53 protein-coding genes and 1 pseudogene (2 of these 54 only partly in view) are annotated in these 56,522 nt (G+C 67.7%); 20 read left to right on the top strand and 34 right to left on the bottom strand.

All coding sequences use genetic code 11. The annotated features are described in order from the left end of the window. The 9 genes from PT015_RS04755 to PT015_RS04715 form a co-directional block, all read right to left on the bottom strand. Positions 1-754: the 5' portion of an acyl-CoA thioesterase II gene (locus tag PT015_RS04755; RefSeq protein WP_285190926.1), read on the bottom strand. The gene continues 86 nt to the left of window position 1, outside the view; only the first 754 of its 840 coding nucleotides appear in the window; its start codon is at positions 752-754; the stop codon falls past the left edge of the window. 43 nt (positions 755-797) lie between these two features. After that, positions 798-2,216, bottom strand: a complete 1,419-nt coding sequence (gene pyk / locus PT015_RS04750; protein WP_285189156.1) for a pyruvate kinase — start codon at positions 2,214-2,216, stop codon at positions 798-800. 60 nt (positions 2,217-2,276) lie between these two features. After that, positions 2,277-2,696, bottom strand: coding sequence for a DUF2752 domain-containing protein (locus PT015_RS04745; RefSeq protein WP_285189155.1), 420 nt, complete (start codon positions 2,694-2,696; stop codon positions 2,277-2,279). Next, positions 2,696-3,934 carry a prolipoprotein diacylglyceryl transferase gene (locus PT015_RS04740; RefSeq protein ID WP_285189153.1) on the bottom strand — a complete coding sequence of 413 codons (1,239 nt, stop codon included), beginning with the start codon at positions 3,932-3,934 and terminating at the stop codon, positions 2,696-2,698. Before PT015_RS04740 ends, PT015_RS04745 begins: the two co-directional genes overlap by 1 nt. Further along, the gene (trpA, locus tag PT015_RS04735) at positions 3,931-4,743 is read right to left on the bottom strand and encodes a tryptophan synthase subunit alpha (protein ID WP_285189151.1); all 813 of its coding nucleotides are present in this window, start codon (positions 4,741-4,743) and stop codon (positions 3,931-3,933) included. The genes PT015_RS04740 and trpA overlap by 4 nt, the downstream gene beginning before the upstream one ends. Further along, a complete protein-coding gene (trpB, locus tag PT015_RS04730) occupies positions 4,740-6,002 on the bottom strand; it encodes a tryptophan synthase subunit beta (protein WP_285189149.1) in 1,263 nt (420 codons plus the stop codon). The genes trpA and trpB overlap by 4 nt, the downstream gene beginning before the upstream one ends. Before the next feature lie 51 nt (positions 6,003-6,053). Next, positions 6,054-6,872 (bottom strand): indole-3-glycerol phosphate synthase TrpC, encoded by an 819-nt coding sequence (gene trpC, locus PT015_RS04725; RefSeq protein ID WP_285189147.1) that lies wholly within the window; start codon positions 6,870-6,872, stop codon positions 6,054-6,056. A 79-nt stretch (positions 6,873-6,951) separates the two neighbouring features. Then, the gene (locus tag PT015_RS04720; protein WP_390887931.1) at positions 6,952-7,578 is read right to left on the bottom strand and encodes a TIGR02234 family membrane protein; all 627 of its coding nucleotides are present in this window, start codon (positions 7,576-7,578) and stop codon (positions 6,952-6,954) included. Next, complete coding sequence (locus PT015_RS04715) at positions 7,559-9,100, bottom strand: anthranilate synthase component I (RefSeq protein ID WP_285190925.1); 1,542 nt, start codon at positions 9,098-9,100, stop codon at positions 7,559-7,561. Before PT015_RS04715 ends, PT015_RS04720 begins: the two co-directional genes overlap by 20 nt. A 60-nt stretch (positions 9,101-9,160) precedes the next feature. Here PT015_RS04715 and PT015_RS04710 point away from each other — a divergent pair, with 60 nt between their 5' ends. Beyond that, on the top strand, positions 9,161-9,619 hold the full coding sequence (locus PT015_RS04710; RefSeq protein WP_285189143.1) for a peroxiredoxin: 459 nt from the start codon (positions 9,161-9,163) through the stop codon (positions 9,617-9,619). Positions 9,620-9,631: 12 nt separating this feature from the next. Here PT015_RS04710 and PT015_RS04705 read toward each other — a convergent pair whose 3' ends face one another. The 10 genes from PT015_RS04705 to hisD form a co-directional block, all read right to left on the bottom strand. Continuing rightward, the gene (locus PT015_RS04705; RefSeq protein ID WP_285189141.1) at positions 9,632-11,740 is read right to left on the bottom strand and encodes a putative bifunctional diguanylate cyclase/phosphodiesterase; all 2,109 of its coding nucleotides are present in this window, start codon (positions 11,738-11,740) and stop codon (positions 9,632-9,634) included. Positions 11,741-12,352: 612 nt separating this feature from the next. After that, positions 12,353-13,384, bottom strand: a complete 1,032-nt coding sequence (locus PT015_RS04700) for a hypothetical protein (protein ID WP_285189139.1) — start codon at positions 13,382-13,384, stop codon at positions 12,353-12,355. A gap of 259 nt (positions 13,385-13,643) precedes the next feature. Further along, complete coding sequence (gene hisI, locus PT015_RS04695) at positions 13,644-13,991, bottom strand: phosphoribosyl-AMP cyclohydrolase (protein ID WP_285189138.1); 348 nt, start codon at positions 13,989-13,991, stop codon at positions 13,644-13,646. Further along, complete coding sequence (gene hisF, locus PT015_RS04690) at positions 13,988-14,785, bottom strand: imidazole glycerol phosphate synthase subunit HisF (RefSeq protein ID WP_285189136.1); 798 nt, start codon at positions 14,783-14,785, stop codon at positions 13,988-13,990. The genes hisI and hisF overlap by 4 nt, the downstream gene beginning before the upstream one ends. Beyond that, positions 14,775-15,575, bottom strand: coding sequence for an inositol monophosphatase family protein (locus PT015_RS04685; RefSeq protein WP_285189135.1), 801 nt, complete (start codon positions 15,573-15,575; stop codon positions 14,775-14,777). The genes hisF and PT015_RS04685 overlap by 11 nt, the downstream gene beginning before the upstream one ends. Before the next feature lie 7 nt (positions 15,576-15,582). After that, positions 15,583-16,317 carry a bifunctional 1-(5-phosphoribosyl)-5-((5-phosphoribosylamino)methylideneamino)imidazole-4-carboxamide isomerase/phosphoribosylanthranilate isomerase PriA gene (priA, locus tag PT015_RS04680; protein ID WP_285189134.1) on the bottom strand — a complete coding sequence of 245 codons (735 nt, stop codon included), beginning with the start codon at positions 16,315-16,317 and terminating at the stop codon, positions 15,583-15,585. A 1-nt stretch (position 16,318) separates the two neighbouring features. Next, positions 16,319-16,951: an imidazole glycerol phosphate synthase subunit HisH gene (hisH, locus tag PT015_RS04675; RefSeq protein WP_285189133.1), complete on the bottom strand. Its 633-nt coding sequence runs from the start codon at positions 16,949-16,951 to the stop codon at positions 16,319-16,321. After that, complete coding sequence (gene hisB / locus PT015_RS04670; RefSeq protein WP_285189132.1) at positions 16,948-17,571, bottom strand: imidazoleglycerol-phosphate dehydratase HisB; 624 nt, start codon at positions 17,569-17,571, stop codon at positions 16,948-16,950. Before hisB ends, hisH begins: the two co-directional genes overlap by 4 nt. Then, on the bottom strand, positions 17,564-18,733 hold the full coding sequence (locus PT015_RS04665) for a histidinol-phosphate transaminase (protein WP_285189130.1): 1,170 nt from the start codon (positions 18,731-18,733) through the stop codon (positions 17,564-17,566). Before PT015_RS04665 ends, hisB begins: the two co-directional genes overlap by 8 nt. After that, positions 18,730-20,058 (bottom strand): histidinol dehydrogenase, encoded by a 1,329-nt coding sequence (gene hisD, locus PT015_RS04660; RefSeq protein WP_285190924.1) that lies wholly within the window; start codon positions 20,056-20,058, stop codon positions 18,730-18,732. The genes PT015_RS04665 and hisD overlap by 4 nt, the downstream gene beginning before the upstream one ends. 84 nt (positions 20,059-20,142) lie before the next feature. Here hisD and PT015_RS04655 point away from each other — a divergent pair, with 84 nt between their 5' ends. Together PT015_RS04655 and PT015_RS04650 are read left to right on the top strand one after the other, a co-directional pair. Next, positions 20,143-20,553, top strand: coding sequence for a nitroreductase family deazaflavin-dependent oxidoreductase (locus PT015_RS04655; protein WP_285189129.1), 411 nt, complete (start codon positions 20,143-20,145; stop codon positions 20,551-20,553). Positions 20,554-20,638: 85 nt separating this feature from the next. Then, positions 20,639-21,898, top strand: coding sequence for an IS30 family transposase (locus tag PT015_RS04650; protein WP_285185748.1), 1,260 nt, complete (start codon positions 20,639-20,641; stop codon positions 21,896-21,898). A 44-nt stretch (positions 21,899-21,942) separates the two neighbouring features. Here the strand turns inward: PT015_RS04650 and PT015_RS04645 are convergent, their stop codons facing one another. Genes PT015_RS04645 through nadA form a run of 4 tightly spaced genes read right to left on the bottom strand, consistent with a single transcriptional unit; the run spans position 21,943 to position 26,498 of the window. Next, positions 21,943-22,971: an alcohol dehydrogenase catalytic domain-containing protein gene (locus tag PT015_RS04645; protein ID WP_285189128.1), complete on the bottom strand. Its 1,029-nt coding sequence runs from the start codon at positions 22,969-22,971 to the stop codon at positions 21,943-21,945. Between the two features lies 1 nt (position 22,972). After that, positions 22,973-23,830, bottom strand: coding sequence for a carboxylating nicotinate-nucleotide diphosphorylase (gene nadC / locus PT015_RS04640; RefSeq protein WP_285189127.1), 858 nt, complete (start codon positions 23,828-23,830; stop codon positions 22,973-22,975). Next, on the bottom strand, positions 23,830-25,428 hold the full coding sequence (locus PT015_RS04635) for an L-aspartate oxidase (protein ID WP_285189126.1): 1,599 nt from the start codon (positions 25,426-25,428) through the stop codon (positions 23,830-23,832). The genes nadC and PT015_RS04635 overlap by 1 nt, the downstream gene beginning before the upstream one ends. After that, complete coding sequence (nadA, locus tag PT015_RS04630) at positions 25,425-26,498, bottom strand: quinolinate synthase NadA (RefSeq protein ID WP_285189125.1); 1,074 nt, start codon at positions 26,496-26,498, stop codon at positions 25,425-25,427. Before nadA ends, PT015_RS04635 begins: the two co-directional genes overlap by 4 nt. A gap of 50 nt (positions 26,499-26,548) precedes the next feature. On the opposite strand from nadA, the gene PT015_RS04625 reads away from it, so the two are divergent. Together PT015_RS04625 and PT015_RS04620 are read left to right on the top strand one after the other, a co-directional pair. Then, positions 26,549-27,268: an NUDIX hydrolase gene (locus tag PT015_RS04625; RefSeq protein WP_285189124.1), complete on the top strand. Its 720-nt coding sequence runs from the start codon at positions 26,549-26,551 to the stop codon at positions 27,266-27,268. 62 nt (positions 27,269-27,330) lie between these two features. Then, positions 27,331-28,668 carry a lipase family protein gene (locus PT015_RS04620; protein ID WP_285189123.1) on the top strand — a complete coding sequence of 446 codons (1,338 nt, stop codon included), beginning with the start codon at positions 27,331-27,333 and terminating at the stop codon, positions 28,666-28,668. On the opposite strand, the gene PT015_RS04615 is transcribed toward PT015_RS04620, so the two are convergent. Genes PT015_RS04615 through bioB form a run of 3 tightly spaced genes read right to left on the bottom strand, consistent with a single transcriptional unit; the run spans position 28,663 to position 30,545 of the window. Continuing rightward, positions 28,663-29,280: a DUF2567 domain-containing protein gene (locus PT015_RS04615; RefSeq protein WP_285189122.1), complete on the bottom strand. Its 618-nt coding sequence runs from the start codon at positions 29,278-29,280 to the stop codon at positions 28,663-28,665. The two genes, PT015_RS04620 and PT015_RS04615, sit on opposite strands and share 6 nt — an antisense overlap. Next, positions 29,277-29,504 carry a biotin synthase auxiliary protein BsaP gene (gene bsaP / locus PT015_RS04610; RefSeq protein ID WP_285190923.1) on the bottom strand — a complete coding sequence of 76 codons (228 nt, stop codon included), beginning with the start codon at positions 29,502-29,504 and terminating at the stop codon, positions 29,277-29,279. Before bsaP ends, PT015_RS04615 begins: the two co-directional genes overlap by 4 nt. Positions 29,505-29,510: 6 nt before the next feature. After that, positions 29,511-30,545, bottom strand: coding sequence for a biotin synthase BioB (gene bioB, locus PT015_RS04605; RefSeq protein ID WP_285189121.1), 1,035 nt, complete (start codon positions 30,543-30,545; stop codon positions 29,511-29,513). Positions 30,546-30,741: 196 nt separating this feature from the next. On the opposite strand from bioB, the gene PT015_RS04600 reads away from it, so the two are divergent. The 4 genes from PT015_RS04600 to PT015_RS04585 all read left to right on the top strand — a co-directional run bounded on the left by PT015_RS04600 (position 30,742) and on the right by PT015_RS04585 (position 34,595). Further along, positions 30,742-30,909, top strand: coding sequence for a hypothetical protein (locus PT015_RS04600; RefSeq protein WP_285189120.1), 168 nt, complete (start codon positions 30,742-30,744; stop codon positions 30,907-30,909). Between the two features lie 112 nt (positions 30,910-31,021). Then, on the top strand, positions 31,022-32,884 hold the full coding sequence (locus PT015_RS04595) for a hypothetical protein (protein WP_390887994.1): 1,863 nt from the start codon (positions 31,022-31,024) through the stop codon (positions 32,882-32,884). Then, the gene (locus PT015_RS04590; RefSeq protein ID WP_285189119.1) at positions 32,881-33,255 is read left to right on the top strand and encodes a hypothetical protein; all 375 of its coding nucleotides are present in this window, start codon (positions 32,881-32,883) and stop codon (positions 33,253-33,255) included. The genes PT015_RS04595 and PT015_RS04590 overlap by 4 nt, the downstream gene beginning before the upstream one ends. Beyond that, positions 33,252-34,595, top strand: coding sequence for a hypothetical protein (locus PT015_RS04585; protein WP_285189118.1), 1,344 nt, complete (start codon positions 33,252-33,254; stop codon positions 34,593-34,595). Before PT015_RS04590 ends, PT015_RS04585 begins: the two co-directional genes overlap by 4 nt. Before the next feature lie 7 nt (positions 34,596-34,602). Here the strand turns inward: PT015_RS04585 and fdhD are convergent, their stop codons facing one another. Next, complete coding sequence (gene fdhD, locus PT015_RS04580; RefSeq protein WP_285189117.1) at positions 34,603-35,430, bottom strand: formate dehydrogenase accessory sulfurtransferase FdhD; 828 nt, start codon at positions 35,428-35,430, stop codon at positions 34,603-34,605. A gap of 64 nt (positions 35,431-35,494) precedes the next feature. On the opposite strand from fdhD, the gene PT015_RS04575 reads away from it, so the two are divergent. Next, positions 35,495-37,780 (top strand): FdhF/YdeP family oxidoreductase, encoded by a 2,286-nt coding sequence (locus PT015_RS04575; RefSeq protein WP_285189116.1) that lies wholly within the window; start codon positions 35,495-35,497, stop codon positions 37,778-37,780. 84 nt (positions 37,781-37,864) lie between these two features. Further along, positions 37,865-38,713: an aldo/keto reductase gene (locus PT015_RS04570; RefSeq protein ID WP_285189115.1), complete on the top strand. Its 849-nt coding sequence runs from the start codon at positions 37,865-37,867 to the stop codon at positions 38,711-38,713. A gap of 6 nt (positions 38,714-38,719) precedes the next feature. Here PT015_RS04570 and PT015_RS04565 read toward each other — a convergent pair whose 3' ends face one another. From PT015_RS04565 to PT015_RS04550, 4 genes are read right to left on the bottom strand one after another with little or no spacing between them, the layout of a single operon-like run. Beyond that, entirely contained in the window at positions 38,720-39,229 is a 510-nt protein-coding gene (locus PT015_RS04565; RefSeq protein ID WP_285189114.1) for a 2'-5' RNA ligase family protein, read from the bottom strand. Then, positions 39,229-39,909 carry a dethiobiotin synthase gene (gene bioD, locus PT015_RS04560; RefSeq protein WP_285189113.1) on the bottom strand — a complete coding sequence of 227 codons (681 nt, stop codon included), beginning with the start codon at positions 39,907-39,909 and terminating at the stop codon, positions 39,229-39,231. The genes PT015_RS04565 and bioD overlap by 1 nt, the downstream gene beginning before the upstream one ends. After that, complete coding sequence (locus tag PT015_RS04555; RefSeq protein WP_285189112.1) at positions 39,906-41,054, bottom strand: 8-amino-7-oxononanoate synthase; 1,149 nt, start codon at positions 41,052-41,054, stop codon at positions 39,906-39,908. The genes bioD and PT015_RS04555 overlap by 4 nt, the downstream gene beginning before the upstream one ends. Before the next feature lie 4 nt (positions 41,055-41,058). Continuing rightward, positions 41,059-42,375, bottom strand: coding sequence for an adenosylmethionine--8-amino-7-oxononanoate transaminase (locus tag PT015_RS04550; RefSeq protein WP_285189111.1), 1,317 nt, complete (start codon positions 42,373-42,375; stop codon positions 41,059-41,061). A 68-nt stretch (positions 42,376-42,443) separates the two neighbouring features. On the opposite strand from PT015_RS04550, the gene PT015_RS04545 reads away from it, so the two are divergent. The 9 genes and pseudogenes from PT015_RS04545 (at position 42,444) to PT015_RS04505 (ending at position 53,624) form a co-directional block, all read left to right on the top strand. Then, positions 42,444-42,887, top strand: coding sequence for a hypothetical protein (locus PT015_RS04545; protein ID WP_285189110.1), 444 nt, complete (start codon positions 42,444-42,446; stop codon positions 42,885-42,887). Positions 42,888-43,172: 285 nt separating this feature from the next. Next, positions 43,173-43,670, top strand: a pseudogene (ripD, locus tag PT015_RS04540) (NlpC/P60 family peptidoglycan-binding protein RipD); the annotation flags it as partial. 75 nt (positions 43,671-43,745) lie between these two features. Beyond that, on the top strand, positions 43,746-45,902 hold the full coding sequence (locus PT015_RS04535; protein WP_390887993.1) for an acyltransferase family protein: 2,157 nt from the start codon (positions 43,746-43,748) through the stop codon (positions 45,900-45,902). A 63-nt stretch (positions 45,903-45,965) separates the two neighbouring features. Further along, positions 45,966-48,143: a glycogen debranching protein GlgX gene (glgX, locus tag PT015_RS04530; RefSeq protein ID WP_285189107.1), complete on the top strand. Its 2,178-nt coding sequence runs from the start codon at positions 45,966-45,968 to the stop codon at positions 48,141-48,143. A gap of 3 nt (positions 48,144-48,146) precedes the next feature. Further along, positions 48,147-50,441, top strand: coding sequence for a malto-oligosyltrehalose synthase (gene treY / locus PT015_RS04525; protein ID WP_285189105.1), 2,295 nt, complete (start codon positions 48,147-48,149; stop codon positions 50,439-50,441). Further along, positions 50,434-52,158: a malto-oligosyltrehalose trehalohydrolase gene (gene treZ, locus PT015_RS04520; protein WP_285189103.1), complete on the top strand. Its 1,725-nt coding sequence runs from the start codon at positions 50,434-50,436 to the stop codon at positions 52,156-52,158. The genes treY and treZ overlap by 8 nt, the downstream gene beginning before the upstream one ends. A 36-nt stretch (positions 52,159-52,194) precedes the next feature. Then, the gene (locus PT015_RS04515; protein WP_285189102.1) at positions 52,195-52,629 is read left to right on the top strand and encodes a hypothetical protein; all 435 of its coding nucleotides are present in this window, start codon (positions 52,195-52,197) and stop codon (positions 52,627-52,629) included. 27 nt (positions 52,630-52,656) lie between these two features. Beyond that, positions 52,657-52,890, top strand: coding sequence for a ribosomal L7/L12 family protein (locus PT015_RS04510; protein WP_285189100.1), 234 nt, complete (start codon positions 52,657-52,659; stop codon positions 52,888-52,890). 53 nt (positions 52,891-52,943) lie between these two features. Beyond that, positions 52,944-53,624 carry a GAF and ANTAR domain-containing protein gene (locus PT015_RS04505; protein ID WP_390887930.1) on the top strand — a complete coding sequence of 227 codons (681 nt, stop codon included), beginning with the start codon at positions 52,944-52,946 and terminating at the stop codon, positions 53,622-53,624. A 1-nt stretch (position 53,625) separates the two neighbouring features. Here the strand turns inward: PT015_RS04505 and ilvA are convergent, their stop codons facing one another. The 3 genes in view from ilvA to fadD11 are tightly spaced (at most 28 nt apart) and all read right to left on the bottom strand, a layout consistent with a single transcriptional unit that may run on beyond the window. Beyond that, positions 53,626-54,915: a threonine ammonia-lyase gene (ilvA, locus tag PT015_RS04500; protein WP_285189098.1), complete on the bottom strand. Its 1,290-nt coding sequence runs from the start codon at positions 54,913-54,915 to the stop codon at positions 53,626-53,628. Positions 54,916-54,943: 28 nt separating this feature from the next. Further along, positions 54,944-55,381 (bottom strand): nitroreductase family deazaflavin-dependent oxidoreductase, encoded by a 438-nt coding sequence (locus PT015_RS04495; RefSeq protein ID WP_285189097.1) that lies wholly within the window; start codon positions 55,379-55,381, stop codon positions 54,944-54,946. 20 nt (positions 55,382-55,401) lie between these two features. After that, a protein-coding gene (gene fadD11 / locus PT015_RS04490) for a fatty acid--CoA ligase FadD11 (RefSeq protein ID WP_285190921.1) crosses the window boundary here: on the bottom strand, positions 55,402-56,522 show its 3' portion. 691 nt of this gene lie beyond the right edge of the window; the window shows 1,121 of its 1,812 coding nt (coding positions 692-1,812); its start codon lies beyond the right edge, outside the window; the stop codon is at positions 55,402-55,404.

Below are 56,522 nucleotides of genomic sequence, written 5' to 3'. Positions count from 1 at the left end.
ACCCGAGCCCCCGGGAGTCCGCCGCCACCGGCGAGGACGTGGAATACAACACCCAGTCGTTGAAATCCACCTGCCGGTGGAACCAGACCGAGTGATTGACCGTCGCGGCGAAAATGCGGTCATATCCCCACGACAGTCCGTGGCGGGTGATGATCGAGTCCAGCACGGTGGTGTCCGACGAATACAGCAACGTCGCGGTGTGGAGCACCGGATCGTCGGGCAGCATGCCGTCGGCCTTGACCCAAACCCGGTTGTAATCAAGCTGATTGCCTTTGTCGCGCATCACCCAGGACGGGTCGTTGGTGTAACGCCACTCGATGGGCTGCAACGCGTTGACGAATAGCGGCACCCGGTCTTCGTAGCCCTGCAGCCGCTCCTTGAGCGGGGGCACGTCGTCCGGGTCCGCCACGTCGGGCGGCTCGACGCTGTGCTCCAAGCCGCGGCCGCCGGCCAGATACGAGACGAACACCGTCGTCAGCAGGATTCCGGCCTGCCACACATCGACCCGGCGGTTGGCGAAGCGGCGCTCGTCGCGCAGCCGGACGACCCGAAACTCCAAAGGTTTGTCGATGTCGCCGCCGTTGATGAAATGCGCCGACAATGCGTTGGGCGGGAGGTCGCGGGTCCGCGTGCGGCTGGCGGCCACAAAGGACTGCGCCATCATCAGCCCGCCGAACGTCCGAGGTGGGTTCTTGCTGGGTTGGACTCCGGCGAACACGTCGTCGCCCGTGCCCTGCAGGTCCAGCACCGCCATCAGCTCGTCGAAGTCAGACACCGGGACAGCCTAGTCAGCGGGCTCAGACGTCCTCTTCGCCGATGCGGTGCACGTGAATCAGGTTCGTCGAGCCGACCGTGCCGGGCGGCGCGCCCGCGACGATCACCACCAAGTCGCCGCGCTTGTAGCGGCCGAGCGTCAGCAGCGACTTGTCCACCTGGCGGATCATCCCGTCGGTGGTCTGCATGATCCCGACGATGAACGTCTCGGTCCCCCAGGTCATCGCGAGCTGGCTGCGCACTTCCGGCAGTGGGGTGAACGCCAGCAGCGGCAGCGGCGTGTGCAGGCGGGCCAGCCGTCGGACAGTGTCGCCGGACTGGGTGAAGGCCACCAGAGCCTTGGCGTCGAGCCGCTCGCCGATGTCGCGGGCGGCGTAGCTGATCACGCCGCGCTTGGTACGCGGGACGTGGGTCAGTGGCGGCGCCGCCGTCGAATTCTCTTCCACCGCACAGATGATTCGAGACATCGTCTGGACGGCCGCAAGCGGATATTTGCCGACCGATGTCTCGCCGGACAGCATCACCGCGTCCGCGCCGTCGAGGACGGCGTTCGCAACATCGGATGCCTCGGCGCGGGTCGGGCGCGAGTGCTCGATCATGGACTCGAGCATCTGCGTCGCCACGATCACGGGTTTGGCGTTCTCCCTTGCCATTTGGATAGCCCGCTTCTGCACCAGCGGAACTTCTTCCAGCGGCAGTTCGACTCCGAGGTCACCGCGCGCGACCATCACCGCGTCGAACGCCAAGACCACGGCTTCGAGGTTGTCGATCGCTTCCGGCTTTTCGAGCTTGGCGATCACCGGCACCCGCCGGCCTACCCGGTCCATCACCTCGTGGACCAGCTCGACGTCCGACGGCGAACGCACGAAAGACAGCGCCACCATGTCGACACCCAGATGCATCGCGAACTCGAGGTCGTCGATGTCCTTCTCCGACAGCGCCGGCGCGGAGACACTCATGCCCGGAAGCGACATGCCCTTGTTGTTGCTGACCGGGCCGCCCTCGGTGACACGGCAGACCACGTCGTCGCCGTCGATGTGCTCGACCACCAGACCGACGTTGCCGTCGTCGACCAGCACCCGGTCGCCGGGCACCGCGTCTTGCGCGAGTTGCTTGTAGGTGGTGGAGACGCGATCGTGGTTGCCCGCGCAGTCCGCGACAGTGATCCGCACGCTCTCGCCATCGGCCCAGTACGTCGGTCCGTCAGCGAAGCGGCCGAGCCTGATCTTGGGGCCCTGCAAATCCGCGAGCACACCGACCGCGCGACCGGTCGCGTCCGAGGCTGCGCGCACGCGATCGTAGGAGGCCTTGTGGTCGCTGTAGTCGCCGTGGCTGAAGTTGAGTCGCGCGACATCCATGCCGGCTTCGACCAGAGCCCGGACCGACTCGTCGGAGCTGGTGGCCGGACCGAGAGTACAGACGATCTTTCCGCGTCTTGCCACGACGAAAAGCATAGTCGCGTGACCTGATCATCTCGCGTCAGTTCCGCTTCGGGCAGCGGGCTAGTGGGTGAGCAGCGTCGGAACCAACGGGAATCCGGGCAGGTTGCGCACCACCGTCCAGGTCGCCAATGTGACCAGGACGGTCACGGCGGCCGGGAGTGTCAACGGCCACTGACCGCGGCGACGTCGCAGCACAATCCAGCCGGCCAGCAGCGGCAGGCCGACGAGCAACACGACGTTGTCGTTGACGGCGGCCGCCACATCCCCGTGCAGGACGTCGTGGACCATCCGCAGCGTGCCGCAGCCGGGGCAGTTCAAGCCGGTGAGCAACCGGAACGGGCAGATCGGGAAGATCGCGCCCGGGTTGTGCGGGTCGACCAGGCCGACGTAAGCAAGCGCCCCGACGACCGCCACCGCGCCCAGGCCCCACACCCAGCGCGCGGTGGGGTGGTGGGAGCCATGCGTGGCCGGACCGGACATCAGTCCTCGTCCGGCTTCTTCTCGCTCGGCTCGGGTTGCTCTTCGTCGGCTTCGGCGTCCGCCTCGGCTTCGGCGTCTGCTTCGGGCTCGGGCTCGGCGTCCGCCTCGGGCTCGTCGTTTGCGTCGGCTCCGGTGTCCTCGGTGTCCGCGGTGTCCTCAGCGGCCTCGGTGGAGGGTGCTGCCTCCTCCGACGGCTCAACTTCGACCTCGGCGGGATCGACCTCGGCCGCGTCGGCCTCTGCCGCGACGGCCTCCGCGTCGTAGTCGGCTGCGGGCGTCTCGCCGCCGCCGTCCTCGGCCGGCGCGGCGTCGGGGGTCACCGCCGGCGCGTCGCCCTCGTCGACGGAGTCCGGCTCCAGCAGCTCGGCCGCCGACCCGCTCAGCGTTGCCGGATCTTCGCGGCCCTTGCGCGCCAGGATCAGGTACACGACCGCACCGATGAGGACGAACGTCGACGTGAAGGAGTTGATCCGGATACCGGCGATGTGGGTGGCGGTGTCGTCGCGCAGTAGTTCGACCCAGAAGCGGCCGACGCAGTAGCCCGCGACGTAGGCGGCGAACAGCCGTCCGTGGCCAAGGGTGAAGCGACGGTCCAGGATGATCAGCACGACGAAAATCAGTAGGTTCCAGAGCAATTCGTACAAGAACGTCGGCTGCACGACCATCGCCAACTGGCCGGTCGACACCCCGTCGAGTGAATGCACGTCGACGAATCCGGCCGGGTCGCGGCGGTAGAAGATCTCCAGGCCCCAGGGCATCGTGGTCTCGCGGCCGTAGAGTTCCTGGTTGAAGTAGTTGCCGATGCGGCCGATCGCTTGCGCAAGAACGATTCCCGGCGCGATCGCATCGCCGAACGCCGGCAGCGGGATGCCGCGTCGCCGGCAGGCGATCCACGCGCCGACACCACCCAGGGCAACCGCGCCCCAGATGCCCAGTCCACCGTCCCAGATACGCAGCGCCGCAATGGGTCCGGCGCCGCCCTCACCGAAGTACGTTCGCCAGTCGGTGGCCAGGTGGTACAGCCGGCCACCGACGAGTCCGAACGGCACCGCCCACAAGGCAATGTCGTAGATGACGCCACGTTCGCCGCCGCGGGCCTCCCAGCGCCGGTCGCCGATCATCAGCGCGGCGATGATCCCGAGGATGATGAACAACGCGTACGCGCGCAACGGGATCGGCCCCAGATACCACACACCCTGCGGCGGGCTGGGGATGTACGCGAGCACAGTCGTCGTCATGGTGTCGAAGTCCTTTGTCGGACACCGGCGGCGAGTTCTTCGGTGAGCGAGCGCATGGTGGGCAGCCCGTCGCCGAGAGCCGAGACCAGCGCCGACCCGACGATGACGCCGTCGGCGTAGCCGGCGATTTCGGCGGCCTGCTCGCGCGAGCGCACGCCGAGGCCGACTCCGACCGCGATGTCGGAGACCTCTTTGACCCGGCCGACCAGTTCCGGTGCGGCGTTGGACACCGCGTCGCGGGCGCCCGTCACGCCCATCGTCGATGCGGCGTAGACGAATCCGCGTGATGCCGCCACGGTGTCCGCCAGGCGCTGCGGCGTCGATGACGGCGCGACCAGGAAGATGCGGTCGAGGTTGTGCTGTTCGGACGCTGCCAGCCACTCGTCGCCCTCGTCAGGGATGAGGTCCGGGGTGATCAACCCATACCCGCCCGCCGCCGCGAGATCACGCGCGAAGGCGTCAACTCCGTAGCGCAGCACCGGGTTCCAGTAGGTCATGACGACCGCGCGACCACCCGCGGTGCTGATCGCCTCGACGGCCGCCAACGTGTCGCGGACCCGCACACCGCCGCGCAACGCGGTCTCGGCCGCGCTCGCGATGACGGGGCCGTCCATGCCAGGATCCGAGTAGGGCACGCCGACTTCGATCAGGTCGCAACCGGATTCGGTCAGCGCCTTCATGGCGTCGATCGACGTGGCGACGTCGGGGTACCCGGTCGGTAGATAACCGATCAGCGCGGCCCGGTTCTCGGCCCGGCAGGCACTGAAAACCTCGTCCAGACGGCTCTTTTCGCTCTGCTCGACGGTCATGACTTACCTTGGTCGAGCAGGCCGAACCACTTCGCGGCGGTCTCGACGTCCTTGTCGCCCCGGCCCGACAGATTCACCACGATGATTGCGCCAGAACCCATTTCGAAGCCGAGCTGGATTGCACCGGCGACGGCGTGCGCAGACTCGATCGCCGGAATGATGCCCTCGGTCCGGCACAGCAGGCGGAAGGCGTCCATGGCCTCGGTGTCGGTGATGGGTCGATATTCGGCGCGGCCGATGTCTTTCAGAAACGCGTGCTCTGGTCCGACGCCCGGATAATCCAGCCCGGCCGAGATCGAGTGAGACTCGATGGTCTGCCCGTCTTCATCCTGCAGCAGGAACGAGAACGAACCCTGGAAGGCGCCCGGCGTACCACCCGTGAAAGTGGCGGCGTGCCGACCGGTTTCGACGCCGTCACCGGCGGCCTCGTAACCCACCAGGCGGACGCCGGGGTCGTCGAGGAAGGCGTGGAAGATGCCGATCGCGTTGGATCCCCCACCGACGCAGGCGGTGACGGCGTCGGGCAGTCGCCCGGCCTGGTCCTGGATCTGGACCCGTGTCTCGAGCCCGATCACCCGCTGGAAGTCGCGGACCATCGTCGGGAAAGGATGCGGCCCGGCTGCGGTGCCGAAGCAGTAGTACGTGTTGTCGGCGTTGGTCACCCAGTCGCGGAACGCGTCGTTGATCGCGTCCTTGAGGGTCTTGGATCCGGACTCGACCGAGACGACCTCGGCGCCGAGCAGTCGCATCCGTGCGACGTTGAGGGCCTGCCGCGCGGTGTCGACGGCACCCATGTAGATCACGCAGTCCAGGCCGAGCAGCGCGCACGCGGTCGCGGTGGCGACGCCGTGTTGACCGGCGCCGGTCTCGGCGATCACCCGGGTCTTGCCCATCTGACGAGCCAGCAACGCCTGCCCCAGCACGTTGTTGATCTTGTGAGAACCGGTGTGATTCAGGTCTTCTCGTTTGAGGAAGATGCGCGCACCGCCGGCATGTTCGCTGAGCCGGGTCGCCTCGTAGAGCGGCGAGGGCCGGCCGGTGTAATGCGTCTGCAGCCGGTCGAGTTCGTCGAGGAAGGCCTGGTCGGTACGCACCTTCTCGTAGGCCGCGGTCACGTCCTCGATGACGGCCATCAGGGCTTCGGCGACGAACCGACCGCCGTAGACGCCGAAGTGCCCGCGAACGTCGGGGTCGTGGTGGGTGGGTTCAGCGATCGCGGCGCTGGAACGCGGAAGCTCCGGACGCACAGTGTCTGCCATCAGAAACGCTCAACAAGTAAGCGGCGCATGGGATTCAACCACCGCGCCGAGCTAGCGGGACGGCTTCGGGCACGACGGGTGCTTGCCGGCGGTGACCAGGTCGGCGACGGCGGCCCGCGGATCCCCGCTGGTGACCAATCCTTCCCCGACGAGCACCGCATCGGCGCCGGCACCGGCGTAGGCCAGCAAGTCGGCACGGCCGCGCACCCCGGACTCGGCGATCCGGATGATGTCGGACGGCAGCCCGGGCGCGATGCGCGCGAAGCAGTCCCGGTCGACGCGCAGGGTGCGCAGGTCGCGGGCGTTCACGCCGATGACCCGGGCGCCGGCCTTCAGGGCGCGGTCGGCCTCCTGCTCGGTGTGCACCTCGACAAGCGCTGTCATGCCCAAGGATTCGGTGCGCTCGAGCATCGACTCCAGCGCGGGCTGATCCAGCGCCGCGACGATCAGCAAGAGCATGTCGGCGCCGTGCGCACGTGCCTCGTGGATCTGGTAGGGACCGACGACGAAATCCTTGCGTAGCACCGGGATTGACACAGCGGCACGCACGGTGTCGAGGTCGGCCAGGCTGCCGTGGAAGCGACGCTCCTCGGTCAACACGCTGATGATCCGAGCGCCCCCGTCTTCGTATGCGCAGGCAAGCGCTGCGGGATCGGCGATCGAGGCGAGTTCTCCCGCGGACGGGCTGGCCCGCTTGACTTCGGCGATGACACCGATACCGGGCTCGCGCAGGGCCGCCAGGACGTCGCGCGGCGGTGCGGCGGCTTCGGCCGCGGCCTTGATATCGGGCATGCTCACGACCGCCTCACGAGCGGCAACGTCGGCGCGGACTCCTTCGATAATGGAGTCGAGCACGCTTGCCGAACTCATGCTGTCGGTTCCTCTCCCCGGCCGCCGCCAGAGTATTGACGGCGTGCTTCGAGGGTAGCGAGCGCCACGGTGGCGTTCGTCACCGACCCTCGGTGTCCGGGTCGGTCGGATCGCGACCCTCGTCGAGTTCATCCCACATCGCGCGCTCCGACGGCGCTTCATGTTCCTGGCGTGCCTCCTCGCGGCGTGCGGCCGGCGCGAGGTATTTCGTCGCGGTCCCGCCGGCCGAGGCCGCCGCGCGCATCAGCAGCACCGCCGCGATCAACGTGCCGACGGCGGCCACCAGCGTGATCACCGGACCCGGATAGTGCCGCCCGCTGCCGACCAGGACCAGCACCGGCACGCGCGCGAGTTCGGCGCCCCTGGCTGCGACGTCACGCATCTCCAGGGTGCTGATCGCCAGATAACCCGTCGCCAGGCTGGCCAGCCCCAGCAGCACCGCCAGGGCCCGCAGCGCCCAACTGCGCACCGCGAGGGCGGCGAGCGCGGTGGCCAACAGCAGCACGGCGACCGGGAGTAGGGCCGACGACCAGCCGGCGCCGGTCAGCGTGATCACCTTCGGCGGACCCAGGCCGTCGAACGTCCGCAACTGCACCCAGGTCAACCGCGACGCGGCCCAGAGCCCGGCGGCGGCGACCACGAGCAGAATCTGCGCCGCCCGGATCGTCCGGCGGGCGGGACGGGCGTCAGCCATCCCGGAGGGCATCCGGGCCGCGCAGCGTCTCCGCGGCTGCGATCGCATTGAGTACGGCCCGCGCCTTGTTCGCCGCCTCGGTGTACTCGTAGGGTCCGTTGGAGTCGGCCACCACCCCGCCGCCGGCCTGCACGAAGGCGGTCCCGTCGCGCAGCAGCGCGGTGCGGATGGCGATCGCGAAATCGGCGTTGCCGGCGAAGTCGAGATAGCCGATGACACCGCCGTAGAGGCCGCGCCGGGTCTTCTCGACCTCCTCGATGAGCTCCATCGCCCGCACCTTGGGGGCGCCCGACAACGTGCCGGCGGGGAAGCACGCCGTGACGGCGTCCAGCGCGGTGCGGCCGTCGGCGAGCGACCCGGTCACCGTTGACACCAGATGCATGACGTGGCTGTAGCGCTCGATGTGGCTGTAGTCCTCGACGCGAACGCTGCCGGGCACGCAGACCCGACCCAGGTCGTTGCGGCCCAGGTCGACCAGCATCAGGTGTTCGGCGCGTTCCTTCTCGTCGGCCAGCAACTCCTTCTCCAGCAGCTGGTCCTCGTCCTCGGTCTCACCCCGCCACCTGGTCCCGGCGATCGGGTGCGTCTTCGCCCAGCCGTCCTGCACCGTGACCAACGCCTCCGGGCTGGACCCGGCGATCGAAAAAGCCGTTCCCCCTTCGCCATTGGGGACATGCAGTAGATACATGTAGGGGCTCGGGTTGGACACCCGCAGCATCCGGTAGACGTCGATGGCCGCCACGTCGGTATCCATCTCGAATCGCTGCGACGGCACTACCTGGAAGGCCTCGCCCCGTTCGATCTCGCCGACCAGGCGCTCGACGATCGCGCCGTACTCCTGCACCGTGCGCTGCGAGCGGTGCTGGGGCTCGGGCCGGGTGAACGTCGCGATGGTCGACGGCAGCGGTTGCTCCAGCGCCGCGGTCATCACGTCCAGGCGGGCGATCGCGTCGTCGTAGGCCTCGTCGACGCGATCGTCGGTACCGTTCCAATTCACCGCGTTGGCGATCAGCGTGATGGTGCCCTCGTGGTGGTCCACGGCGGCCAGATCGGTGGCCAGCAGCAGTAGCATGTCCGGCAGCTTCAGGTCGTCGACCGCGATCTCGGGCAGCCGTTCGAGGCGCCGCACCAGGTCGTAGGCGAAGAAGCCGACCATGCCGCCGGACAACGGCGGCAGGCCCGGCAGGACTGCGGTGGCCAGCAGTTCCAAGGTCTCGTGCAGGGCCCGCAGCGGGTCGCCGCCGGTCGGCGCGTCCTGCGGGACGGAGCCCAGCCACACCGCCTGCCCGTCGCGCACGGTCAGTGCCGACGGCGCACCGGCCCCGATGAACGACCACCGCGACCACGACCGGCCGTTCTCCGCCGACTCCAGCAAAAAGGTGCCGGGCCGGTTGTCGGCCAGTTTGCGGTACGCGGACAGCGGGGTTTCGGCGTCGGCCAGCACCTTGCGGGTCACCGGAACGACGCGATGCTCGGCCGCCAGCGCGCGGAAGTCTTCCCGCGAGGTGGTGGCGGCGGCGAGGTTGGCGTGCACGCCAGTCATCTTCCCAGATGGGCACATCGCGCCCGCCGGCACTGGCGTAGCGTGACGGCCATGAAAACCGGTGACACCGTGGCTGACTTCGAACTTCCCGACCAGACCGGCACCCCGCGCGCGCTCAGCGCACTCTTGGCCGACGGGCCGGTCGTGCTGTTCTTCTACCCGGCGGCGATGACGCCCGGATGTACCAAGGAAGCGTGCCATTTCCGCGACCTGGCGCAGGAATTCGCGGCCGTCGGCGCCAACCGTGTCGGGATCAGCGTCGACCCGGTCGACAAGCAGGCGAAGTTCGCCGACGCGCAGAAGTTCGACTACCCGTTGCTGTCGGACACCGACGGCGCGATCGCGAACCAATTCGGGGTCAAGCGTGGACTTTTGGGCAAGCTGCTACCCGTCAAGCGCACCACCTTCGTCATCGACACCGACCGCCGGGTGCTCGAGGTGATCTCGAGCGAGCTCAGCATGGACTCCCACGCGGACAAGGCCTTGCAGACGCTGCGCGCCCGTAGCTAGTCGCGACTGTCGTCAGCGGGACGCCGGCGAGACCAGTAGGTCCATCATCGCGACTCCCGTGATGGGCGGGCTGTACAGAATGCCTTGCGCGACTTCGCATCCCCGGTCGCGCAGCCATGCCGCGATCTCGTTGTTCTCCACGCCCTCGGCGACGGTGGTCACATTGAGCGCGTGCGAGAGGTCGATGACCGCCTGCACGATCGCTTCGGCCCGCGGGTCGGTCAGCACGTGGCTGATCAAGTCGTAGTCGACTTTGACCTCGTCGATCGGCAGCTTGCGCAGATAGGTCAACGCCGAATAGCCGCTACCGAAATCGTCGAGCGCGACGTGAATGTGGTTCTCCCGCAACGCTTCCAGTACTTGTCGCGTGCGGTCGATGTTGTCCAGCAACAGGTCTTCGGTGATCTCGACGATCAGCGCGTCGCCGGGCAACTGATGCCGCTCGAGGGCCTCGAAGATGCGGCCGGGCAAGTTGATGTCGCCGACCAGCGGTGGAAACAGGTTGACGGCGACCGGCACCGCCATCCCGCGGTCCCGCCACTGCGCGGCGTCGCCGAGGGCCTGGTCGAGGATCAGATCGGTGAACGAGCGCATCAACCCGTGTTGACGCACCAACGGCAGAAATTGGTGCGGCTGAACCATTCCGAAGACGGGATGCGGCCATCGCACCAGCGCCTCGGCGCCCACGACGCGGGCGGTCTGCAGGTCGACCTTCGGCTGGTACAGGACGGTCAGCGCGCGGTGGCTGATGGCCTGACGCAGATCGCTGAGCAACCGCACCTCCACCAGCCCGCCGCGCGTCGGCTGCACCTCGGCCGTCGAGTAGGTACCGGAGTTGTCGTCGGCCATGTGCATGTCGGGGCTGAACGTCTGCAGACCGCCGCCGATTCGTTTGGCCGAATACATCGCCAGGTCAGCCTGTTTCAGCAACGCCGGCGCTCGGAGTTCGGGATCGTCGAGACCGGCGACCGCGAGGCCGGCGCTGGGCCGCATGAAGATGACCTCGCCGTCGGTGCTGAACGGCCGCTCGAACGCCTCCATGATCTGGTAGACGATCAGGTGGGCGTTTTCGCCGGCATCCTCTATGAGAACCGCGAATTCGTCACCACCGAGGCGGGCGACGGTGTCACCGGTGCGCACACAGCTCATCAATCGTTGCGCCGCCTGCACCAGCAGCGCGTCGCCGGCGGGATGGCCCAGGTTGTCGTTGATGAGCTTGAAGTCGTCGAGATCCATTGACAGCACCGCGACCGAACGCCGGTCCCGGTGATACAGCTGGATCGCGTGGTCGAGGCGATCGTGGAAGAGCACCCGGTTTGCGAGATTGGTCAACGGGTCGCGCAGCGCCCGATCCGACGCGCTGTGCAGCAGCCGGCGATTCTCGGCGACCACCATGAACTGGCGTGCGAGCACCGCCACGATCAGCCAGGGCGCGGCGGCCAGGGCCGGATCCGATTGCAGCGTCTCGCGAAATCGGGCGATCTCCAGACCGCCGGCGACCGACATCGGAATGTAGGGCAGCCACAACGAAATCGGCGCGATCGTGCTCTGCGGCTCGGTCGCGCTTTCGGCAAGATCGGCAGGACTGCTCAGGCCGGCGATGCCGATCGCCACCAGGCCGGCCGGCCAGCCCAGCCCCAGGAAACTGTCGAATAGGTAGATGTGGCGAACCAGGAGGAAGACGTAGGCGCCGCCGGACGCGGCGATCAGGGTCAGGCCGATCGCCAGCACGCGCAGTGTCTGACGCCATTGGGCGTTCGCCCGGGCCAACACGAGGACTGCGACGGTCACCGTCAGGACGCCCGCGATTGGGCAGGCGATGGACAACACTTCGTGCAAGCTGTCGACCCGCGTCGTGTTGAACACCTCGCGCAGCAACGTGGCCCAGGCGACGACAAAAAGCGACGCGGCCATGATCGCGCCGTCGAGCAGCATGCGCAGCCGGGCCACCCGTGGATAGCGGCCTGGAAAAAGCAGTAGCGCAACACAGGCGACCAAAGGAAAGAGCAGAAACGCGATCATCGCGGCGGGCGGATACAGCGGCTTGACGGTGCCCAACCAGAATCGGTGATAGAGCACCGCGAGCGCGCCGAATTGCAACCCGATCAGCCCAGCGGTCATCACGACCCAGCCCTGACGTTGCCGGCCGTGGCTGCGCCGCGCGGCTGTACCGCAGCCTACGGCCGCGAATATCGGAAACCCCAGTCCCCCAACGCAATGCAACACATTCAGCATCGGTGTGCCGCCCCAGCCTGCGGACAACCACACGGCGAACAGAAAGAACGCCGCGCTGGGTATCGCAGCTATGCGGAGGATGCGCTCGGTTGCGCTCGATATTCCTGCCACTGCACCTTTGGTCTGTTGTCCGGACTAGGCCCCGCGGCTGCCGACGCCGCGATTGAGAAATTAGCAAAAAGGTGGTTGCTACGCCGCAACATCAGTGCAGATCGGTGCGTATGCGCGAATCGCTTACCGGTCGAATTCCGGTGAATCGGCAGCGTTGTGCAATGGAGTGGATTCAGCCGATGCGGAGTGGCGGTAAGAATCGGCCAACGCAGGTGAAATCACGCACCAGCAAACGCCGACAAGGAAATGAATCTCTCGCCGCCCCAGACGCGACGAAAGGCACCGGCCGCCTCCCCCGCCCGTGGGATGCAGCCGGTGCCGGTTCGTACTGACGCCGAAAGCTGCTGCTTCACCAGCAATCCGGCGACACGACGGCTTATCGGGTCGTCAGAACAGACTCGTCAACCACGAACCGTCGAGCAGATCGGTGAACCACGAGACGTCCGCAGCCGAGCCGCCGAACATGGCCGCCATATCCGCCATGAGCGACGGCTCGATGACGGTCAGGTTGTTGCCATCCGCGGTCGCGGTGAGCAGATCGCCGAAAACGGCTGCGAGATTGCTCATTCCGGTAGCGGATGCGGTACTGCCGTCGCCGAAGATGGCGGCGATGTTGTCGGTGCCCGATGCCGTTGCACTGCCGCCGTCACCGAAGATGGCGGCGATGTTGTCGTTACCCACAGCTGCCACGGTGTTGCCGTAGCCGAAGATCGCGGCGAGATTGCTATCGCCGAAAAAGCCGGCCTGGGAGAAATTGTCATCGCCGTAGATGCCGATGATGTTGCTGTTGCCGCCCGCAGCCTGGGCGAGTTCGTTGCCGTTGCCGAAGATGTTGATGATGTTGTTCATGCCGTTGGAAGTGGCCTGGACGTTGTCGTTGCCCACGACACTGATGATGCCGTTGACACCGCTGGTGTTAGCCATGCTGTTATCGCCGAAGATGCTCACCAGGTTGCCGTCGCCACCCCCGCCGAGGCCGAGGATGCTGGCGTTGCTGTAGGCGCCGTTGACGATAACCGAGTTGTAGTCGCCCAGAGCGGCGCTGGCATTGCTGTTCAATCCCATGGCCGACACGAAGTTGGCGATGCCGTTCGAGTAGGCGGAGCTGTCGGCGCCGCTCGCGATCGCCGTGCCGAAGCTGCCGCCATTGGACAGCGCGTTGCTGCCGGCACCTTCGGCGATGGCGGTGTTGAAAAGGCTCGTTGCGTCCCCGCCGGAGGTGGCGTTGGCCCCGTCGCCGTAGGCGAATGCGAAGCCATAGCTGCCGGCCACCGAGCTGGCCGTCGCGGTGCCCTGCTCCATCGTCATCCCGTTGAAGGAGATCGCGTAGTCCGACATGAACGGACTGACGTCGGCGGCCGGTAGCAGTGGCGTGACGTCCAGCGTCGCGACCGCATCAGGAATGACCGAGTCAGTCACGTCTGCAGCCGCCAGCCAGGGCACCGACGCCACGACAGACCCCACACCCAGCCCGACCGCGAGCCCCCCGACGCGACATAGAAATTTCGTGCTTCCCATCAAATTTCCCCTCGTACGCCCGCACCCTGCTGGCTGCGGATCGAGAGGGGTTCGGCACTGCCGGCACCCTAGACGGGCCTGAGAGGCAACTAATAATTATTTAATTTTTTTCGCATATTCCGCTGAACATCCCAGTTCAGGGGCGTACGATCTCGCGGGATCAGACGTCGGATTCAAGCAGCACGTCGGCGTCGAAGCAGCTGTGATCGCCGGTGTGGCACGCTCCGCCGACCTGATCGACCACAACCAGGACGGCGTCGCCGTCGCAGTCCAAGCGCACGGAGTGCACTCGCTGGGTGTGTCCGGAGGTGGCGCCCTTGACCCATTGTTCGCCGCGCGACCGCGAGAAGTAGGTGCCCTCCCGCGTGTCCAGGGTACGGGCCAGCGCGTCGTCGTCCATCCAGGCGACCATCAGCACATCGCCGGTGCCGCGTTCCTGCACGATCGCGGTGAACAGTCCGTCGGCGTTGCGTTTGAGGCGCGCCGCGATATCGGGGTCGAGGCTCATCGCACAGTGATCCCTTCTGCGGCCATGGCGTCCTTGACCTGTCCGATCGTGAGCTGCCGGAAGTGAAACACGCTGGCGGCCAACACCGCATCCGCGCCGGCCCCGACGGCGGGGGCGAAATGCTCGACCGCTCCGGCTCCGCCGCTGGCGATCACCGGCACGGTCACCGCCGCGCGCACCGCACGCAGCATCGCCAGGTCGAATCCGGCGCGGGTGCCGTCGGCATCCATCGAGTTCAGCAGGATTTCTCCCACCCCCAATTCGGCGCCGCGAGAAGCCCATTCGACGGCGTCGATGCCGGTGCCGCGCCGGCCGCCGTGGGTGGTCACCTCCCAGCCCGAGGGCGTCGGCTGCGAGCCCACCGGAACGGTCCGGGCGTCGACCGACAACACTATGCACTGCGAGCCGAAGTGATTTGCCATCTCGGCCAACAACTCCGGGCGCGCGATGGCCGCGGTGTTGATCGACACCTTGTCGGCACCGGCCCGCAACAGCACGTCGACGTCTGCCACCTCCCGCACGCCGCCGCCGACGGTGAGCGGGATGAAGACCTGCTCGGCCGTGCGCCGGACCACGTCGAGCATGGTGGCGCGCCCCGACGACGACGCGGTGACGTCGAGGAAGGTCAACTCGTCGGCACCCTCGGCGTCGTAGGCCGCGGCCAACTCCACGGGGTCACCCGCGTCGCGCAGGTTCTCGAAGTTGACGCCCTTGACCACCCGGCCGTCGTCGACGTCCAGGCAGGGGATGACGCGCACGGCAAGGCTTGTGCCGGTGGATGATTCAGTACTCATCGGGCCGCCCTACGGTGTGCAGCATGTCGAGCAATTGGCCGTGCACGCCCGGAGCGGCGGCCAGCGCGGAGCGCGATTCGGGTGTCCACTGTTCGCCCGCCAGGTTGGTGACGACGCCGCCTGCGGCCCGCACCAGTGCCACGCCTGCGGCGTGGTCCCACACGTGGTCGCCGAAGCTGATCGAGCCGCCGAGGACACCGTCGGCGACGTAGGCCAGGTCGATCCCCGTGGCACCGTGCATCCGCATCCGCGACGACACCCGGCTGAGCTCTTCGAGGACCGCCACCCGATAGCGCCCGGGAAACCGCCCGCGGGAGTCGGCGTTGAATGTGCCGACACCGATGATCGACGAGTTGAGATCGGTGTGCTTCAACGACGGTTGCGGCACACCGTTTTTCATCAGCGCCCCGCCGACCACCGCCGCGTACCGCTCATTCATGAACGGCAGCCAGGTCAGTCCGGCGACCGGCTCCCCCTCATGCAGTAGGCCAAGCAGAATCGCGGCCATCGGCGACCCCGCCGCGTAATTGAACGTTCCGTCGACCGGATCGAGCACCCACACCCATTCGGAGTCGAGGTCGGCGCCGCCGAACTCCTCGCCGTGCACCGGAATTCCGGTGGCCGCCATCAATGCATCGACGACGTGCCGCTCGATGGCCAGGTCGACCTTGGTGGCGAAGTCGTCGCCGCGCTTGGCGACCGCGGAGTCCGCTCGATGCCCGGCGACGAACGGCTTGGCCGACGCGTCGAGGATCGCCGACGCCTCGGCCACCAGCGCATCGAGATCCATTGCGGTCCTAACCCGATACCGCCGCGAGGGCTTCGGGCAGGGTGAAGCGGCCGGCGTAGAGCGCTTTGCCGACGATGGCGCCTTCGACCCCGGCATCGGTCAGGGTGGCGATCGCACGCAGGTCGTCGAGGCTGGACACCCCGCCGGAGGCGATCACCGGGATGTCGGTGCGATCGGCGACGGCACGCAAGAGGTCGAGGTTGGGGCCGGTCAGCGTGCCGTCCTTGGTCACGTCGGTGACGACGAAGCGCGAGCACCCTTCGCTGTCAAGGCGATCCAGCACCTGCCACAGGTCGCCGCCGTCGGTCTCCCAACCGCGGCCGCGTAGCCGGTGGTCGCCGTCGACGATCTGCACGTCGAGGCCGACCGCGACCTTGTCGCCGTGTTCGGCGATCGCCTTGGCACACCACTGCGGGTTCTCCAGCGCGGCGGTCCCGACGTTGACCCGGGCGCAGCCGGTGGCGAGCGCCGCGGACAGCGAGTCGTCGTCGCGGATGCCCCCGGAGAGTTCGACGTTCACGTCGAGCTTGCCGACCACCTCGGCCAGCAATTCGCGGTTCGAGCCGCGACCGAAGGCCGCGTCGAGGTCCACCAGGTGCACCCACTCGGCGCCGTCGCGCTGCCAGGCCAGTGCCGCGTCCAGCGCTGAGCCGTAATCGGTTTCGCTACCGGCCTTGCCCTGCACCAACCGCACGGCCTTGCCCTCGACCACGTCGACCGCAGGCAACAAAATCAGCGACACGTCACAACCCCTCAACCCAATTGCTCAACACGGCCGCCCCGGCATCACCGCTCTTCTCGGGGTGAAACTGAGTGGCGGCCAACGGACCGTCTTCGACCGCGGCCAGGAACGGTACCCCGTGGGTGGCCCAGGTCAGTAACGCGTCGCTGTGACCCTCCCAGCGCTGCGCGGCGTAGGAGTGCACGAAGTAGAACCGGGTATCTGCGTCGAGGCCCTTGAACAGCGCGCTGCCGGGGGCGGCGGCGATCACGTTCCAGCCCATGTGTGGAATCACCGGCGCGTCGAGGCGGGTCACCGCTCCCGGCCACTGGTCGCAACCGACGCTTTCCACCCCGAACTCCACGCCGCGGGCGAACAGGATCTGCATCCCGACGCACACACCGAGCACTGGGCGGCCGGCCGCCACCCGGTCGGCGATCACCTGCTGCCCGTTGATGTCTCGCAGTCCGGCCATGCACGCCTCGTAGGCGCCAACGCCGGGAACGACCAATCCGTCCGCGGCAGCGGCCTTGTCGAGGTCGGCGGTCACTTCGACGTCGGCGCCGACGCGCTGCAGCGCACGCTGGGCCGACCGTAGGTTGCCAGAACCGTAGTCCAGCACAACAACCGCTTTTCGGCGGGAAAGCCCTGTCACAGAGCACCTTTGGTGGACGGCACGCCAGACACCCGCGGGTCGGTTTCGACGGCCTGCCGCAGCGCCCGGGCGACCGCCTTGTACTGCGCCTCGGTGATGTGATGCGGGTCGCGGCCGTAGAGCACTCGGACGTGCAGCGCGATGCGTGCGTTGTTGGCCAGCGTCTCGAATACGTGCCGGTTGATCACCGTGTGGTACGGCACCGAGCTACCGGCGATCGTGAAGTGCCGCAGGTGATCCGGTTCGCCCGTGTGCACGCAGTATGGCCGGCCCGACACGTCGACGATGGCGTGCGCAAGGGTCTCGTCCATCGGGATGAAGGCGTCGCCGAACCGGCGGATGCCCTTCTTGTCGCCGAGCGCCTCCCCCAGCGCCTGGCCGAGAACAATCGCGGTGTCCTCGATGGTGTGGTGGCCCTCGATCTCGACATCACCCTTTGCGCGCACGTTCAGGTCGAAGCTCGCGTGGCTGCCCAGCGCGTGCAGCATGTGGTCGTAGAAGGGGACCCCGGTGTCGATGTGCACGTCTCCGGTGCCGTCGAGGTCGAGTTCGACGACGATCTCGGATTCCTTCGTGGTGCGCTCAACGCGTGCGCGACGAGTCATGACGCTCCTATTCATCTCCGTGGCGACCCGCTGCGCCCGGCAGCGCCGCGCTTGCGATCGCCGCGACGGACTCGGCCAGTTCGGTGGCAGCCAGATCTGCACTGGCCGCGAGGAATGCGTCGTTCTCCCACGCCAGCCCGATCGTGGTGCGCAGGTAGCCGGGGATGCCCACATCGCGGATCAGAACGCCGGCGTCGAGGTAGCGCTGCCAGGTCGCGGCGGCATCGGCGAACCGACCGAACAGCACGAAGTTCGAATCGCTCGGCACTACCTGAAAACCCATGCTGCTCAACGCCGTCACCACCCGGTCCCGCTCGGCGATCAGCGTCGCGACGCTGCCGAGCGTGTCATCGGCGTGCCGCAGCGCGGCCCGGGCCGCGGCCTGGGTCACCACCGACAGGTGGTACGGCAGCCGCACCAGCAGCATCGCGTCGATCACCGCCCTGGTGGCGACCAGATAACCCAGCCGGCCACCGGCGAAGGCGAACGCCTTACTCATGGTGCGGCTGACGATCAGCTTCGCCGGATACTCGTCGAGCAGCGCCACCGCGCTCGGCTGGGCGGAGAATTCGCCGTAGGCCTCGTCGACGATCACGATCCCGGGCGCGACGTCCAGCAGCCGACGCAAGTCGGCGAGCGAAACACTCTGTCCCGTCGGGTTATTGGGGCTGGTGACGAACACGACGTCGGGCCGGCGCTCGAGGATCGCCGTGACGGCGGCGTCCGCGTCGAGGCCGAAGTCGGCGGCGCGGGGCGCCGTGAGCCATTCGGTGCGCGTGGCATCGGAGATGATCGGGTGCATCGAATACGACGGCACGAAACCGATCGCGCTGCGTCCCGGTCCCCCGAAGGCCTGCAGCAGCTGTTGCAGGATCTCGTTGGATCCGTTTGCCGCCCAGACGTTTTCCACACCGAGCGGGACACCGGTCTGCGCGGTGAGGTAGGCGGCCAGGTCGGCGCGCAGTGCCACCGCGTCGCGGTCGGGATAGCGGTTCAGGTCGACCGCCGCGTCGCGCACCGACGCGACGACATCGTCGACGAGCGCCTGGCTCGGCGGGTGCGGGTTCTCGTTGGTGTTCAACCGAACCGGAACGTCGAGTTGCGGTGCGCCGTACGGCGATTTACCACGCAGATCCTGACGCAGTGGCAGATCGTCGAGAGTGGGACGCGTGGTCATTGCCCGAACCTCCGCCGTACCGCCTCGCCGTGTGCGGGCAGGTCCTCGGCGGCGGCCAGCGTGATCACATGTCCAGACACGTCTTTGAGCGCCGCCTCGGTGTAGTCGACAACGTGGATGCCGCGCAGGAAGGTCTGCACCGACAGGCCGCTGGAGTGCGCGGCGCTGCCCGCGGTGGGCAGCACGTGATTGGAGCCTGCGCAGTAGTCGCCGAGGCTCACCGGCGAGTAGGCGCCGACGAAAATGGCTCCGGCCGAACGGATTTGCGCGGCAACCTTATCCGAGTTGGCGGTCTGGATCTCCAGGTGCTCGGCGGCGTAGGCGTTGACGGTCCGGATCCCCGCGTCGATGTCGTCGACGATGATGATGGCCGACTGCCGTCCGGCCAGCGCGGTGGTGACCCGCTGCCGGTGCACGGTGGTCTCCAGCTGTGCGGTCAGCGCGGCGTCGGTGGCGTCGGCGAGTTCGGTGCTGGGCGTCACCAGGACGCTGGCGGCCATCTCGTCGTGCTCGGCCTGACTGATCAGGTCGGCGGCGACGTGCTCTGGGTCGGCGGTGTCGTCGGCCAGGATCGCGATCTCGGTCGGCCCGGCCTCGGCGTCGATGCCGACCCGCGAGCGGACCAGCCGCTTGGCGGCGGTCACGTAGATGTTGCCCGGACCGGTGATCATGTCGACCGGTGCCAGTTCGGCGCCGTCGGTGTCATCGCCGCCATAGGTCATCAGCGCCACTGCCTGGGCTCCGCCGACCGCCCACACCTCGTCGACGCCGAGCAGCCGGGCGGCGGCCAGGATGGTCGGGTGCGGAAGGCCGGTGAACCGCCCCTGCGACTGAGCCTGCGGCGGGCTGGCCACCACCAGCGACCCGACGCCCGCGGCCTGGGCCGGGACGACGTTCATCACGACGCTCGACGGATAGACGGCGTTGCCGCCCGGCACGTACAGGCCAACCCGCTCGACCGGAACCCACCGCTCGGTGACAGTGGCGCCGGGGCCGAGCGTCGTCGTCACGTCGGAGCGCCGTTGGTCGGCGTGCACCGCGCGGGTGCGCTCGATCACGACTTCCAATGCGGTCCGCACGTCGCGGTCCAGGCTGGCCAGTGCCGCGTCCAGTTCGCTGCTGGGCACCCGCACCGACGGCGGCCGGACCCCGTCCAGCGATTCGCCGTACTCCAGCGCGGCCTCGGCACCGCGGTCGGCAACCGCGTTCACGATCGGACGGACCGTGGACAGGGCGGCCTCCACGTCCACTCCGCCCCGGGGCAGGGTCGCCCGCAGTCGGGCGACAGACAGGTCAGCACCCCGCAGGTCGATACGCGCCATCACAGTCACGCCGACCATTGTCCCAGAACAGAGCAACTCCATATCGGACCGGTACATTGACGGCACACTCGAGAAGAGGGAGACGTGATGTCCGCGAAGGACCATCCGAACAATGCGCCCGGCGTTCCGATGCTCGTCCCGCCGGCGCTGGAACGCTTCCAGATCAAGTACTTCAACCCGCTGGTGCGACCGTTCGCGCGCTTCATCCCGGGCTTCTCGGTCATCACCCACCGCGGACGCACCTCGGGCACGCCGTACCAGACCATCGTCACCGCCTACCGCAAAGGCAATGTGCTGGCCATCGGGCTGATTCACGGCAAGACCAACTGGGTCAAGAATGTGATCGCAGCCGGCGAAGCCGATGTGCGTTTTATCCGGTCGACTGTGCACATCACCAACCCGCGGGTGCTGCCGGCCGGCAGCGACGGCACCGGCCTGCCGTTCCTGGCCAAGAAGACGCTCGGCCGGTCCGGCGTCTTCGTCGCCGACATCGCGTAGCCCCCGCCGCGAGAGCGCAGCCAAGGCCGTTGTTTGGCCCTTGGGCTCAGGGGGTCGTTGCAACACTTTGCGGTGAGGAGTGTTGATGGCCGGGCAGCCTCAGGTGTTGTCGGTGCAGCGTCGGTTTTGGGTGTTGATTGCTGATGGGTGGTCGTCGGAAGATGCCGGCGCTGCGGTCGGCGTGTCGGCGACGTGTGGCAGGAAGTGGTTCCGCAGATTTGGTGGTGTGAATCCACGAATGCACGAGCCGCAGGGCCGAATTCGGCCGCGGCTGTCACCAAGTGAGCGTGAGCAGATCATGATCGGTACCTCGCAGAGCGAGTCGATCCGCTCGATCGCTGGTCGGTTGGGGCGGGCGCCGTCGACGATCATGCGTGAGATCGCTATCAACGGTGCTGCGCGCAATCGCACAGGCCGCTATCGGGCCCTGCATCGGTTCGGCGCTTACCGTGGTGGCTGGGATGCTCAGTCGGGTTATTCGGCGCGGATCGCTCAGCGCCGCAGCGAAGAGCGGGCGCGTCGCCCCAAGGCTGGCAAGCTGGCCCGCTGCCCGGGGTTGCACGACAAGGTGCAAACGTTGTTGCTCAAGAAGTACAGCCCCGAACAGATCGCCGGCGAGCTAGCCACGATGTATCCCAACCGTCCGGAGATGCAGGTGTCCCACGAGACCATTTACAGGTCGCTGTACGTGCAAGGACGCGGTGAGCTGCGTCGCGAGCTGACCCAATGCCTACGCACCGGGCGTGGGCTGCGCAAACCCCGTAACAGAGTCCGCGCCGCTGACGGTCGTGGCCGTATTCCGGGCATGGTCAACATCTCTGAGCGCCCCGCTGAGGCCGCCGACCGGGCCGTGCCTGGGCATTGGGAGGGTGATCTGATCATCGGTAAAAACCAGGCCTCCCAGATCGGCACCCTTGTCGAACGCTCCACGGGCTATGTGCGCCTGCTACATCTGCCCGCCAGCCGCAGCGCTGAAATGGTCGCTGACGCCATGATCGCCGCGATCACCGAACTGCCGCCCACCCTGCGTCGCACCGTGACCTGGGACCAAGGTCACGAGATGGCCCAGCACGCCAGGATCAGCCTCGCCGCGGACATTGAGATCTATTTCTGCGACCCGCATTCACCCTGGCAGCGAGGCAGTAACGAAAACACCAATGGCCTGTTGCGGCAATACTTTCCAAAGGGAACCGACCTGTCGATCCACTCGGCTGAACACCTCAGCTTCGTCGCCGACGAACTCAACGGTCGCCCACGGAAACGATTCGGCTGGGACAACCCCACCAACCGCCTCAACGCACTACTGTCAGCCCCGACAGAAACCACTGTTGCAACCAAACCTTGAAACCGCCGCCAAAATCACAGCCCTGACGTCTGTTTCGCGACGACCTAAGCGCGGGTGAAGACCGTCTTGCCGGTCATCGTCGGCCAGACCGCCGGCGCGTCCTCCCACGGCACCACCCGCTCGACGACCGGCGCCAGGTCGCACCCGGCGCCCAGCAGCTCCAGCACCTGCGGGATCACCGCCCGCGCGCTGACCCGCCCGGTGGCCAGGCGTACCCCGCGCGTATAGGCCTGCAGCATCGGGACCTCGACGCTCGGCTGGTAGTAGATGCCGGTGTCGGTGCACACCCCGTCGGGCCAGGTGGCGCGCAACGCCGCGGACAACAGCTTCGGATCGCCGGTGGTGTGCACGGTGACCGGGAAGGGCGCCCACGTCTTGTCCGGCTTGGCCAGGTCGTGCACGGTCGCACCGACCTTCTCGGCGGCGGCCAGGCGACCAGGGTCGGTATCGACGTAGTCGACCCGGTTGCCGAGGGCGACGGCCAGTGCCGCCGCGTACAGCCCGATCGACAGCCGCCCGATCACCAGCACGCGCCGGTCGGCCGGATCCAGGCCGGCCAGTTCCGCGGCATACGGCCCGACGGCACGCCAGCCGTCCGGGATGTTGTCCGACAACGAGGCGACGGCGACCGGGTCGACAGTCGGCGGCAGCGGAATCAGCATGGCGTCGGCGTAGGGCACCAGCACCACGTCGGACATGAAGCCGCCGCCGTCCAGGCCGGCCAATGCCGCAAGCCCGTACATGGCCATCAGCGGAACCGAGCCGCAGGAACCGGTGACGCCGCGCCGACACTCGCGACAATCGCCGCAGCTGATCTGGAAGGGGACGACGACGCGGTCGCCCACCGCGACGCCGGTCACGTCCGAGCCGACTGCCACGACCTCCGCCAGCCCCTCGTGTCCGACGGCGTATCCGGGCGCCAGCGGCGCCACGCCGCGGGCGACTGCGACGTCGAGGTCGCAGCACGCCACCTGCAGCGGACGGACCAGCGCCTGCTGCGGCCGGGTGATCTCGGGGTCGGGCACGTCGCGCCAGGCGTAGCTGCCGACGTCCGCGTACGTCAGCTGGCGCATCTCAGACGTCCAGGCCGATGTCGAGCACCCGCACCGAATGCGTGAGCGCGCCGACGGCGAGGTAGTCGACTCCGGTTCCGGCGTAGTCCGCGGCGGTGTCGAGCGAAAGGCCGCCCGAGGACTCGAGTTTGGTGGCCGGGGCGCGAGTGTCCCTGCGCTGCACGGCAATCTGGGTCTGCCAGATCGGGAAGTTGTCCAGCAGCACCAATTCGGCGTTCTCGGCGAGGATTTCGTCGAGCTGCTCGAGTGAGTCGACTTCGACCTCGCACGCCAGGTCGGGTGCGGCGGCCCGCACCGCGCGCAGCGCGGCGACCACCGAGCCGGCCGCCGCCACATGGTTGTCTTTGATCAGCGCCGCATCGCCCAACCCGAGGCGGTGGTTCACGCCGCCGCCGACGCGAACCGCATACTTCTGCAGGGTCCGCAGGCCGGGCAACGTCTTACGGGTGTCGCGGATCTGGGTCTTGGTGCCGTCGACCGCATCCACCCACGCCGCAGTGGCGGTGGCGATCCCGGACAGATGGCAGACGAGGTTCAGCAGCGTGCGCTCCGCGGTCAGCAGGCCGTGGGTGCGCGCCTCGACCGTCAGCGCGGAATCGCCGGGTTGCAGGCGCGCTCCGTCGTCGACCCGGTGGACGATCCGGTAGTCGTCGGCACCGAGCACCTCGTCGAGCACCAGAACCGCGATCTCGACACCCGCGATGACGCCGGGTTCGCGGGTGATCAGCGACGCGGTGGTGGTCGCGCCGTCCGGCACGGTGGCGGTGGTGGTGATGTCGGCGCCGTAGCGCAGGTCTTCGTCGAGCGCGCGCGCGATGGTGGCGCGGGCCTCGGCGACCTCCGCCTCAGAGAGCCTCATCAGCAGACCGCCGCCAACTCCTCGACCTGCGCGCTGTAGCCGGCGTCGAGGCGGACGACAAGGCTGCGGGCAGGCGCGGGCCCAGTGGCAGGGTGCTCCGCGCGGTGGTGGCAGCCCCGGCTCTCCTCGCGAGCCAGCGCGGCCGCGGCAACCGCATGGGCGGCGACCGTGAGCGCGGCGTCCTCGAGAGTGGCACGTCCGTCGACCGGATGCGGCGGCGCTGCGGACAGCGTCCCGATCAGCCGCCGCAGGCCGGTCGCGTCGCGAATCACGGAGGCGTCGCGACTCATCACCCGCTGCAGGTCGGCGCGCGGCAGGGTGGCGGCCGTGCCCGGCTCCCCAGCGGTCGCGCGGACGGGACCGATCACCGCGGCGTGCTCGGCCGCGGCCCGGCCGGCGCGCCCGCCGACGACCAGGCCTTCGAGCAGGCTGTTGGACGCGAGCCGGTTGGCGCCGTGCATGCCGGTGCGGGCGACCTCGCCGGCGGCGTACAGCCCGGCCAGCTCGGTACGACCGTGGACATCGGTCGTCACGCCGCCGCAGCTGTAGTGCGCGCCCGGAGCGACCGGGATGGGCTCGCGGACCGGGTCTACGCCGGCGTCGCGGCAGGCGGCGGCGACGGTCGGGAAACGGCGCCCGAAGTCTTCGATGCGACGGGCGTCCAGGTAGACGCATCGGTCGCCGGTGAGGCGCAGCCGCGCGTCGATCGCCCCGGCGACGACATCGCGCGGTGCCAGGTCGCCCATCGGGTGGACGCCCGCGGTCACCGAATTGCCTTGACTGTCAATCAGGTTCGCACCCTCACCACGGATGGCCTCGGTGACCAGCGGGCGACGTTTTCCGGGCCCGCGGTCCGAGGAGCCGTCGAACAGCATGGTCGGGTGGAACTGGATGAACTCGATGTCGCTGACCGCGACCCCGGCCCACAGCGCCAGCGCGACACCGTCACCGGTCGACCCGGCGGGATTGGTGGTCGCGGTGTACATCTGCCCGAGGCCGCCGCTGGCGAGAATCACCGACGGCGCGTGAACGACGCCGATGCCCCGCCGATCGGCCACCAGCACGCCAGTCACGGCGTCCGTGCCGGACGTCGCGTCGTGCAGCACGCGTAGTGCGGCGTGACCGGTGCGAACGTCCAACGTTGCGGCGGCGTGGTCGAGGGCGCGCTGCACCTCTGCGCCGGTGGCGTCGCCGCCGGCGTGCACGATGCGGCGCCGGGTGTGTCCACCCTCGCGGCTCAGCGCCCAACCCCCTGCGGCGGCCTGGTCGAAACGTGCCCCGTCGCGGACCAACTCGGTCACTGCCCGGTAGCCGTCGGCGACGATCGACGTCACGGCGTCGGTGTCGCACAGGCCGGCGCCGGCGGCGAGAGTGTCGGCGACATGGGCGTCGACCGAGTCGTCGGTATCCGGCAGCACCACCGCGATACCGCCCTGCGCGTAGTGCGTAGCCGTCGCGCCGGCCCGTCGTCCGGCCTTGCTCAACACGATCACCCGGCGGCCGGCGCGGTGCGCGGCCAGCGCCGCGGCCAGTCCGGCGACACCCGTGCCGATGACGACGACGTCGGCGTGTTCCTGCCAGGCCGGCTGCGGGGTCATTCGCCGCCGCCCGGCTGGCCGATCGCGATCATCCGCTGCACGCTCTGGCGGGCCTGTGCGGCGGTCTGCGCATCGACGTGCACCTCGTCGGCGCCGTCGACCAGGCAGCGCAGCAGCGCGGCGGGGGTGATCATCTTCATGTACTTGCAGGAGGCGCGGTCGTTGACCGCGCGGAAGTCGACTTCCGGTGCGGCACGGCGAAGTTGGTGCAGCATGCCCACCTCGGTGGCGACCAGGACCTCGCGGGCGCGGGTCTCGCGCGCAGCGTCCAGCATGCCGCCGGTCGACAGGATCTTCACCCGCTCGTCCGGGAAAGCGCCCTCACCCGCGAGGTACAGCGCAGACGTGGCACAGCCACACTCGGGGTGGACGAACAACTCGGCGTCGGGGTGTTTGCGGGCCTGATCGGTCAGCTCGTCGCCGTTGATCCCGGCGTGCACGTGGCATTCGCCGGCCCAGACGTGCACGTTGTCGCGCCCCGTCATCCGGCGCACATGCGCCCCGAGGAACTGGTCGGGGCAGAACAGCACGTCGCGCTCGGGGTCGATGGACGCGACGACGTCGACGGCGTTGGAGGAGGTGCAGCAGATGTCGGTGAGCGCCTTCACCGCCGCGGTGGTGTTGACGTAGGAGACGACGACCGCGTCGGGGTGCTCGTCTTTCCAGGCCTGCAGGTCTTCGGGGGTGATCGAGTCCGCGAGCGAGCAACCGGCGCGCTGGTCCGGGATGAGCACGGTCTTGTCGGGGCTCAGGATCTTGGCGGTCTCGGCCATGAAGTGCACGCCGCAGAACACGATCGTGTCTTCGGGTGCCTCGGCGGCGATCCGGGACAGCGCCAGTGAGTCGCCGACGTGGTCGGCGACGTCCTGAATGGCCGGCAGCTGGTAGTTGTGCGCCAAGATTGTGGCGTTTCGCAGATCGGCGAGGCGGCGAATCTCGGCAGCCCACTGGCCATCGCCGTCAATGCCACTGAAACCGTTGGGAGAGTTGATGATTCCTGCGGCCAGAACGCTCGTCATGTCTTCATCCAGACCGTTTGACAGCACGTCGGTGCGATTCACGACTGCCATAGTCGATCCTTTCGCCTCGCGGCACGGGTTTTCGTCTTACAATCGAAAACATGGTCAATGGTAGCACTGCGCACGAAGTGCTCGCCGTCGTATTCCAGGTTCGCGGGCTCACAGCGGGCCCGTCGGGCCCCAAGACACTGAGACCCGAGCTCAGCGTGCTGCTGTGGCAACGCGCACGCGACCCCCAGCGCGACGCGTGGTCACTGCCCGGCGGACGGCTCCGGCACGACGAGGACATGATGACGTCGGTGCGCCGCCAGCTCGCCGAGAAGGTCGACCTGCGTGAGGTCGCTCACCTCGAACAACTCGCGGTGTTCTCCGAACCGGCGCGATTGCCCGGAACACGGACGATCGCGTCGACCTTCCTCGGGCTGGTGCGCTCCCCCGCCACCCCGGAGCTGCCGTCCGACACCCGCTGGCACCCTGTCACCGCGCTGCCGCCGATGGCGTTCGACCACGGCCCGATGGTCGAGCACGCCCGGACCCGGCTGGTCGCGAAGATGTCCTACACGAATATCGGGTTCGCCTTGGCGCCAACCGAATTCGCCATGTCGACGCTGCGCGACATCTACGGCGCGGCCCTGGGGTATCAGGTCGACTCCACGAATCTGCAGCGGGTGCTCGCCCGCCGGGGCGTCATCACGCCCACCGGCACCGTCGCGCAGTCCGGCCGCAGCGGTGGCCGACCGGCGGCGTTGTTCCGATTCACAGATTCCCAGTTGCGCGTCACAGACGAATTTGCGGCGCTGCGACCTCCCGGTTCGGCGTGACGTGCGCGACTCACCGGCCGGCCAACTGGATTCTTAATGCTCCCTTAAGCAACAATGCCCCGATGGACATTGGCAACCTTGCGACCGCTACCGGTGCCGAGTGGATCGGCGTTGCGCCGCACGAGGAATTGCAAGCCAAAGCCCGCCCCCAGCTGCCGACCGACGACCCGTTCTACGAGCCGCCGCCGGGATATCAGCACGCCGAGCCCGGCACCGTACTGCGCTCGCGCGACGTTGAGCTGGCCTTCCTCGGCCTGATCCCGCAGCGCTCGATGGCCACCCAGCTGCTCTACCGCAGCACCGACATGAACGGCCAGCCGGCGGCCACGGCGACGACCGTCATCGTGCCTGCCGAAGCCACCCCTGACCGACCGTGCCCGGTGCTGTCGTATCAGTGCGCGATCGACGCGGTGTCGTCGCGCTGCTTTCCCTCGTACGCGCTGCGCCGCCGCGCCAACGCACTCGGATCGCTGGCCCAGCTGGAATTCCTGCTGATCTCCGCCGCGCTGGCCGAAGGCTGGGCGGTGTCGATCCCCGACCACGAGGGCCGCACCGGCATGTGGGGGGCGCCGTTCGAGCCGGGCTACTTCATTCTCGACGGCGTGCGCGCCGCACTGAGTGCCGAACGACTGGGACTGTCCGCGAAGGCGCCGGTGGCGCTGTGGGGCTACTCCGGTGGCGGACTGGCCACCGCGTGGGCGGCCGAGCTGTGCGCCGACTACGCGCCGGAGCTGGACATCGTCGGTGCGGTCCTCGGGTCGCCGGTCGGCGACCTGGGCCACACCTTCCGCCGGCTCAACGGCAGCGTCCTGTCCGGCCTGCCTGCGATGGTGATCGCGGCGCTCGTGCACATCTACCCCGACCTGAACCGTGTCATCAACGAACACGCCAGCGAGGAAGGCCTCGCGCTGCTGCACCGGCTGGAGAGCATGACGACCGTCGGTGCGGTCATCCGGATGATCAAGAAGGACGTCGGCGACTACCTGGACCGCCCGCTGGAGGAAATCCTGGCGATGCCGGAGTTGGAGTACGTCTTCGACAACATCAGGCTGGGCGCCAAGGTGCCCACCCCGCCGGTACTGATCGTGCAGGCCGTCCACGACTACCTGATCGACGTCGAGGACATTGACCGGTTGGCCGATGCCTACTCGGCCGGCGGCGCCGACGTCACCTACCACCGCGACGCGTTCAACGAGCACCTGCTGCTGCATCCGTTGTCGGCGCCGATGGCGTTGCGCTGGTTACAGGATCGCTTTGCCCGTCGTCCGCTGACCGATCATCTGATCCGGACGAAGTGGCCGACGATGTTCAACCCGACGACCTACGTCGGCATGGCACGGCTGGCCGTCATCGCTGCCAAGGTCATCACCGGCAAGTCGGTGCGCCGCCGCCCGCTATGACGTTGCCGCAGTAGCGCTTTCGACCCGGGGGTAAACGGCTTCGACGGGCGGATAGCCGTCCAGGTCGTCGCGCGCCGTCGCCGCTACCGGGACGGCGTAGACCAGCGCGGCTGTTGCCGCGGGCAGCAACAGCGTGCAGGCGATCTGCAGCCGGGACGGGCCGAAGAACACCGGCGAGGCCGTCGTGAAGTACTGCAGCGGGTGATCATGACTCAGCGGGATCATGCCGAAATCGACTGTGCCATAGCGTAAATGGGCGGCCAGAACGCCGATGCCGACCGCTACGCCGGCCGCGCCGACCATCCCGGCGCACAGCCCGACAACCATGCCGGGTCCGCGGTGCGCCCGCCATTGCCACGCCAGGACCGCCGCGACAACCGCGACGACGTTCAGTAGACCGAGCATCATGAACGCGGCGATGAAAAAGTTATCGGCCTCGCTGCCGAGATAGTCGTGCAGGCGCTCACCGCTGTGCGTCAGCGCCACTACGCCCTTGATCGGCGGGGCAATCCACGCCCAGAGCCCACCCACCAGCGCGCCGCCCGGCAGCAGGCTCACCGCGACCGTGAGGGCCGCCCGTCGTCGGGAAATCCGCGGAGCGGCGGCCGTCATCGCTGTGCCTCGAGCTCGGAGGAATCCACCAGCCCGTGCCGCGAGCATTTCGCCCACCACCCGTCGGGCCGCACCTGCACCACCATCCGGCGGCCGCACTCGGCGCAGAACCGGGGCGGCTCGAGGCCCAGCTGGGCCGCTGTCGGCACGGTGCTGCCGGCGGAGTCGCCCGTGTAGACGTTGTAGACGCCTGCACCTACCGGTGCGGGCAGATCGGAGACCATCACGCGCTACAGGCTGGCGTTGAGCGCCTTGATCGGCATCTGCAGATCATCCAGCAATTCCAGGTCGGCCTCGGCGGGACGCCCCAGCGTGGTCAGGTAGTTGCCGACGATCACGGCGTTGATGCCGCCCAGGATGCCCTGCTTGGCGCCGAGGTCGCCCAGGGTGATCTCGCGGCCACCGGCGAAGCGCAGCATCGTCCGGGGCAGCGCCAGGCGGAACGCCGCGACGGCCTTGAGCGCCTCGCTGGCGGGCAGCACCTCGAGGTCGCCGAATGGGGTGCCCGGTCGCGGGTTCAGGAAGTTCAGCGGCACCTCGTCGGGGTCCAGCTCGGCCAGATTCGCGGCAAACTCCGCACGCTGCTCGACCGTCTCGCCCATGCCGAGGATGCCGCCGCAGCACACCTCCATGCCGGCCTTGCGCACCATCTCCAGCGTGCCCCAGCGCTCTTCCCAGCTGTGCGTGGTGACGACGTTCGGGAAGTAGGACTGCGCGGTCTCCAGGTTGTGGTTGTAGCGGTGGACGCCCATCTCCTTGAGACGGTCCACCTGCTCCTGCGTCAGCATGCCGAGAGAGCAGGCGATTTGAATGTCCACCGCGTCGCGGATCGCCTCGATGCCGGCGGCGACCTGTGCCAGCAGCCGCTCGTCGGGGCCACGTACCGCGGCGACGATGCAGAACTCGGTGGCGCCGGACTTGGCGGTCTGCTTGGCCGCCTCGACCAAGCTGGGGATGTCCAGCCACGCACTGCGCACCGGCGAGGCGAACAGGCCCGACTGAGAGCAGAAGTGACAGTCCTCCGGGCAGCCACCGGTTTTCAGGCTGATGATGCCCTCGACCTCGACCTCGGGACCGCAGTGCGCCATGCGCACCTCGTGTGCCAGTGCGAGGAGCTCTTCGAGCCGGTCGTCGGGCAGCTGCAACACGTCGAGCACCTGCTGCCGACTCAGCCCCTCGCCGCGTTCGAGCACCTGCCGACGGGCCACCGTGAGAATGTCGGTGTTGTCGGTGTCGGATGTCGGCCGAGTCGCCGCCTGAGTCACCAGCTACTCCTTATGTCTTGGTGTTGGCCTGTTCTCGCGCGCGGGAAGCACATTGTTCCCGGCTTCTCCACAACAAGCGTTGAACGGTGCCCAGGCTAGGCTAGCGGTGTGCACCTGCACAAACGTCATGTGGTCGCCTCGGGCGCCGTTGGGTACCCCTCCGCGGTAGGCAACGGATGTACGGGAGTGATCGAAATTGACTAGTCCACACGTCGAATACGTGGCCCACCACTGGCTGCTGCTCGCCGGTCCGGCTTTCCTGCCGGCGGTCGTGGTCGTCGGCGTCGTCCTCTACATCGCGATCAAAGACCGGCGTACACCCGATGACGAACCGGCCTCGACCTCCGACGGCAGCCGCGACTGAGACACGCGGGCAGCAAATCGCCGAAGTTTGAGCGTAGGACCCGCAGGCTACCTACCCTTGGGTAAGTTAAGCGCCCGGAAGACTCCGGGCGGGCCGGCGCAGTGTGGGAGGTATCACGGTGGATCTGACACTTCTTGCGGCTGAGCCGCCAGCGCGCGGCGCCGGCCTCGACCAGGTCATCGGACTGACGATCGCGGCCATGTTCATCGGTGCCGGCATGCTCTATGTCGGGTGGGGTCACCGCACTCGCCGCATCACATGGCTGAACACCGTCGCCGAACGCCTTGGCAACAAATTCAATCGGCCGTCGTGGGTCGCGCTGACCATCTTGGTGTTCACCACGTCGATCATCTGCGCGCTGTTCGGTTTTATCTGGGATGTCAGTTGGCACATCGGGAATGGCCGCGATCCCGGGCCGCTGGCCAACCCGGCTCACTACTTCATCATCATCGGCCTGTTCGGAATTTTTCTCGCCGGAGCGATCTCGGTCGTGCTGCCATATGACAAGCCCGGTCCGGCCTCGGTGCGCATCACGCGCAACTGGTACGCCCCTGTGGGTGGCTTGCTGATGGCGGCGTGCGGCATGTACGCGATGATCGGCTTTCCGCTCGATGACATCTGGCACCGCATCTTCGGCCAGGACGTGACCCTCTGGGGCCCAACGCATCTGATGATGATTGGTGGCGCCAACTTCTCGTTGTTCGCCGTGCTGATGCTCGAGTACGAGGGCGCTCGCAAAGTCGAGGAGACGCCGGCCGACGAAGCGCTCGAACGCCACGACGGTCCGTTCATCAAATTCCTCCGCTACCTCTCGAGCGGCGGCCTTTTGATCGGTATGTCGGTCTACCAAATCGAATTCGACTTCGGTGTGCCACAGTTCCGACTGGTTTTCCAACCGATGCTGATCGCCGCCGCCGCGGCCATCGGGTGCATCGTTGCCCGCATCACGCTCGGTAAAGGCGCGGCGATCATTGCGGCGCTGTTCGCCATCGCGTTGCGTGGTGGAGTCGCTTTCCTCGTCGGCCCGATTCTCGGCGCTCCGATCAACTGGTTCCCGCTCTACCTCGGGCCGGCCCTGGTGGTCGAGTTGGTTGCTCTGACACCGCTTTTCAAACGCCCGATCGTCTTCGGCGCCGTCTCCGGTCTCGGCATCGGCACCGCCGGTCTGTGGCTCGAATCGCTGTGGATCGGAAAGGTGTACCACTACCCGTGGCCGGTCGACCTTTGGCGGGAGGCGCTGCCGACTGCCGTCCCGGTGGCGATCTTCGCCGGCGTGTGCGCGGCTCTCTTCGGCATGGTGTTGACCAGCCAGCGACTGCCGGGCCGCGCGTTCGGCATCACCGCTGTCGCGCTGACCGTCCTCATCATCGGTGGCACCGTCGCCAACGGTCTGCACATCCTGGTTCCGAAGCAGGACTCGGCGACCGTCAAACTCACCGACGTACCCAGTCCCCCCGGGCAGCGAATGGCGACAGCGGACGTTCAACTCAACCCGCCCAACATGGCCGGTGACCACCCGGACTGGGTGACGATCCTCGCCTGGCAGGGCAAGATGGAGAACCATCGTGGACTCTTCATCAACCGTCTGCGCAAAGTCGGTCCGGGACATTACGTCTCGACCGAGCCGGTTCCGGTGTGGGGCGACTGGAAGACGCTGCTACGCGTGCACGACGGGCGAGACCTCGCCGCGGTACCCATCTGGGCACCGGCCGACGAGGCGATCCCCGTACCGGAGATCCCGGTACTGAGCAACGGCACGCGTCCGTTTGCCTTCGAGGTGTCCATCTTGCAGCGCGAACGCGACCCGGGCGTACCCGGTTGGTTGTTCACTGCGGGCGGGGTCGTCGTTCTCTTCTTCACGATCACAGTCATCACCGCGCTGACGTGGGGCGCGGGCCGGATCAATAATTCGGAGAATGCGCCGAACGAACCGGGAGAAGAAGCAGTCGAGCACTCGCCACCGCGGGCAGCATGAGCGGATTGACGAAGCTTCGGCAGGCTCTCGTCGTCACGGCGTTCTCCGTGCTGTTGGTGACCCCGGCCGCATGCGACAGCGCGTCGAAAACGACTGGTGCAACCGGGCTTTCGGTGGATATCACCATTGCCCATGGCCAGGTGACACCGTCGAACGCGACTTTTCAGGCGACAGCCAAGCAGCCGATCACGCTGCACGTCACCAGCGACGTGGCTGACGAGCTGCACGTGCACTCGGTGCCCGACCACAAGTTTCCGGTCGCCGCGGCACCCAACCAAAAGTTCGAATTCAGCGTCGACGTTCCTGGCAGTGTCGACGTCGAACTGCATCACCTCGATCGGACGGTCGCCACCATTCACGTGAATCCGTGACTGAACGCCTCGTCGCGCACGGCCTCGGCGGGTCGAGCGATTTGCCGGTGCCGTATGCCTTTTCGGTGGTCGGGGCCGCGTGGGCGCTCACCTTCACTTTCGCGCTGGTGGCGTTCGCATGGAAGCGGCCCCGCTTCGACGCGGACAATCCGACTCGCCCACTGCCGGCGGCGGTGACGACGTTCGTGGACTCGCCCATCACCCGCGCGGTGGCGGCAGTGGCGACCCTCGCGTTCACCGGATGGGTGTTACTCGCCGGCCTGTTCGGCCCACAGACGAACGCCAACGCGCTGCTCGGCGTCTTCTACGTACTGTTATGGGTTGGGCTGGTGGCGGTTTCGCTGCTCGTCGGGCCGGTATGGCGAGTCATCTCGCCGGTGCGCACGGTGTACTTACTGTTGCAACGCATTACGCCGAGCCCGCGGTGGTCCTATCCGGAGTCGTGGGGATATCGACCCGCCGCCGTGGGCCTGTTCGCGTTCGTGTGGATGGAACTCGCCAGCCCCAATCCCGCTGCGCTGCCGTGGGTCAAGACCTGGCTGCTGAGCTACGCGCTAGTGCTGTTGGTCGGGGCGTGGCTGTGCGGACAACGTTGGTTCGCCCGCGCGGACCCGTTCGGCGTCTACAGCATGGCGGTGTCACGGCTCTCACCGTTCCGCCGCGACACGAAAACCCGACGGATCGGGATCGGAAACCCGTTCGACAATCTGTTGTCATTGCCGATTCGGCCGGGCGTCGTGGCCGTGCTGGCGGTACTGCTCGGCTCGACCGCATTCGACAGCTTCTCCTCCTCGGCGACGTGGCGCAACTTCGCAGATGGTCTATCACGCTCCATTCATTTTGTGCCCGTGGCGGTCTCGTCGTGCGGGTTACGCACCATCGGCCTGCTGGTATTCGTGGCGGTCGTGGGGACGACGTTCTCACTGGCCGCGCGCGCGACCGGCGGCCTCGACCGGGAAAAGCGTCGCGCGCTTCCCGGTGAATTAGCCCATTCGCTGATCCCGATCGTGGTGGGCTACATCTTCGCGCACTACCTGTCTTACCTCATCGAGCGTGGTCAGCAGGCGGTTTTCGCGCTGGCGGACCCGCTTGGCCACGACTGGAATCTGTTGGGCCTCGGGCATTTACACGTGGCCTACGTCCTTTCGTTGCACCCGACCGTGCTGGCCGTGATCAAGGTGACGTCGGTGGTGACCGGGCATATCGTCGCGGTGATCTCGGCGCACGATAAGGCGTTGCGGCTGCTACCCAAGCGTCATCAGCTCACCGGCCAGCTCACGATGATGCTGGTGATGGTCGGCTATACGTTCACCGGGCTGTACCTGCTGTTCAGCGCGTAGCCGTCGGTCAGACGCCGTCGACCCGGTCCGGCCGTGCGTAGATGTTCATCGAATCGCCCCGCAGGAACGCGACCAGTGTCAGCCCCGATTCGCTGGCCAGGTCGACCGCCAGCGACGATGGAGCCGACACGGCGGCCAGCATCGGGACACCCGCCATGACCGCCTTCTGTGTCAACTCGAACGATGCCCGGCCACTCACCAGCAGCACCGCGGTCTCCAGCGGAATCCGGTCGTTCTCCAAGGCCCAGCCGATCGCCTTGTCGACAGCGTTGTGCCGGCCGATGTCTTCGCGCGCGACCAACAGCGTGCCGTCGGCGCCGAACAACGCCGCACCGTGCAGGCCACCGGTAGTGGCGAATACCTTCTGCGCCGCGCGGAGCCGCTCGGGCAGAGCGGACAGGGTGGCGGCGCTGACGCGCAGGACGTGATCCCCCACCGGGTATCGGCTGCTGAGCCGCACGGCGTCGAGGGAGGCTTTGCCGCACACTCCGCACGACGATGTGGTGTAGAAGTTGCGGGTCACGTCCGTGCTGGGCGTGGGCACGCCGGCTTCCAGCGTGATGTCAAGGACATTGTAGGTGTTGAGACCGTCCGGTCCGGCGCCGCTGCAGTATCGGATGGCGGCCACGTCGGCCCGACGGGCGATGATCCCCTCGGTGAGCAGAAAGCCTTGCGCGAGTTCGAAATCCGACCCGGGCGTGCGCATGGTGACCGTGATGGGCGTGCCGTTCACGCGGATCTCGAGCGGTTCCTCGACGGCAAGGGTCTCAGGTCGGTGCACGGTCGCGTCGGCGCTCACGTGCCGAACCGGCCGACGTGCGGTTACCCGACCCATGATGCGAGCCTAGCCAACCCTGGCTCGGGTTTATGCTGAGCGTCTACCCGAGCAGACGGATCCGATGCCGACAGATCATTCGCGCGACGAGAAGCTCAGAGTCACGCCGCCCAAACAGTGGGCCACCGGCGTTCCCGGCGTCCTGCACGCCGTGCAGTTCTCGCTGGAGGAGACCTCGCCACGGCGCGCCGCGATCAACCTGCTGAGCATCAACCAGGCGAACGGCACCGATTGTCCGGGGTGCGCCTGGCCGGAGCCAGACCCGAAGCACCGGCACATCAACGAGTACTGCGAAAACGGCGCCAAGCACATCAACGACGAGGCCACGACCCGCCGAATCACGCGGGAATTCTTCGCCGAACACTCGATTCCGCGGCTGCTGGCCGAATCCGACATGTGGCTCAACCAGCAAGGCCGGCTGACCGAGCCGATGGTGAAGCGGTCCGGATCCGATCACTACGAACCGATCGGCTGGGACGACGCGCTCGACCTGCTCGCCGCCGAACTGCGCGCGCTCGACTCACCCGACGAAGCGTTGTTCTACACCTCGGGCCGGGTCAGCAACGAGGCCGCATTCCTGCTGCAGTTGTTCGCCCGGGCGTTGGGTACGAACAACCTCCCCGACTGCAGCAACATGTGCCACGAGTCCAGCGGCTCGGCGCTGCAGGAGACGCTCGGAATCGGCAAGGGCAGCGTCAGCCTCGACGACATCCACGAAGCGGACCTGGTACTCGTCGTCGGTATCAACCCCGGCACCAATATGCCGCGAATGCTCTCGGCGCTCGAGGAGACCAAACGCAACGGCGGACAGATCATCGCGGTAAACCCGCTGCCGGAAGCCGGGCTGATCCGGTTCAAGAATCCCCAGAAGGTCCGCGGAATCATCGGCCGCGGAACCACTATCGCCGATCAGTTCCTGCACATCAGGCCCAACGGCGACCTCGCACTGTTCCAGGCCGTCAACGCGCTGCTACTCCAGGCCGAGGCGGCTGCGCCCGGGACCGTGCTCGACCACGATTTCATCGAGTCGCACACCACCGGGTTCGCCGAATTCACCGAGCACGTCGCCCGGATTTCGTGGCCCGAGATCGAGGCGACGACCGGACTTCGGCGCGCGGAGATCGAGCAGGTCGTCGAGCGGGTGCTGGCCAGCAAGAAGGTGATCGTGTGCTGGGCGATGGGCATCACCCAGCAGAAGTACGGCGTCGCGACGATCCGCGAGATCGTGAATTTCCTTATGCTGCGCGGCAATCTGGGTCGCCCGGGTGCCGGCGTCTGCCCGGTGCGCGGGCACAGCAACGTGCAGGGCGATCGCACGATGGGCATCTGGGAGCAGATGCCGCAGACGTTCCTCGACGCGCTGGAGCGCGAATTCGGATTCACTCCCCCGACCAAGCACGGACTGGATGCGGTGAACGCCATCCGGGCGATGCGCGACGGGCAGGCCAAGATCTTCGTCGGTTTCGCCGGCAACTTCGCCCGCGCCACCCCGGACAGCGACTTGACCGAACAGGCGATGCGGGCCTGCCGGCTGACCGCGCACGTCTCCACCAAGTTGAATCGCTCGCACGCGGTGTGTGGCGAGACCGCGTTGATCCTGCCGACGCTGGGCCGCACGGACCGCGACGTGCAGGCCACCGGCGAGCAATTCGTCACGGTCGAAGACTCGATGAGCATCGTGCACCAATCGCACGGCCGGCTCAGCCCGCCGTCGGATCAGCTGCTGAGCGAGGTCGCGATCATCTGCCGATTGGCCCGGCGCACCCTCGGTGACACCCCCGGAATCCATTGGGACGACTTCGAAGCCGACTACGACGAGATTCGGCAGCGCATCTCGCGGGTCGTTCCCGACTTCGACGACTTCAACGCGCGGGTGCGCAGACCCGGTGGGTTTCGGCTGCCCAACCCGGTCAACGAGCATCGTTTCCCGACCCCGTCGGGCAAGGCCATTTTCACCCGCAACACGTTCGATCGGGTCCACCCGCCGGACGGCCACCTCATCCTGCAGACGATGCGCTCACACGACCAGTGGAACACCGTGCCCTACGCGCTCGACGACCGCTACCGCGGCATCCACAACGGGCGCCGGGTGGTGCTGATCAATCCGGCCGACATCGACCAGCTCGGCTTGGCCGACCGCCAGCTCGTCGACCTCGTCAGCACCTGGGATGACGGTATCGAACGGCGCGCCAAGGGTTTTCGCGTCGTCGCGTATCCCGCCGCCCGCGGCTCGGCCGCGTCCTACTACCCCGAGACGAATGTCCTGGTACCGCTGGACAGCGTCGCGGAGGTCAGCAACACCCCGACATCAAAGGGTGTGTTCGTCCGATTCGAGCCCGCCGCGGGGTAGCCAGTCCGGTGTAACTGTCGCGGCCGCCGGGTTTGCGTCACCGCGATGACGGGCAGCCTTCGCGGAAGCCCAGGAGGTCACCACATGAGTTCAGTGCCGTCAATCACCTTGAACGACGGTAACGCGATACCGCAGCTCGGTTTCGGCGTCTACCAAATCGAACCCGACGAGACCGCAGAGGCGGTCCGTACAGCCATCGAAATCGGCTACCGGCACATCGACACCGCGCAGATGTACGGCAACGAGCAGCAAGTCGGTCAGGGCATCCGGGAGGCCGGCGTCGATCGCGAGGACATTTTCGTCACCAGCAAGCTCAACAACGGATTTCACCGGCCGGCTGACGCGCAGCGCGCATTCGACGAGACGCTCGCCAAGCTCGGCTTCGACTACGTCGACCTGTTCCTCATCCACTGGCCGTTGCCGACGCTCTACGACGGCGATTTCGTCTCGACGTGGATTGCGCTGGAAGAATTCGCCACGGCGCGTCGGGCGCGCAGCGTCGGGGTGTCCAACTTTCAGGTCGCGCACCTGCAGCGGCTCGCGGCATCGTCGGAAACGGTGCCGGCGGTCAACCAGGTCGAGATTCACCCTTACTTCGGCAACGAGCAGGTCCGGGCCTACGACCTCGACAACCGCATTGCCACCGAGGCGTGGTCGCCGATCGCCCAGGGAAAAGTCCTCGACGATCAGGTCATCACCGGCATTGTCGACGCTCACTCGAAGACTGCCGCGCAGGTAGTACTGCGGTGGCACATCCAGCGCGGCGACATCGTGTTTCCGAAGTCGGTGCACCGCGAGCGAATTCAGGCCAATTTCGACATTTTCGACTTCGAACTCGATGGTGACCAGATGACCGCGATCACGGGCCTCGACCGGGGCGAGTCCGGGCGCATCGGCCCCAATCCCGACGAATTCGACTACGTCCCCGACTGATCGTCGCTAGCCGATCGGGTACTCGACGCGCTCGGTGCCGTCCCAACGCCGCAGCGCGGCAAGGTGACCGCGGATCTCGGCGGGTTGGCCCACGACCCTCAGCATCGGCCCCACGGATGCGTTCTCGATCCGGCGGGCCAACGTGACATGCGCGGTCCACTGGCTGGGCAGGCTGTGCGGCAGCGGACCGGGCAACAGGTGGGGCTTGCAGACGCGGTGCACCTCGGCGTGCAATGCCAACAGCCCGTCCGTGGGCACGATGAGCCGGGCCAGCACCGCATTCGACTGGCCGAACAGCACCGGTGCGCCGATGTCGCACTCCAGCGGAAGCTGTTGCGCCACAGTGCGAAGCGGGTCGTCGACTTCGGGCGCGATCCGCTCGGCCACCGCAACCGTCACGTGCGGGCGGCCCGCCGGGAGCCGGCTCGGCAGATCCGCGTCAGCCAGATCGTCCCAGATCCGACGCAGCGTCGCCTCGGTATCGGGATCGAAGAGGAGCTCTACCGAATGCACCATCAGCGCAGCAGGCTGGTCACCCAGTCGCGGTCGAACGCGTGCACGCTCATCGCGGTGAATTCGGCCATGGTCAATTGCCCGGCACCCGCTGGTAATTCGGCGCGCATGGTGCCGAGCCGGACCAGCGCTGAGCGATTCGACGCCTCGACCACACCCGGAGGCAGCGGCCAATTACCGATTACCAGGCCGGCACACGGAAGGTTGTGAGCAGCAAGCGATTCCAGCGTCAGCGCGGTGTGATTCAGGGTGCCCAGCTCGGCCGTCGTGACCACCAGCACCGCGGCGGCCAGATCGGCGGCGAGGTCGCGCAGCGTGACACCGCCGGCGGCGAGCTCGACAAGCAGGCCGCCGGCGCCTTCGACAATGGTCAATTGTCCCGGATGATCCACGGCGCGAATGAGTTTCAGCATCGTCTGCTTGCTGGGCAGCGAACGTCCGGCCTGCTCCGCGGCGGCCAGCGGGGCCATCGGCTCCGGGTATCGCGCCAGCCCGACTACCTTGCTGATGCCGGTCAGCCGGGTCACCTCGCGGAGGTCGTCATCACCGGTCGCGGTCCCGGTCTGCACCGGCTTGCAGACCGCGACGGCGATGCCTGCCTGCCGGGCGGCGGCGGCCAGCGCCGCGGTGGCGATCGTCTTGCCGACGCCGGTCCCGGTGCCGGTGACGACCAGAACCGTCAACGCCGTGCGGCGGCCAGCACGTCGGTCAACACCGTGCGGGCCAGTTCGAGGTCGTCGTGGTCGAGCGACGCACGCGCGGTCAGCCGCAGCCGCGACGTGCCCGCCGGCACGGTGGGCGGCCGGAAGCAGCCCACCCGCACGCCGGCATCCAGGCATGCCGTCGCGGCGGCCAGCGCGACCTCTGGCTCGCCGAGGATCACCGAGACGACGGCGGACTGCGGCACCTGGGCCACCTCGCAGATCTCGGCCAGGGTGGCGGCGTGCCGCAGCACCGCCTCGGGCCGCCACGGCTCGGCCTGCAGGACCCGCAGCGCGGCCAGCGCCGCGCCGACCGCGGCCGGCGCGAGGCCGGTGTCGAAGATGAACGGCCGCGCCGCATCGATCAGGTGATCGCGCACCGCGATCGAACCCAGCACCGCGCCACCCTGACTGCCGAACGCCTTGGACAGCGTCGTCGTCATCACCACGTCGGGTGCGCCGGCCAGCCCCAGCTCATGCAGCAGGCCCCGCCCGCCGGTGCCACGCACCCCGAGCCCGTGGGCCTCGTCGACGATCAGCAGCGCCCGATGGCGGCGGCAGACCTCGTGCAGTTCCCGCAGCGGGGCAAGCGCGCCGTCGGTGGAGAACACCGACTCTGTGATGACGATGGCCCGCTCTTCGTCCCGTGCGGCCAGTGCCGCGTCGACCGCATCGACGTCGCGGTGCGGCGTCACCACCACCCGGGCGCGGGACAGTCTGCAGGCGTCCACCAGGGAGGCGTGCGACAGGGTGTCCGAGACCAGCAGGGAGCCCGGTCCGGAGAGCCCGACGACCGCGCCCTGGTTGGCGGTGTAGCCGGACGAGAACACCAGTCCTGCTGCGGCACCGACGAATTCGGCGAGGCTGGACTCCAGCTCCTCGTGCAGCGAGGTGTTGCCGGTGACCAGTCGCGAGCCGGTCGCGCCGGCGCCCCAGGTGCGCAGCGCGTCCACGCCGCCTTCGATGACGGCGGGGTGCTGCGACAAGCCGAGGTAGTCGTTGGACGCCAGGTCGAGTTCGGCCGCGACCGCGGGACGCAACCGCAGCGCGCGGCGCAGTCCGGCCTGGCGGCGTTGCTCGGCGTGTGCCTCGAGCCAGGCCAGTGGGGACGTTTCGATCTGCGTCATCGTTCTAGAGCCTACGAGTACCGGTCAGCCGGGCGACCTCCACCATCGCCGACGTGACCTGCGTGATCTGTTCCGGTGTGCAGATGAACGGCGGCATCGCGTAGACCAGGTTGCGGAACGGCCGCAGCCAGACGCCGCGATCCAGCGCCGCCGGGGTCGCCACGCCCAGGTCGACGGGACGGTCGCATTCGATGACACCGATGGCCCCGCATACCCGGACGTCGGTCACGCCCGGTAGGTCCCGGGCCGGCTCAAGCCCGGCCACCAGCCCGGCGCGGATCTCCGCGACGGTGGAGCGCCAGTCCTGCCCGAGCAGCAACTCGACCGCGGCGGCGGACACCGCGCAGGCCAGCGGGTTGGCCATGAACGTCGGCCCGTGCATCAATGCCCCGGCCTCGCCGCCGCTGATGGTGTGCGCGACGTCGGTGGTGCACAGGGTCGCGGCAAGGCTGAGGTAACCGCCGGTCAGCGCCTTGCCCACACACATGATGTCGGGGCTGACGCCGGCATGGTCGGCCGCGAACAATGCGCCGGTGCGGCCGAAGCCGGTGGCGATCTCGTCGAAGATCAGCAGCACGTCGTGTCGGCGGCAGATGTCCCGCAGGTCGGTCAGGTAGCGGGGGTCGTGAAACCGCATGCCACCTGCGCCCTGCACGACCGGTTCGACCACGACGGCGGCCAACTCGTCGGCGTGCTCGGCTAGTTGCGACTCGAACGCCGCGACGTAGGCCGGGTCGTAGGCGCTGGGTACCTGTGGGGCGAAGACCTGGTGGGTCAGCACGTCGGACCAGAGCGAGTGCATGCCGCCGTCGGGGTCGCAGACACTCATGGGCGTGAAGGTGTCGCCGTGATACCCCCCGCGCCAGGTCATCAGCCGGTGTTTGCCGGGCAGGCCACGGCTGCGCCAGTACTGCAGGGCCATCTTGACCGCGACTTCCACCGACACCGAGCCGGAGTCGCTGAAGAACACGGTCTCCAGCCCGGCGGGGGTGATCTCGACGAGCAGTTGCGCCAGCCGGGCCGCGGGCTCGTGGGTGAGGCCGCCGAACATGACGTGGTTCATGGTGGCCAGCTGTCGCGTCATCGCGGCGTCGAGCGCTGGATGGCCGTGGCCGTGGACGGCCGTCCACCACGAGCTCATCGCGTCGATCGCCTGCATCTGCTGCCCGTCGCGCACCAGCGTGAGCCAGACGCCGCGGGCGGCCACCGCGACCACCGGAGGAATCGCCTCGGCGCCGATCGTGCTGTAGGGGTGCCAGAGGTGGGCCGCGTCGATCGCAATAACCTGCTCGGGCGTCAGCTCCGCAGCCCCGGACGTCATAGAGAACGAGGGTAAGGCCAGCGAGTTCGGTCGCAGAAATTCCGGGCATCCGGCAGCATTGAGCCACCATGGCGTCGCCCCAGCAGTTCGATAAACCGTCTCCCGACCACCACGACGACTCACCGCCGCGTGTGCTGCGCCTGCGGCTGGTGCCCTGGGACGTCCTGTCGCTAGTAGTGCTGCTCGCACTGCTCGCCGGGCTTGCGTTCGGAACCAATTGGTATGCAAGGCTTTTCGGGTTTCTCCGGGATGTCTGCGTGGGCGACTGCCCGGCCGCGCCGTTCGGCGTCGACTACTACATCTATCCCGTGGTGTGGGGCGGGATCGGCGCCGCGGTAGCCGCTGCCCTGCTCGGGCCGCTGGTCTCGCTGCTGAAGGGTTGGTACCTGTCTTTCTGGCCGCCGCTGGCGATCGCGCTCGTGCTGTTCGCCTCCGGAGCAGGCGCGGCGCTCACGGAATTCAGCGGCAGGTACTGGCATACGGATCCCAGCGGTTACGAACAGCCGGAGTGAGAGCGAAATCACAACTGCGGGCACGGTTTTCGGCTTTTGACCCGTCTGCGATCACCGTTCGGTCACGGTACGACAAAAAATCCCGCCACCGCCCCCAAAAATGTGGCTCTTCCAGGCATTTGTTGCCACAGTGTGCGTAGTGACTGTTGTGAACTCAACGGTTCACCAACCGGGGGCGGCGTGGCCCCCGAACGGGGCGGGCCTACGCGCGACCCTCACGGTGAATCGGCGGAATGGCGGCAACGGCGCGCGGTCACCGCGTCGGGCCACAGAGAGGTGATCACCATGAAACGCAGCTTCTCCATCCCGGCCGGCCTGGCCCTGCTGTTGGCGCTGCCGATGGTCAACCCCCACGTCGCGAGCGCGGACCCGACCGGCCCGACCCTGGTGGGCTACCAGCAGAGCACCGGCTACGTCGTCCAGCGCGCGCTCTCGCAGCGCAACGTGCCGTTCCTGTACGGCGGCGGCAACTCCAACGGCCCCACTCGCGGCACCGGACTGAAGGCCAACATCGTCGGCTTCGACGCCTCCGGCCTGATCCAGTACGCCTACGCCGGCGCCGGCGTGAAAATGCCGCGCACCTCGGCCGAACAGTGCGCCGTCGGTCGTAAGGTCGCGCCCTCACAGGCCCGCCCGGGCGACCTGCTCTGCTACGGGCCGGGTGGAACTCAGAGCGTCGCGCTGTACCTGGGCAGCAACCAGATGATCGAGGCCACCGAGCCCGCGGTCACCGTCACGACGGCGCGCACCACCAACATGGTTCCGTACCTGACCCGCGTCCTGGAGTCCTGACCCGACAGCTCAGGGGCGGGTTTCGCGCACGCGCGTCGGCCAGCGGCTTGGGTAGATTGTCTGTCAATCATGACGATCTCCCCGACCCGCTCGGCCGACGCCGGCGTTGTGCAGAGCGCGCAACCCGCGACGGAAAACCGGGCGGGGTTCTACCGCCTCGATCTCGACGGGCTGCGCGGCATAGCCATCGCCCTCGTCGCGATGTTCCATGTGTGGTTCGGCCGGGTCTCCGGCGGCGTGGACGTCTTCCTCGCCCTGTCCGGCTTCTTCTTCGGCGGCAAACTGCTGCGTGCGGCGCTCAATCCGGAGTCCTCGCTGGCGCCGGTTCCCGAGGTCGTGCGGCTGGTGCGCCGGTTGCTGCCGGCCCTGGTGGTGGTGCTGGCCGGCTGCGCGGCGCTGACCGTCCTGATCCAGCCGGAGACGCGCTGGGAGACCTTCGCCGACCAGAGCCTGGCCAGCCTCGGCTATTACCAGAACTGGGAGCTGGCCAGCACGGTCGCCGACTACCTGCGGGCCGGTGAATCGGTCAGCCCGCTGCAGCACATCTGGTCGATGTCAGTGCAGGGCCAGTTCTACATCGCCTTCCTGGCACTGGTTTTCGGCTTCGCGTATTTTTTCCGGCGTCGCCTCGGCGACCGGCTGCGGACGGCGTTCGTGGTGTTGCTCAGCACGCTTGCCGTCGCGTCATTCGTCTACGCGATCTTCGCCCACCAGGCCAACCAGGCGGTGGCGTACTACAACAGCTTCGCGCGGGCCTGGGAGTTGATCCTCGGGGCCCTGATCGGTGCGCTGGTCCCCTACATCCGGTGGCCGATGTGGCTGCGCACGACCGCGGCGACCATCGCCCTGGCGGCGGTGCTGTCCTGTGGCGCGCTGGTCGACGGGGTCCGCCAGTTCCCGGGTCCGTGGGCGCTCGTCCCGGTCGGTGCGGCGGTGCTGTTCATCCTGGCCGGTGCCAACCGGGCCGACGGGGTCGATTTGCCGCTGCCCAACCGGCTGCTGGCGACCGCGCCGCTGGTGCGACTCGGCGAGATGGCCTACTCGCTGTATCTCTGGCACTGGCCGCTGCTGATCTTCTGGCTGGCCTACACCGGCCACGCGCACGCCAACGTCGTCGAGGGCACCGCGGTGCTGCTGATCTCCGGCCTGCTGGCGTATCTGACCAACCGCTACATCGAAGAGCCGCTGCGGCAACGCAAATCGGCCAGCCCGACGTCCACGTCCACAGTCACCGTGCCCTGGCGGACCCGGCTGCGGCGTCCGACGATCGTGCTGGGATCGGTGGTCGGACTTCTCGGGGTGACGCTGACGGCGACGGCCTTCACCTGGCGCGAGCACGTCAGCGTCGAACGCGCCAGCGGCAAGGAGCTCAGCGGCCTGAGTTCCACCGACTACCCCGGCGCCCGCGCGCTGATCAAGCACGTACGGGTGCCCACCCTGCGGATGCGGCCGACCGTCCTGGAGGCCCAGACGGACTACCCGCCGTCCACGCGCGACGGATGCATCAGCGATTTCAAGAACACCGACGTACTCAAGTGCAGCTACGGCGACAAGGACGCCACTCGGACCATCGCGTTGGCCGGCGGCTCACACGCCGAGCACTGGCTGACTGCGCTGGACATCCTGGGCCGTCGCCATCACTTCAAGGTGACGACCTACCTGAAGATGGGCTGCGCGCTGTCGACGGAGAAGAAGCCGCTCGTGATGGGCAACAACGATCCGTACCCGGAATGCGCCGAATGGGTGCCCAAGGCGATGGACGCGGTGGTCGCCGACCACCCGGACTTCGTGTTCACCACCTCGACGCGACCGTGGAACATCAGGCCCGGTGACGTGATGCCCGGCACGTATGTCGGCATCTGGCAGGCGTTCTCCGACAACAACATTCCGATCCTGGCCATGCGCGACACCCCGTGGCTGGTCAAAGACGGCCAGCCGTTCAACCCGTCGGACTGCCTGGCCAAGGGCGGCGACTCGACGTCGTGTGGCATCAAACGATCCGATGTGCTGGCCGACCGCAACCCCACCCTGGACTGGGTCGAACAGTTCCCGATGCTCAAGCCGCTGGACATGAGCGACGCTGTCTGCCGCGCCGACATCTGCCCGGCCGTCGAGGGAAACGTGTTGGTATATCACGACGCTCACCACCTCTCGGCCACGTACATGCGGACCATGACCAACGAGCTGGGCCACCAGCTCGGGCCGGCCACCGGCTGGTGGTGACCGCTCGGCGACGATGCACGCCGCGGCCGAGCGAGCCGATCGCAGCGCCACTAAGGTCGAGTGATGCCCCCGCCAGACCCGACCGGTAGCGCCGCAGGCCCGCCACCACTAGCCACCGTCTGGCCAGGACACAGCTATCCGTTGGGCGCCAACTACGACGGCACCGGCACCAACTTCGCGCTGTTCTCCGAAATCGCAGAGAAGGTCGAGCTGTGCCTGATCGACGACGCCGGGCAGGAGACCCGCGTGCGCCTCGACGAGGTCGACGGCTACGTCTGGCATGCCTACCTGCCGGACGTCACTCCGGGTCAGCGCTACGGCTTTCGCGTCCACGGCCCGTTCGACCCGGCGGCGGGCCATCGCTGCGATGCGAGCAAGCTTCTCCTCGACCCGTACGGCAAATGCTTCGACGGCGAGTTCAAGTTCGGCCAGGCGTTGTTCTCCTACGACTTGGCGGTCGCGGAGGAAGACCCTGCCGAGACCGGCACGCCGCCCCGGACCGACTCGCTCGGCCACACGATGACCAGCGTCGTGATCAACCCGTACTTCGACTGGGCCAACGACCGCGCTCCCCGCACCCCGTACCACGAGACGGTGATCTACGAGGCGCACGTCAAGGGGATGACCCAGAATCACCCCGCCATTCCAGAGGCGCAGCGCGGCACCTACGCGGGCCTGGGCCACCCGGCGATCATCGAGCACCTGAAGTCGTTGAACGTCACCGCAATCGAACTGATGCCGGTGCACCAATTTCTCCACGATCACCGTCTGGTCGATCTGGGACTGCGAAACTATTGGGGCTACAACACCTTTGGATTCTTCGCACCGCACAACCAGTACTCGGCCAACCGGCGCGCCCGCGGGGCGGTGACCGAATTCAAATCGATGGTGCGAGCGTTCCACGAGCAGGGCATCGAGGTGATCCTCGACGTCGTCTACAACCACACCGCCGAGGGCAACCAACTGGGTCCCACGATCAACTTTCGCGGCATCGACAACGCCGCCTACTACCGGCTGCTCGACGAGGATCTGCGTTTCTACAAGGATTTCACCGGAACCGGGAACAGCCTCAACGCGCGCAACCCGCACACCCTGCAGCTGATCATGGACTCGCTGCGCTACTGGGTGACCGAGATGCACGTCGACGGCTTCCGGTTCGACCTGGCCTCGACGTTGGCCCGCGAGTTCTACGACGTCGACCGGCTGAGCGCGTTTTTCGATTTGGTGCAACAGGATCCAATCGTCAGCCAGGTCAAGCTGATCGCCGAGCCGTGGGATATCGGCGAGGGCGGCTACCAGGTCGGCAACTTCCCCGGTTTGTGGACCGAGTGGAACGGGAAATACCGCGACACTGTGCGTGACTACTGGCGGGGCGAGCCCGCAACACTGGGCGAGTTCGCGTCCCGGCTCACCGGGTCGTCGGACCTGTATGAGGCGACCAGTCGGCGCCCGGGCGCCAGCATCAACTTCGTCACCGCGCACGACGGCTTCACCCTCAACGACCTGGTGTCGTACAACGAGAAGCACAACGAGGCCAACCACGAGGACAACCGGGACGGCGAGAGCCACAACCGATCCTGGAACTGCGGAGTCGAGGGACCAACCGACGACCCGGAGATCCTGACGCTACGCAGCCGCCAGATGCGCAACATCATGGCGACGCTGATGGTCAGCCAGGGCACGCCGATGATCGCGCACGGCGACGAGATCGGCCGAAGTCAGCGGGGCAACAACAACGTCTACTGCCAGGACTCCGAATTGTCCTGGATGGACTGGACTCTGACGGACACGAATCGCGACCAGCTCGAGTTCACCCGCAAAGTCACCGCGCTCCGTAAGAGCCACCCGGTCTTCCGTCGCCGCCGCTTCTTCGACGGCGAGCCGATCCGCAGCGGAGACGAGGTTCGCGACATCGCCTGGCTGACACCGGCCGGCAAGGAGATGCAGGCCCGGGACTGGGGCGGGGAGTTCGGCAAGAGCATCGCGGTGTTCCTCAACGGTGAGGCGATACCTGAACCCAATGCACGCGGCGAACGGGTCGTCGACGACTCGTTCCTGATGTGCTTCAACGCCCACGATCACGAGGTCGACTTCATCATTCCGCCTGACGATTACGCGACCGAATGGACCGCGGTGCTGGACACCACGGATACCACCGGATCGGTCACGCTGGTCGTCAACTCCGGCGATGAGGTCTCGCTGCCGCAGCGCGCGCTCCTCGTGTTCCGTAAGACCAAGTAACGCATGGCATTTCCGGTTCTTTCCACCTATCGGCTACAGCTGCGCGGGACGGCGAGCGGCTTCGGATTCACCTTCGCCGACGCCGAGAACCTGCTGGACTACCTCGACGACCTCGGGGTCTCGCATCTGTACCTGTCGCCGATCCTGACACCGGTCGCCGGATCGGCACACGGCTACGACGTGGCCGACCCGACCACGGTGTCCGCCGAACTGGGTGGCTCCGACGGGCTGGCGCGATTGTCCGCGGCGGCGCGGGCCCGCGGCCTCGGCCTGATCGTCGACATCGTGCCCAACCACGTGGGCGTCGACAAGCCCGAGCAGAACCGGTGGTGGTGGGACGTCTTGCGGCACGGCCGGTCCTCGGCGTACGCGTCCTACTTCGACATCGACTGGGAGCTGGGCGACGGTCGGATCCTGTTGCCGCTCCTGGGTTCCGACGACGATGCCGCCGACCTCACCGTCGACGGCGACCTACTGCGACTCGGCGACCTGGCACTGCCGATCGCCCCGGGCACCGGCGAGGGCACCGGGCCGCAGGTGCACGCCCGTCAGCACTACCGGCTGATCGGCTGGCGCAACGGAGTCGTCGGCTATCGCCGGTTCTTCTCGATCACGTCGCTAGCCGGGCTGCGCCAGGAAGACCGGGCGGTGTTCGACGCCAGCCACGTCGAGGTGGCGCGCTGGTTCGCCGGCGGACTCGTCGACGGCGTGCGCATCGACCATCCCGACGGATTGGCGGATCCGACCGGCTACCTGCGCTGGCTACGCGAGCTGACCGGACCGGGCGCCTGGATCGTGATCGAGAAGATCCTCGCCGTCGACGAGCCGCTCGACCCATCGCTGCCGGTGGCCGGTACCACCGGATACGACGCCCTGCGCGAGGTCGGCGGGGTGTTCGTGGATCCCGTTGGGGCGCAGGCATTGACCGAACTGTTCGGGTCGGCCGAAATCGACGAGCGGGACCTGTCGGCGGCCGACCTGAAGGTCGCCGCGGCCACCGAGACGCTGGCCAGCGAACTGAGCCGGCTGCGGCGCTGCATCGTGACCGCCGCCGGCGCCGACCATCCGCTGCTGCCCGACGCGGTCGCGGCGCTGTTGACGCACATCGACGTCTACCGCAGCGACTACCTGGGTCTCGCGGCGGTGCTGCCGACCGCTCTGGCCGCAACTCTCTCCGCCGCACCGGAGTTCGACGTACCGCTGCAGCTGATCGCCGCGGCGGTGGCCGCCCACGGCGGCGAGGCTGCGACGCGGCTTCAGCAACTATGCGGCGCCGTGACGGCGAAGGCCGTCGAGGACTGCCTCTTCTACCGCGACGCGCGGCTGGTGTCGTTGAACGAGGTGGGCGGGGAGCCAGCGGATTTCGGTGTCGGCCTGGCCGAATTCCACTCCCGCGCCGCCACCCGGGCCCGGCTGTGGCCACAGGCCATGACGGCGTTGTCCACCCACGACACCAAGCGCGGCGAAGATGTGCGCGCCCGGATCGGCGTGCTGTCGCAAGTGCCGTCGCTGTGGGCCGAGTTCGTCGCCCGTTGGGAGGTCGAGACGCCCTCCCCCGATCCGGCGACCGGATTGTTTCTTTGGCAGAACATCTTCGGTGTCTGGCCGGCCGACGGCGAGGTCACCGGCGAACTGCGCGACCGGCTGCACGCCTACGCGGAGAAGGCGATTCGCGAGGCCGCCCGGCGCACGTCATGGAACGACCCGGACACCGAGTTCGAGGACGCGGTGCACCGCTGGCTGGATGCGGTACTGGACAGCCCGATCGCGCGCGAACTAACCACATTGGTGGTGCGATTGCAACCACACGCGGACAACGATGCGTTGGGACAGAAACTGGTGGCGCTGACCGCACCCGGCATCCCGGACGTGTATCAAGGCACGGAACTGTGGGACGACAGCCTGGTCGATCCCGACAACCGGCGGGCCGTCGATTACGACGCCCGGCGCGCGGCGTTGACAGCCAAGCGGCACAACAAGATTCGCGTGGTTCAGTCCGCATTGCGGTTGCGTCGCGCGCACCCGGACACGTTTCTGCGCGGTGGCCATCACCCGGTGCCGGCGTCCGGGGCGGGCGCCGACCATGTGGTGGCTTTCAGGCGTGGCGACGACGTGCTGGTCGCGGCGACTCGCTGGACGGTGCGGCTCGAGCAGACCGGCTGGGGCGACACCACTCTCAGACTGCCCGATGGATCGTGGCGCAATGCGCTGACCGGCGTGACGGTCACCGGGGCGGTGCCGGCCATCGAGTTGTTCGCCGATTTGCCCGTCGTCCTTTTGGAGCGCGTTGATGCCTGAATTCGCCGTCTGGGCACCGAAACCCGACACCGTGCGCCTCGAGGTCGACGGCACGGTGACGCCGATGAACCGCGGCGACGACGGCTGGTGGCGGGCCACGGTCGATGCGCGACCGGACGCCCGCTACGGGTTCCTGCTCGACGACGACCAGACGCTGCTGCCCGACCCGCGGTCCCCCCGCCAGCCCGATGGTGTGCACCGCGCCTCGCAGTTGTGGGAGCGTCCAGAGCCGGACGACACCGGCTGGGGCGGCCGCTCAGTGCAGGGTGCGGTGATCTACGAGCTGCACATCGGAACCTTCACCCCGGCAGGGACATTCGACGCCGCCGTCGACAAGCTGGACCACCTGGTCGACCTCGGCGTCGACTTCGTCGAGGTGATGCCGGTCAACGCGTACTCCGGCACACACGGCTGGGGATACGACGGCGTGCTCTGGTACGCCGTGCACGAACCCTATGGCGGCCCAGCCGGATTGGTCCGTTTCATCGACGCCTGCCACCGACGCGGTCTCGGCGTCCTGATCGATGCGGTGTTCAACCATCTCGGACCGTCGGGCAACTACCTGCCACGTTTTGGGCCATACCTGTCGTCGGCGAGCAACCCCTGGGGCGAGGGCATCAACATCGCCGACGCGCAGTCCGACGAGGTGCGCCGCTACATCATCGACTGCGCGCTGCGGTGGATGCGCGACTTCGGCGCCGACGGCCTGCGATTGGACGCCGTGCATGCGCTGTTCGACACCACGGCGATCCACATCCTCGAGGAGTTGGCCGCCGACACCGATGCGCTCGCCGAGCAGCTCGGCAGGCCCCTTTCGCTGATCGCCGAGAGCGATCTCAACGACCCGCGCATGATCACCCCACGCTCGGACCACGGCCAGGGCATGACGGCGCAGTGGGACGACGACATCCACCACGCCATCCACACCGCTGTCTCCGGGGAACGCCAAGGCTATTACGCCGATTTCGGCTCGCTGGAGACCCTGGCGAAGACGTTGCGCCGGGCCTTCTTCCACGCCGCCACCTACTCGTCGTTCCGACAGCGGCGCCACGGGCGGCCCCTGGACACCGCCACCATCCCGGCCACCCGACTCCTGGCGTACACGTGCACCCACGACCAGGTCGGCAATCGCGCGCTCGGCGACCGGCCGTCGCAGAACCTGACCTATGGGCAACTCGCGGTCAAGGCGGCCCTGGTGCTCGCATCGCCCTATACTGCAATGCTTTTCATGGGTGAGGAATGGGGCGCGTCGACACCATTCCAGTTCTTCAGCTCGCACCCCGAACCGGAGTTGGCCCGCGCCACCGCCGAGGGTCGCAAGCGGGAGTTCGCCGACCACGGCTGGGACGCCGACGAGATACCCGACCCGCAGGACCCGCAGACATTCCAGCGCTCGAAGCTGGACTGGTCCGAGGTCGGCACCGGCGAGCATGCGACATTGCTCCGGATCTATCGCGACCTGATTGCGTTGCGGCGCAACGAGAGTGATCTCCGGGATCAGTGGCTGGACAATATGACCGTCGACTACGACGAAGACGAGCGCTGGATCGCGCTGGGGCGCGGATCACTGACGGTGGCCTGCAACCTCGCCGTCGACCCGCTGACCGTGCCGTTCTACGGAGACCTGATGCTCAGCTCCGCGCCGGTAAACGTCGGCACGGCGAGCACCACGCTGCCGGCACACTCCTTCGCGATCCTGCGGGCTGTGGATAACTGACTACCGGGTCCGTCCGGGGCGTCTCATGCTGCCCGGATGACCCATACGACCCGTTCCGAAGTACAACCGATCCCGCCCATCCAGACCGCCTGCGACCCGGTGCATTCGGCTCAGGATCTGCGCGAGCGATGGCGTGCACTGATGGGCCCGTTGGGCTTTGGCACCCGACTGCTGTGGTTCGGCCTGATCGGACCGGACCGCTGCTTCGACAAGAAGCTCTGTCAGGTGCCGATCCGGCCCCGGCCGCGCGGCCGGATCGTCTGGAACCTGATGTCGTCGCTGCGCACGCTGCTCGACGATTCCGCCCCGGGCACCACGGTGGCCATGCTGATGTCCGGACCGGGCCGCGGTCCCGCGTCGACGATCGAGCTGGTGTGGTCCAAGTCGTTGACCGACATGGCCGAACGATTCGCCGTACCGCTGGAGCCGATCTTTCGCGCCAATGACGAATCGGTCGCCCTGCTGGGATAGTCGACCCGCATCGGGTAGCTTTCGCGCATGAGCGACGTTGACGAGGGCGCCAGGGCCCGGCTGGATTACATCGAGAAGCAGCTGCAGATCCTGTTTCCCGAGGGCTACGTGCCGTTCGCCGCGGCGAACTCCGCCGGGATGCCGCAGTCGGTGGTCGACCTCGCCCGGCGCGGGAATCTGATCGCCGCGATCAAGGAGTACCGCACGCTGACCGGCGTCGGGCTGGCCGAGGCCAAAGAGGCTGTCGAAGCCATCCGCTGAGGTAGCCGCGCCGCGGTGTGTATTTCAGCGGTGATGCGGGAACACGGCGCAATATGCCCTCGATACCGGCCCACGATTTGGCGCAGCGCATGGCCGAGTTGGCTCGTTCGGTGGCGGCTCCGCGTGATCTCGACACCGTGCTCAAGGGCGTGACGACCACGACCGTCGAGCTGCTGGAAGGTGCCGCCACAGCGGGTGTTCTGCTGGTCTCCAAGGGCGGCAAGTTCGAGTCCCTGTCCGGGACGTCCGACCTGATCTACGAGGTGGACCGGCTGCAGGAAAAACACAACGCCGGCCCGTGCGTCGAGGCCGCCCTTGACGAATTGGTGGTCCGCACCGACGATTTCGAACACGAGACGCGCTGGCCGCAGTACTCCCGGGAAGTAGTGAAACTCGGTGTGCGCAGCAGCATTTCGTTCAAGCTGTACACCGGTGACCGGACCGCGGGCGCGCTGAACGTGTTCTCTGGCGAGCCGCGATGCTTCGATGCCGAGTCCGAGGTGATCGGCTCGATCCTCGCGGCGCACGCCGCTGCGGCGATTCTTGCCAGCCGCGACAGCCAGCAACTGCAGGCCGCCCTGCTCAGCCGCGACATCATCGGCCAGGCGAAGGGAATGCTGATGGAGCGCTTCCAGGTCGACGCCGTCGGCGCGTTCGACATGCTGCGCAAGCTGTCGCAACAGATGAATGTGCGGCTGCACGAGGTCGCTCAGCGGGTCGTCGACACCCGCTGAGCTACAACAGGTAGCGGTAGGCCGGCGAGCCCGGCTCGATGGCCTCGATCTGCATTTCGGTAGCCCGCATGCGATCCAGCAGCCCGTCCAGATCCGCGGCCGAGCCCAATTCGATGCCGACCAGCGCCTCGCCGGTCTCGCGGTTGTTGCGCTTGACGTATTCGAAGAGCGTGACGTCGTCGTTGGGGCCGAGCACGCTGTCCAGGAACCGTCGCAGCGCGCCCGGCTCCTGCGGGAAGTCAACAAGGAAGTAGTGCTTGAGCCCGAGGTGGACCAGCGACCGCTCGAGGATCTCGCCGTAACGCGAGACATCGTTATTGCCACCGGAGACCAGGCAGACCACCGTGGATCCCGGCTCGATGTCGGCCTCCAACAGACCGGCGACCGCGAGTGCTCCGGCGGGCTCGGCGATGATGCCTTCGTTCTGATACAGGTCGAGCATCGCGGTGCACACCGCGCCCTCGTCGACGGTGGTGATCGAGACCATGTTGCCGGCTGCCGCCAGCGCGGCGTAGGTCAGCGCGCCGGCGCGACTCACCGCGGCGCCGTCGACGAACTGGTCGACGTGTTCGAGGGTGACCGGGGCGCCGTTGGCCAGGGCGGCCATCATCGCGGCCGCTCCCGCCGGCTCGATGCCGAGCACCGAGGTCTTGCTGGTCCGCGCGGCGAGGTAGGTGGTGATGCCGGCGATGCAACCGCCGCCCCCAACGGGCACAACCACCAGGTCCGGTTCGTCGGTCAGTGCGCCGAGCATCTCGACGGCGATGGTGCCCTGCCCGGCCATCGTGCGCGGGTCGTCGAACGGCGGCACCAGCGTCGCGCCGGTGCGCGCGACGTCGGCGAGTGCGGCCTCGGCGGCCAAGTCGTAGGTCGACCCACCGACGATCAGCTCGATGAACTCGCCGCCGTGATACCGGATGCGGTCGCGCTTCTGCTTGGGTGTCTTGGCCGGCACGTAGACGCGGCCGCGAACGCCCAGAGTGCGGCAGGCGTAGGCGAAGCCCTGTGCGTGGTTACCGGCCGACGAACATACAACGCCGGCTGCGCGCTCCGCTTCGGACAGCTGGACCAGCAGGTTGTAGGCGCCGCGCAGCTTGTAGGAGCGGACGGTCTGAAGGTCTTCGCGCTTGAGGTAGACGTTCGCCCCGGTCGTCGCGGACAACCGGTCGGAAAATTGCAGCGGCGTGGCGGTGACCACGCCGGCGATTCGGGTGGCCGCCGCGTCGATCTCGGCCGCGGTGAGCGGACCGTTACCCCGGGTGTCCGGGCTTTGACTCAGTTCGGCAGACACCGGTCAATGGTGCCACCAAGCAGCACGTTCAGTGCACAGGGGTCAGCACAAAGACCGGGATTTGTCGCTCGGTCTTCTGCTGATAGTCCGCGTAGTCGGGGTATGCGGCCACAGCTCGCTCCCACCAGACGGCCTTTTCGTCGCCGAACACCTCGCGGGCGTCGTAGTCGTGCACCTCGGTGCCGTCCTGCAGTTCGACGCGCGGGTTCTTGGAGATGTTGAAGTACCAGACCGGGTGCTTCGGCGCCCCACCCAGCGACGCCACGGCGGCGTACTCGCCGTCGTGCTCGACGCGCATCAGCGGTGTCTTGCGGAGCTTGCCGGTCTTGGCGCCGACCGTGGTCAGCAGGATGACCGGCATGCCCTTCATGTCGGTGCCGTCGGTACCGCCGGACTCGGCGATCTTGTCGGCTTGTTCGCGGGACCAGTCCCACGGGGACGGGGCGTATTCACCTTCGAGTGGCATGCCCCCACCCTAGTTCGGTTTCAGGCCGGCTGCGCCGACGATGCCTGTGTGGGCTCGAGGATCGCCGAGCCCGGTTCCGCGGCGTACAGCTCCTCGATCTCCGCGGCGTACTTCGTCGCGATCGGCTTGCGCTTCAGCTTCATCGTCAGCGTGATCTCGTCTCCCCCCGGCTCCCACAGGTTGGGCAGCACGCGGAAACGCTTGATCTGCTCGACTCGGGACAGCCTTTCGTTACCCGCAGCCACTCCCGCCGAAATCTGGGCGAGCATCTCGGGGTGCGTCGCGAGTGATTCGGGCGAAGCGTCGGCCAGGCCGTGCCGTTCCGCGTACGGGCCAACGGAATCGGCATCGAAGACCAGCAACGCCGTGTTGTAGGGGCGGCCGTCCCCGATCGTCAGCATCGCCCCGATCATCGGGCAGGCGGCCTTGATCGCATTTTCGATGTTGGCCGGCGACATGTTCTTGCCGCCCGCGTTGATGATCAGCTCCTTCTTGCGGTCGATGACCCGCAGGAAGCCGTCGGCGTCCTCGTCCAAGATGTCGCCGGTGTGCAGCCAGCCGTCGGCGTCGACCGCTTCGGCCGTCTTTTCCGGCTCCTTGCGATAGCCCCTCATCACCAGCGGCCCGCGTACCAGATACTCGCCATCCTCGGCGATCTTCGACTCCAGCCCGGGCAGCAGCCGGCCCACCGAACCCAGCCGGGCCTCGCGCGGATGGCTCACGCTCGCAACACAACTCAGCTCTGACATGCCCCAGACTTCGGCAATCGGGATGCCGATACCGATGAAGAAAGCCAGCGTCTCCCGGGGAATGGGCGCCGCGCCGGAGACCGCCCACCGCAACTGGTCGAGCCCCAGCTTCTCGCGCAACTTCGACAACACCAGTTCGTCGGCTTGCGCCCATTCGGCGGCCACGTCGTCGGCCATCGATTGGTCGGCGACGAGCGCCGCCGCACGCTTGGCCGCGACCGACATGGCCCATTGCAGCGCCGCCCGCTTGTTCTCGTCGGGCTCGTGAGCGACGGCGAATTCGATTCCGGCTTTGAGCTTTTCCCAGACTCGCGGCACGGCGGCCCAGATGCTGGGCCGGGCATCCGGCAGTGCGGCCGCGATCTCGCGGACGTCGGACACCACCGTGACGA

It is taken from the genome of Candidatus Mycobacterium wuenschmannii (genome assembly GCF_030252325.1).
GTDB lineage: Bacteria > Actinomycetota > Actinomycetes > Mycobacteriales > Mycobacteriaceae > Mycobacterium > Mycobacterium wuenschmannii.
This window is presented reverse-complemented; position numbering and strand designations above follow the sequence as displayed.

What these genes read in the sequence shown, in the direction of transcription:
- PT015_RS04565 (WP_285189114.1), bottom strand. Translation starts at nt 39,229, where the DNA reads ATGGTGCATTCGGTAGAGCTCCTCTTCGATCCCGATACCGAGGCGACG.
- nadA (WP_285189125.1), bottom strand. Translation starts at nt 26,498, where the DNA reads ATGGCAGTCGTGAATCGCACCGACGTGCTGTCAAACGGTCTGGATGAA.
- nadC (WP_285189127.1), bottom strand. Translation starts at nt 23,830, where the DNA reads ATGAGGCTCTCTGAGGCGGAGGTCGCCGAGGCCCGCGCCACCATCGCG.
- fdhD (WP_285189117.1), bottom strand. Translation starts at nt 35,430, where the DNA reads ATGGGTCGGGTAACCGCACGTCGGCCGGTTCGGCACGTGAGCGCCGAC.
- trpA (WP_285189151.1), bottom strand. Translation starts at nt 4,743, where the DNA reads ATGACCGTCGAGCAGAGCGAAAAGAGCCGTCTGGACGAGGTTTTCAGT.
- PT015_RS04575 (WP_285189116.1), top strand. Translation starts at nt 35,495, where the DNA reads ATGCCGACAGATCATTCGCGCGACGAGAAGCTCAGAGTCACGCCGCCC.
- PT015_RS04545 (WP_285189110.1), top strand. Translation starts at nt 42,444, where the DNA reads ATGGCGTCGCCCCAGCAGTTCGATAAACCGTCTCCCGACCACCACGAC.
- PT015_RS04620 (WP_285189123.1), top strand. Translation starts at nt 27,331, where the DNA reads ATGGACATTGGCAACCTTGCGACCGCTACCGGTGCCGAGTGGATCGGC.
- PT015_RS04495 (WP_285189097.1), bottom strand. Translation starts at nt 55,381, where the DNA reads ATGCCACTCGAAGGTGAATACGCCCCGTCCCCGTGGGACTGGTCCCGC.
- glgX (WP_285189107.1), top strand. Translation starts at nt 45,966, where the DNA reads ATGCCCCCGCCAGACCCGACCGGTAGCGCCGCAGGCCCGCCACCACTA.
- trpB (WP_285189149.1), bottom strand. Translation starts at nt 6,002, where the DNA reads ATGGCAGACACTGTGCGTCCGGAGCTTCCGCGTTCCAGCGCCGCGATC.
- trpC (WP_285189147.1), bottom strand. Translation starts at nt 6,872, where the DNA reads ATGAGTTCGGCAAGCGTGCTCGACTCCATTATCGAAGGAGTCCGCGCC.
- PT015_RS04745 (WP_285189155.1), bottom strand. Translation starts at nt 2,696, where the DNA reads ATGTCCGGTCCGGCCACGCATGGCTCCCACCACCCCACCGCGCGCTGG.
- PT015_RS04625 (WP_285189124.1), top strand. Translation starts at nt 26,549, where the DNA reads ATGGTCAATGGTAGCACTGCGCACGAAGTGCTCGCCGTCGTATTCCAG.
- PT015_RS04590 (WP_285189119.1), top strand. Translation starts at nt 32,881, where the DNA reads ATGAGCGGATTGACGAAGCTTCGGCAGGCTCTCGTCGTCACGGCGTTC.
- PT015_RS04510 (WP_285189100.1), top strand. Translation starts at nt 52,657, where the DNA reads ATGAGCGACGTTGACGAGGGCGCCAGGGCCCGGCTGGATTACATCGAG.
- PT015_RS04550 (WP_285189111.1), bottom strand. Translation starts at nt 42,375, where the DNA reads ATGACGTCCGGGGCTGCGGAGCTGACGCCCGAGCAGGTTATTGCGATC.
- PT015_RS04570 (WP_285189115.1), top strand. Translation starts at nt 37,865, where the DNA reads ATGAGTTCAGTGCCGTCAATCACCTTGAACGACGGTAACGCGATACCG.
- PT015_RS04635 (WP_285189126.1), bottom strand. Translation starts at nt 25,428, where the DNA reads ATGACCCCGCAGCCGGCCTGGCAGGAACACGCCGACGTCGTCGTCATC.
- treZ (WP_285189103.1), top strand. Translation starts at nt 50,434, where the DNA reads ATGCCTGAATTCGCCGTCTGGGCACCGAAACCCGACACCGTGCGCCTC.
- treY (WP_285189105.1), top strand. Translation starts at nt 48,147, where the DNA reads ATGGCATTTCCGGTTCTTTCCACCTATCGGCTACAGCTGCGCGGGACG.
- PT015_RS04685 (WP_285189135.1), bottom strand. Translation starts at nt 15,575, where the DNA reads ATGGATCTCGATGCGCTGGTGGCCGAGGCGTCGGCGATCCTCGACGCG.
- PT015_RS04720 (WP_390887931.1), bottom strand. Translation starts at nt 7,578, where the DNA reads ATGCCCTCCGGGATGGCTGACGCCCGTCCCGCCCGCCGGACGATCCGG.
- hisF (WP_285189136.1), bottom strand. Translation starts at nt 14,785, where the DNA reads ATGAGTACTGAATCATCCACCGGCACAAGCCTTGCCGTGCGCGTCATC.
- PT015_RS04615 (WP_285189122.1), bottom strand. Translation starts at nt 29,280, where the DNA reads ATGACGGCCGCCGCTCCGCGGATTTCCCGACGACGGGCGGCCCTCACG.
- PT015_RS04710 (WP_285189143.1), top strand. Translation starts at nt 9,161, where the DNA reads ATGAAAACCGGTGACACCGTGGCTGACTTCGAACTTCCCGACCAGACC.
- PT015_RS04705 (WP_285189141.1), bottom strand. Translation starts at nt 11,740, where the DNA reads ATGACCGCTGGGCTGATCGGGTTGCAATTCGGCGCGCTCGCGGTGCTC.
- PT015_RS04655 (WP_285189129.1), top strand. Translation starts at nt 20,143, where the DNA reads ATGTCCGCGAAGGACCATCCGAACAATGCGCCCGGCGTTCCGATGCTC.
- PT015_RS04505 (WP_390887930.1), top strand. Translation starts at nt 52,944, where the DNA reads ATGCCCTCGATACCGGCCCACGATTTGGCGCAGCGCATGGCCGAGTTG.
- hisI (WP_285189138.1), bottom strand. Translation starts at nt 13,991, where the DNA reads ATGAGCCTCGACCCCGATATCGCGGCGCGCCTCAAACGCAACGCCGAC.
- bsaP (WP_285190923.1), bottom strand. Translation starts at nt 29,504, where the DNA reads ATGGTCTCCGATCTGCCCGCACCGGTAGGTGCAGGCGTCTACAACGTC.
- hisB (WP_285189132.1), bottom strand. Translation starts at nt 17,571, where the DNA reads ATGAATAGGAGCGTCATGACTCGTCGCGCACGCGTTGAGCGCACCACG.
- PT015_RS04740 (WP_285189153.1), bottom strand. Translation starts at nt 3,934, where the DNA reads ATGACGACGACTGTGCTCGCGTACATCCCCAGCCCGCCGCAGGGTGTG.
- PT015_RS04665 (WP_285189130.1), bottom strand. Translation starts at nt 18,733, where the DNA reads ATGACCACGCGTCCCACTCTCGACGATCTGCCACTGCGTCAGGATCTG.
- PT015_RS04555 (WP_285189112.1), bottom strand. Translation starts at nt 41,054, where the DNA reads ATGACGCAGATCGAAACGTCCCCACTGGCCTGGCTCGAGGCACACGCC.
- PT015_RS04515 (WP_285189102.1), top strand. Translation starts at nt 52,195, where the DNA reads ATGACCCATACGACCCGTTCCGAAGTACAACCGATCCCGCCCATCCAG.
- PT015_RS04645 (WP_285189128.1), bottom strand. Translation starts at nt 22,971, where the DNA reads ATGCGCCAGCTGACGTACGCGGACGTCGGCAGCTACGCCTGGCGCGAC.
- PT015_RS04650 (WP_285185748.1), top strand. Translation starts at nt 20,639, where the DNA reads ATGGCCGGGCAGCCTCAGGTGTTGTCGGTGCAGCGTCGGTTTTGGGTG.